General features: G+C 69.6%; 48 protein-coding genes. 27 read left to right on the top strand and 21 right to left on the bottom strand.

Translation table 11 applies throughout. The features are described from left to right. The first annotated feature begins 97 nt into the window (after positions 1–97). Together Psi02_RS03170 and Psi02_RS03165 are read left to right on the top strand one after the other, a co-directional pair. Positions 98–1,081 carry an ATP-binding cassette domain-containing protein gene (locus Psi02_RS03170; RefSeq protein ID WP_203971531.1) on the top strand — a complete coding sequence of 328 codons (984 nt, stop codon included), beginning with the start codon at positions 98–100 and terminating at the stop codon, positions 1,079–1,081. Continuing rightward, positions 1,078–1,872, top strand: coding sequence for an ABC transporter permease (locus Psi02_RS03165; RefSeq protein WP_203971523.1), 795 nt, complete (start codon positions 1,078–1,080; stop codon positions 1,870–1,872). The genes Psi02_RS03170 and Psi02_RS03165 overlap by 4 nt, the downstream gene beginning before the upstream one ends. Positions 1,873–2,142: 270 nt before the next feature. Here Psi02_RS03165 and Psi02_RS03160 read toward each other — a convergent pair whose 3' ends face one another. The 4 genes from Psi02_RS03160 to Psi02_RS03145 form a co-directional block, all read right to left on the bottom strand. Continuing rightward, a complete protein-coding gene (locus Psi02_RS03160; RefSeq protein ID WP_203971521.1) occupies positions 2,143–3,033 on the bottom strand; it encodes an amino acid ABC transporter permease in 891 nt (296 codons plus the stop codon). After that, a complete protein-coding gene (locus Psi02_RS03155; protein WP_203971519.1) occupies positions 3,030–3,698 on the bottom strand; it encodes an amino acid ABC transporter permease in 669 nt (222 codons plus the stop codon). Before Psi02_RS03155 ends, Psi02_RS03160 begins: the two co-directional genes overlap by 4 nt. 78 nt (positions 3,699–3,776) lie before the next feature. Beyond that, entirely contained in the window at positions 3,777–4,637 is an 861-nt protein-coding gene (locus Psi02_RS03150) for a glutamate ABC transporter substrate-binding protein (RefSeq protein ID WP_203971517.1), read from the bottom strand. Positions 4,638–4,688: 51 nt separating this feature from the next. After that, positions 4,689–5,444, bottom strand: coding sequence for an amino acid ABC transporter ATP-binding protein (locus Psi02_RS03145; protein WP_203971515.1), 756 nt, complete (start codon positions 5,442–5,444; stop codon positions 4,689–4,691). A gap of 292 nt (positions 5,445–5,736) precedes the next feature. Here Psi02_RS03145 and miaB point away from each other — a divergent pair, with 292 nt between their 5' ends. After that, positions 5,737–7,248: a tRNA (N6-isopentenyl adenosine(37)-C2)-methylthiotransferase MiaB gene (gene miaB, locus Psi02_RS03140; protein ID WP_203971514.1), complete on the top strand. Its 1,512-nt coding sequence runs from the start codon at positions 5,737–5,739 to the stop codon at positions 7,246–7,248. On the opposite strand, the gene Psi02_RS03135 is transcribed toward miaB, so the two are convergent. After that, complete coding sequence (locus Psi02_RS03135; protein WP_203971511.1) at positions 7,245–8,045, bottom strand: hypothetical protein; 801 nt, start codon at positions 8,043–8,045, stop codon at positions 7,245–7,247. The genes miaB and Psi02_RS03135 overlap by 4 nt on opposite strands. A gap of 532 nt (positions 8,046–8,577) precedes the next feature. Here Psi02_RS03135 and Psi02_RS03130 point away from each other — a divergent pair. Next, positions 8,578–9,300: a class III extradiol dioxygenase subunit B-like domain-containing protein gene (locus tag Psi02_RS03130; RefSeq protein ID WP_203971509.1), complete on the top strand. Its 723-nt coding sequence runs from the start codon at positions 8,578–8,580 to the stop codon at positions 9,298–9,300. Between the two features lie 38 nt (positions 9,301–9,338). On the opposite strand, the gene Psi02_RS03125 is transcribed toward Psi02_RS03130, so the two are convergent. Beyond that, positions 9,339–9,737 carry a hypothetical protein gene (locus Psi02_RS03125; RefSeq protein WP_203971507.1) on the bottom strand — a complete coding sequence of 133 codons (399 nt, stop codon included), beginning with the start codon at positions 9,735–9,737 and terminating at the stop codon, positions 9,339–9,341. A gap of 97 nt (positions 9,738–9,834) precedes the next feature. Here Psi02_RS03125 and Psi02_RS03120 point away from each other — a divergent pair, with 97 nt between their 5' ends. Both Psi02_RS03120 and Psi02_RS03115 read left to right on the top strand, forming a co-directional pair. Beyond that, positions 9,835–10,845 (top strand): GlxA family transcriptional regulator, encoded by a 1,011-nt coding sequence (locus tag Psi02_RS03120; RefSeq protein WP_203971505.1) that lies wholly within the window; start codon positions 9,835–9,837, stop codon positions 10,843–10,845. 275 nt (positions 10,846–11,120) lie between these two features. Further along, positions 11,121–11,705 carry a GNAT family N-acetyltransferase gene (locus Psi02_RS03115; protein WP_203971503.1) on the top strand — a complete coding sequence of 195 codons (585 nt, stop codon included), beginning with the start codon at positions 11,121–11,123 and terminating at the stop codon, positions 11,703–11,705. On the opposite strand, the gene Psi02_RS03110 is transcribed toward Psi02_RS03115, so the two are convergent. Beyond that, on the bottom strand, positions 11,656–12,579 hold the full coding sequence (locus Psi02_RS03110; protein ID WP_203971501.1) for a ribonuclease Z: 924 nt from the start codon (positions 12,577–12,579) through the stop codon (positions 11,656–11,658). The genes Psi02_RS03115 and Psi02_RS03110 overlap by 50 nt on opposite strands. A 124-nt stretch (positions 12,580–12,703) precedes the next feature. After that, positions 12,704–13,069, bottom strand: a complete 366-nt coding sequence (locus Psi02_RS03105; RefSeq protein WP_203971499.1) for a MerR family transcriptional regulator — start codon at positions 13,067–13,069, stop codon at positions 12,704–12,706. 211 nt (positions 13,070–13,280) lie between these two features. Here Psi02_RS03105 and Psi02_RS03100 point away from each other — a divergent pair, with 211 nt between their 5' ends. The 3 genes from Psi02_RS03100 to Psi02_RS03090 all read left to right on the top strand — a co-directional run bounded on the left by Psi02_RS03100 (position 13,281) and on the right by Psi02_RS03090 (position 16,217). Continuing rightward, entirely contained in the window at positions 13,281–14,498 is a 1,218-nt protein-coding gene (locus tag Psi02_RS03100; protein ID WP_203971496.1) for an alpha/beta fold hydrolase, read from the top strand. Between the two features lie 267 nt (positions 14,499–14,765). Continuing rightward, entirely contained in the window at positions 14,766–15,230 is a 465-nt protein-coding gene (locus tag Psi02_RS03095) for a hypothetical protein (RefSeq protein ID WP_203971494.1), read from the top strand. Between the two features lie 342 nt (positions 15,231–15,572). Continuing rightward, complete coding sequence (locus Psi02_RS03090; protein ID WP_203971636.1) at positions 15,573–16,217, top strand: DNA alkylation repair protein; 645 nt, start codon at positions 15,573–15,575, stop codon at positions 16,215–16,217. Between the two features lie 12 nt (positions 16,218–16,229). On the opposite strand, the gene Psi02_RS03085 is transcribed toward Psi02_RS03090, so the two are convergent. Both Psi02_RS03085 and Psi02_RS03080 read right to left on the bottom strand, forming a co-directional pair. Further along, positions 16,230–17,624, bottom strand: coding sequence for a DHA2 family efflux MFS transporter permease subunit (locus Psi02_RS03085; RefSeq protein ID WP_203971492.1), 1,395 nt, complete (start codon positions 17,622–17,624; stop codon positions 16,230–16,232). Continuing rightward, positions 17,617–18,135, bottom strand: a complete 519-nt coding sequence (locus tag Psi02_RS03080) for a PadR family transcriptional regulator (RefSeq protein ID WP_203971490.1) — start codon at positions 18,133–18,135, stop codon at positions 17,617–17,619. The genes Psi02_RS03085 and Psi02_RS03080 overlap by 8 nt, the downstream gene beginning before the upstream one ends. A 59-nt stretch (positions 18,136–18,194) precedes the next feature. Here Psi02_RS03080 and Psi02_RS03075 point away from each other — a divergent pair, with 59 nt between their 5' ends. The 11 genes from Psi02_RS03075 to Psi02_RS03025 all read left to right on the top strand — a co-directional run bounded on the left by Psi02_RS03075 (position 18,195) and on the right by Psi02_RS03025 (position 31,480). Then, positions 18,195–18,725: a methylated-DNA--[protein]-cysteine S-methyltransferase gene (locus Psi02_RS03075; RefSeq protein WP_203971488.1), complete on the top strand. Its 531-nt coding sequence runs from the start codon at positions 18,195–18,197 to the stop codon at positions 18,723–18,725. A 29-nt stretch (positions 18,726–18,754) separates the two neighbouring features. Then, positions 18,755–19,660: a tRNA (adenosine(37)-N6)-dimethylallyltransferase MiaA gene (gene miaA / locus Psi02_RS03070; protein WP_239094560.1), complete on the top strand. Its 906-nt coding sequence runs from the start codon at positions 18,755–18,757 to the stop codon at positions 19,658–19,660. A 58-nt stretch (positions 19,661–19,718) separates the two neighbouring features. Beyond that, the gene (gene dapF / locus Psi02_RS03065) at positions 19,719–20,534 is read left to right on the top strand and encodes a diaminopimelate epimerase (RefSeq protein ID WP_203971486.1); all 816 of its coding nucleotides are present in this window, start codon (positions 19,719–19,721) and stop codon (positions 20,532–20,534) included. A 92-nt stretch (positions 20,535–20,626) separates the two neighbouring features. Next, positions 20,627–21,394 (top strand): SCO6745 family protein, encoded by a 768-nt coding sequence (locus Psi02_RS03060; RefSeq protein ID WP_239094559.1) that lies wholly within the window; start codon positions 20,627–20,629, stop codon positions 21,392–21,394. 67 nt (positions 21,395–21,461) lie between these two features. Beyond that, the gene (locus Psi02_RS03055; RefSeq protein ID WP_203971484.1) at positions 21,462–23,744 is read left to right on the top strand and encodes a tetratricopeptide repeat protein; all 2,283 of its coding nucleotides are present in this window, start codon (positions 21,462–21,464) and stop codon (positions 23,742–23,744) included. 76 nt (positions 23,745–23,820) lie between these two features. After that, complete coding sequence (locus Psi02_RS03050) at positions 23,821–24,582, top strand: SDR family NAD(P)-dependent oxidoreductase (protein WP_203971482.1); 762 nt, start codon at positions 23,821–23,823, stop codon at positions 24,580–24,582. 439 nt (positions 24,583–25,021) lie between these two features. Beyond that, entirely contained in the window at positions 25,022–26,134 is a 1,113-nt protein-coding gene (locus Psi02_RS03045; RefSeq protein WP_239094558.1) for a quaternary amine ABC transporter ATP-binding protein, read from the top strand. A gap of 2 nt (positions 26,135–26,136) precedes the next feature. Then, positions 26,137–28,059 (top strand): ABC transporter permease, encoded by a 1,923-nt coding sequence (locus Psi02_RS03040; RefSeq protein WP_239094557.1) that lies wholly within the window; start codon positions 26,137–26,139, stop codon positions 28,057–28,059. Continuing rightward, complete coding sequence (locus Psi02_RS03035) at positions 28,056–29,039, top strand: ABC transporter substrate-binding protein (RefSeq protein WP_203971478.1); 984 nt, start codon at positions 28,056–28,058, stop codon at positions 29,037–29,039. The genes Psi02_RS03040 and Psi02_RS03035 overlap by 4 nt, the downstream gene beginning before the upstream one ends. Positions 29,040–29,170: 131 nt before the next feature. Beyond that, positions 29,171–30,118, top strand: a complete 948-nt coding sequence (locus tag Psi02_RS03030) for an ABC transporter substrate-binding protein (protein ID WP_203971475.1) — start codon at positions 29,171–29,173, stop codon at positions 30,116–30,118. Positions 30,119–30,745: 627 nt separating this feature from the next. Continuing rightward, the gene (locus tag Psi02_RS03025; protein ID WP_203971473.1) at positions 30,746–31,480 is read left to right on the top strand and encodes an HNH endonuclease family protein; all 735 of its coding nucleotides are present in this window, start codon (positions 30,746–30,748) and stop codon (positions 31,478–31,480) included. A 75-nt stretch (positions 31,481–31,555) separates the two neighbouring features. Here the strand turns inward: Psi02_RS03025 and Psi02_RS03020 are convergent, their stop codons facing one another. Together Psi02_RS03020 and Psi02_RS03015 are read right to left on the bottom strand one after the other, a co-directional pair. Beyond that, positions 31,556–32,227, bottom strand: a complete 672-nt coding sequence (locus Psi02_RS03020; RefSeq protein ID WP_203971471.1) for a response regulator — start codon at positions 32,225–32,227, stop codon at positions 31,556–31,558. Then, positions 32,224–33,825 carry a sensor histidine kinase gene (locus Psi02_RS03015; RefSeq protein ID WP_239094556.1) on the bottom strand — a complete coding sequence of 534 codons (1,602 nt, stop codon included), beginning with the start codon at positions 33,823–33,825 and terminating at the stop codon, positions 32,224–32,226. The genes Psi02_RS03020 and Psi02_RS03015 overlap by 4 nt, the downstream gene beginning before the upstream one ends. A 112-nt stretch (positions 33,826–33,937) precedes the next feature. Between Psi02_RS03015 and Psi02_RS03010 the strand changes: the two genes are divergently transcribed. Next, a complete protein-coding gene (locus tag Psi02_RS03010) occupies positions 33,938–35,308 on the top strand; it encodes a cation:dicarboxylate symporter family transporter (protein WP_239094555.1) in 1,371 nt (456 codons plus the stop codon). Positions 35,309–35,376: 68 nt separating this feature from the next. Here Psi02_RS03010 and Psi02_RS03005 read toward each other — a convergent pair whose 3' ends face one another. The 9 genes from Psi02_RS03005 to aceB all read right to left on the bottom strand — a co-directional run bounded on the left by Psi02_RS03005 (position 35,377) and on the right by aceB (position 45,104). Beyond that, a complete protein-coding gene (locus tag Psi02_RS03005; protein WP_203971470.1) occupies positions 35,377–36,468 on the bottom strand; it encodes a CU044_5270 family protein in 1,092 nt (363 codons plus the stop codon). Then, positions 36,465–37,115 carry an RNA polymerase sigma factor gene (locus Psi02_RS03000; protein ID WP_203971468.1) on the bottom strand — a complete coding sequence of 217 codons (651 nt, stop codon included), beginning with the start codon at positions 37,113–37,115 and terminating at the stop codon, positions 36,465–36,467. The genes Psi02_RS03005 and Psi02_RS03000 overlap by 4 nt, the downstream gene beginning before the upstream one ends. A 110-nt stretch (positions 37,116–37,225) precedes the next feature. After that, positions 37,226–37,462 carry a DUF2277 domain-containing protein gene (locus tag Psi02_RS02995; protein WP_203951236.1) on the bottom strand — a complete coding sequence of 79 codons (237 nt, stop codon included), beginning with the start codon at positions 37,460–37,462 and terminating at the stop codon, positions 37,226–37,228. A gap of 52 nt (positions 37,463–37,514) precedes the next feature. Beyond that, positions 37,515–38,249: an IclR family transcriptional regulator gene (locus Psi02_RS02990; protein WP_239094554.1), complete on the bottom strand. Its 735-nt coding sequence runs from the start codon at positions 38,247–38,249 to the stop codon at positions 37,515–37,517. Continuing rightward, positions 38,246–39,505: a (Fe-S)-binding protein gene (locus tag Psi02_RS02985; RefSeq protein ID WP_203971466.1), complete on the bottom strand. Its 1,260-nt coding sequence runs from the start codon at positions 39,503–39,505 to the stop codon at positions 38,246–38,248. Before Psi02_RS02985 ends, Psi02_RS02990 begins: the two co-directional genes overlap by 4 nt. Before the next feature lie 49 nt (positions 39,506–39,554). Beyond that, positions 39,555–40,781, bottom strand: coding sequence for an FAD-binding oxidoreductase (locus Psi02_RS02980; protein ID WP_203971464.1), 1,227 nt, complete (start codon positions 40,779–40,781; stop codon positions 39,555–39,557). Positions 40,782–40,830: 49 nt separating this feature from the next. Then, on the bottom strand, positions 40,831–42,282 hold the full coding sequence (locus Psi02_RS02975; RefSeq protein WP_203971462.1) for an FAD-linked oxidase C-terminal domain-containing protein: 1,452 nt from the start codon (positions 42,280–42,282) through the stop codon (positions 40,831–40,833). Between the two features lie 46 nt (positions 42,283–42,328). Beyond that, the gene (locus Psi02_RS02970; protein WP_203971460.1) at positions 42,329–43,408 is read right to left on the bottom strand and encodes a PDDEXK nuclease domain-containing protein; all 1,080 of its coding nucleotides are present in this window, start codon (positions 43,406–43,408) and stop codon (positions 42,329–42,331) included. Positions 43,409–43,517: 109 nt separating this feature from the next. After that, positions 43,518–45,104 (bottom strand): malate synthase A, encoded by a 1,587-nt coding sequence (gene aceB / locus Psi02_RS02965; RefSeq protein WP_203971458.1) that lies wholly within the window; start codon positions 45,102–45,104, stop codon positions 43,518–43,520. 154 nt (positions 45,105–45,258) lie between these two features. On the opposite strand from aceB, the gene Psi02_RS02960 reads away from it, so the two are divergent. From Psi02_RS02960 to Psi02_RS02935, 6 genes are all read left to right on the top strand, one after another. After that, positions 45,259–45,954 carry a DUF4097 family beta strand repeat-containing protein gene (locus tag Psi02_RS02960; RefSeq protein ID WP_203971456.1) on the top strand — a complete coding sequence of 232 codons (696 nt, stop codon included), beginning with the start codon at positions 45,259–45,261 and terminating at the stop codon, positions 45,952–45,954. Positions 45,955–46,077: 123 nt separating this feature from the next. Next, on the top strand, positions 46,078–47,490 hold the full coding sequence (gene hflX, locus Psi02_RS02955) for a GTPase HflX (protein WP_203971454.1): 1,413 nt from the start codon (positions 46,078–46,080) through the stop codon (positions 47,488–47,490). A 471-nt stretch (positions 47,491–47,961) separates the two neighbouring features. Beyond that, positions 47,962–49,170, top strand: a complete 1,209-nt coding sequence (hutI, locus tag Psi02_RS02950) for an imidazolonepropionase (protein ID WP_203882646.1) — start codon at positions 47,962–47,964, stop codon at positions 49,168–49,170. A gap of 227 nt (positions 49,171–49,397) precedes the next feature. After that, a complete protein-coding gene (locus Psi02_RS02945; protein WP_203971452.1) occupies positions 49,398–50,243 on the top strand; it encodes a DegV family protein in 846 nt (281 codons plus the stop codon). Positions 50,244–50,719: 476 nt separating this feature from the next. After that, the gene (locus Psi02_RS02940) at positions 50,720–51,370 is read left to right on the top strand and encodes a ComEA family DNA-binding protein (RefSeq protein WP_239094553.1); all 651 of its coding nucleotides are present in this window, start codon (positions 50,720–50,722) and stop codon (positions 51,368–51,370) included. Beyond that, positions 51,367–53,850 (top strand): ComEC/Rec2 family competence protein, encoded by a 2,484-nt coding sequence (locus Psi02_RS02935; protein ID WP_239094552.1) that lies wholly within the window; start codon positions 51,367–51,369, stop codon positions 53,848–53,850. Before Psi02_RS02940 ends, Psi02_RS02935 begins: the two co-directional genes overlap by 4 nt. Positions 53,851–53,877 lie beyond the last annotated feature (27 nt).

The following is a 53,877-nucleotide window of genomic DNA, read 5'->3' as shown; positions in this document are numbered from 1 at the left end:
AGCTCGACATCCGCGCCACCACCTCCAAGGGCGACATCACCGCCCGCAGCCTCTGAACCCGCAGCCTCTGATCAGCAGCCTCTGAGGAGCACCCATCATGACGAACCTGGCCATCGCGGCGAACGGGCTGCGCAAGTCCTACCCCGACAAGAACGCCGGCAAGAACGGCGGCAAGGGCGGCGGGAAGGTCGTGCTGGACGGCATCGACCTGGCCGTCCCCGAAGGAACGATCTTCTCTCTGCTCGGCCCGAACGGGGCGGGCAAGACCACCACCGTCCAGATCCTGTCCACGCTGACCCCGGCCGACGGCGGCACCGTCCAGGTCGCCGGCCACGACCTGGCCCGCGAACCCGACGACGTGCGCGGCGCGATCGGCGTCACCGGCCAGTACTCGGCCGTCGACAAGCTGCTCACCGGCGAGGAGAACCTGCTCCTCATGGCCGACCTCAAGCACCTGACCCGTACCGACGGCAAACGCAAGGCCGCCCGGCTACTCGAACGGTTCGACCTGGCCGACGCGGCCCGCAAACCCGCCGCGACCTACTCCGGCGGGATGCAACGCCGGCTCGACCTGGCCATGACCCTGGTCGGCGACCCCCGCCTGATCTTCCTGGACGAACCCACCACCGGCCTGGACCCGCGCAGCCGCCGCACCATGTGGCAGATCGTCCGCGAACTCGTCGCCGGCGGCGTCACCATCTTCCTCACCACCCAATACCTCGAAGAAGCCGACGAACTCGCCGACCGCATCGCCCTGCTCGACCACGGCCGCCTCATCGCCGAAGGCACCGCCGACGAACTCAAACGACTCATCCCCGGCGGCCACATCCTGCTGAAGTTCGCCGACCCGGACCGTCTCGACGCCGCCCGCCACCTCCTCGGCGCGGGCATCCCCGACCCCGAGGCGCTCACCCTGCAGGTGCCCGGCGACGGCAGCGTCCGCGCGATCCGCGAACTGCTCACCCTCCTGGACGAACACTCCATCGACATCGACGACATGAGCGTCCACACCCCCGACCTCGACGACGTCTTCCTCACCCTCACCGGCCGGCACGACCAGCAGAAGGAGACCATCCGATGAGCACCCTCACCCTCGCCGCCCGCGACTCCTCCACCATGGTTCGCCGCCAGCTCAAACGCCTGCTCCGCTACCCCTCCATGACCGTGCAACTGGTCGTCACGCCCGTCATCATCCTGATCCTGTTCGTCTACGTCTTCGGCGGCACCCTCGGCGCCGGCCTCGGAAACGGTCTCAGCAACGGACTCGGTGGCCGCGACGCCTACATCAACTACGTCGTCCCCGGCATCCTGCTCATGGCCGCCGCCACCGCCGCGACCGGAACCGCCGTCATGGTCGCCACCGACATGACCGAAGGCATCATCGCCCGCTTCCGCACCATGCGGATCTCCCGAGCCTCGGTCCTGACCGGCCACGTCGTCGCCAGCGTCATCCAGCAACTCCTCGGCATCGCCGTCGTCATCGGCATCGCCCTGGCCATCGGCTTCCGCCCCAACGCCACCGCACTCGAATGGCTGGCCGCCACCGGCCTGCTCACCCTGTTCATCGTGGCCATCACCTGGCTGTCGGTCGCCCTCGGCCTCAAATCCCCCACCCCGGAGGCCGCCAGCAACGCCCCGATGCCCCTGGTCTTCCTGCCCTTTCTCGGCAGCGGCTTCGTCCCCACCGACTCCATGCCCACCGCCCTGCGCTGGTTCGCCGAATACCAGCCCTTCACCCCGATCATGGAAACCATCCGCGGCCTCCTGCTCGGCACCCCGATCGGCAACAGCGCCGCCATCGCCACCGCCTGGTGCGCCGGCATCGCCGTCCTCTCCTACCTCTGGGCCAAGAACACCTTCAACAAGGCCTGACCGTGAACCAGCCGAACAGGGCCGCCAGACCAACAGGTCTGACGGCCCTGATCCTTTCCACCCATCACACCGACCAGATCACAGCGAGCGCTCACCGTAGGACGTCCCGGACGGCTGAACACGTGGAATACGAACGCCCGCGATCGTGGACGGCTTCTCGCGTGGCACCACCTGCTCGATGGCGTTCCACACCTCTGCGATCGACGGCGACCGTCACCTCACCACGGAACCGCCGATACCGAGCGGGACCTGGCGCGTCTCACTCGATCACTATGCCGTCTCCTCCGGCAGCCCGGCTCCGGCGCTCAGACCGATGACTCCTGGCGGCGCGATCGGCCTGGCGGAGGTCTTCCGGCTGCGCCTGCTCCGCTTCTCCAGCCAGTTGGCCAGGGTGCTGAGCGTCATGTTGAGGCCGATGTAGATGATCCCGATGACGATGGCGGCGGGCACCAGGGAACCGAAGAACACCGCAGGGATGATCTTGAAGCCGTAGTTGAGCAGGTCCTCGTAGGCGATGATGTAGCCGAGGGCCGTGTCCTTCAGCAGCACGACGAGCTGGCTCACGATGGCCGGCATCATCGCCGTCACGGCCTGGGGGAGCAGGACCAGCCGCATCACCCCGCCCTTGCGCAGCCCGATCGCGTAGGCCGCCTCCGACTGCCCCCTGGGCACGGCCAGGACGCCGGCCCGGACGACCTCGGCGAGCACCGAACCGTTGTAGAGGGTCAGGCCGGTCACCAGCGCGATCAACGTGTAGTCGCCGCTGCCGAGCACGCTGGGCGCGAGGTAGGCGAGGAAGAAGATCAACAGCAGCAGCGGGATCGCGCGGAACGTCTCGACGACCGCGCCCGCGGGGACTCTGATCCACCGGTGGTCGGACAGCCGGCCCAGGCCGAAGACCGCGCCGAAGACCAGCGCGCACACGGCGCCGAGGCCGGCGGCCTTCAGCGTGCCGAGCAGCCCGGGGATGATGTAGTCGGTCCAGGTGGAGGCCTCGATGAACGGCCGCCAGATCTTCCCCTCCCACTGGCCCTTGTCGTCGAACCCGCGGTAGACGAAGTAGAGCACCGCGAGGACCGCGGCCGCGGCGATGACGGTCAGACCGTGGTTGCGCAACCGTGCGCGGGGGCCGGGGACGTCGAACAGGACGCTCGAGCTCATCGGGCCACCGCCAGGCGGCGGGCGAGCCAGCCGGTCAGGAAGCCGATCGGGAGGGTGACGGCCATGAAGGCGAGGGCGAGCCCGATGAAGATGGGGATCGACACGCCGGTGTCGTCGAAGGTGTCCTTCATGATGAACGCCGACTCCGCCAGATAGCCGGCGGCGACGGCCACCGTGGTGTTCTTGATCATTGCGATCATCACGCTGCCCAGGGGACGGATGACGGCGCGGAAGGCCTGCGGCAGGATGATCAGCCGCAGGGACTGCAGGAACGTGAGACCGATGGCGCGCGCGGCCTCGGCCTGGCCCAGCGGGACCGTGTTGATGCCGGCCCGCAGCGCCTCTCCCACGAAGGTGGCGGTGTAGGCGGACAGGCCGAGCACCACGAGCCAGAATCCGTTGGTGGAGGGCTCGTCGGAGAAGGTGAGACCCAGGGTGTCGCTGAGGCCCAGCGCGCTGAAGGCCAGCACCAGCGTCAGCGGTGTGTTCCGTACGACGTTGACATAGGTGGTGCCCGCGGCGCGCAGGACCGGTGTCGGCGAGACCCGCATCGACACGAGGATCGTGCCGAGGATCAGCGAGAGCACGGCGCTCACCAGGGACAGTTCCACGTTCACCAGGAAGCCCGCCGCCAGGTCCGGCGCGTATTTGATCAGGTCATCCATCGTGCTCCACCACGTGACGGCGGCGGCCGGTAACCGGGGAACAGGTCACCGGCCGCCATGGGCGACGGGCCGGACGGCTCAGGCGCAGGGCTCGAACGTGGGTGCGGCGGTGGGAGCCGTGAGCCCCTGCGCCTTGCCGAACCACTTGGCGAACAACTGCTGGGCGGTGCCGTCCTGGTACATCTTGGTGATCGCCGCGTTCACGGCCTCGCAGGTCTTGGTGTCGCCCTTCTTGAGGCCCACGCCGTACTTCTCGTCGGTGAACGGCTGGCCGAGGATCTTGAAGTTCCCGCCGGTCTGGGTGGCGAACCCGGCGAGGATCAGGTCGTCGGTCGTGACCGCGTCGAGGTTGTTGCCGCCGAGCTTGGCCACGCACTCCGAGTAGTTGGCGGCACCCACGAGCTGGGCGTCGAGGTTGAGCTCGCCGTCCGGCGGCGGGTCGGTGATCCGCTTGTAGGAGTTGGAACCCGCGGCCTGGCAGATCCGCTTTCCGGCCAGGTCGGTGGGCTTGGCGATCGCGGCGTCGTCACCGCGGACCATCACGTCCTGGTGGGCCACGATGTACGGCCCGCCGAAGGTGACCTTCTGCTTGCGGCTGTCGGTGATCGAGTAGCTCGCGAAGATGATGTCGACCGTGCCGTTGGCGAGGAACGCCTCGCGGTTCGACGAGGCCGACTCCTTCCACGTGATGTCCACGTCGTCGGCGCCCCCGGCCAGCTCCTTGACGACGTACTTGGCCACGTCGACGTCGAAACCCTCCGGTGCCGTGCCCTTCTTCAGACCGAGGCTCGGCTGGTCCCACTTGGTGCCGACGACGACCGTCTTGCCTTCCTTGATCTTGTCGGCGACGGTGGCATAGGTCTTGTCGCCTCCGCACGCCGCCAGGCCCGCGGACATGGCCGTCACAGCGAGCACAGCCCCGATTCGGCGTAGTCGCATACCTTCCCCTTCTTCCCTGCGCCCGGCCGGTCATGGCCGACACATATGTGGTCAGTGCGTAAGGATCTTGGACAGGAAGTCCCGTGCTCTGTCTGACTTGGGCTGGGTGAAGAACTCTTCGGGAGCGCTCTCCTCGACGATCTGGCCGTCGGCCATGAAGACGACCCGGTGGGCGGCCCGCCGGGCGAAGCCCATCTCGTGGGTGACGACGAGCATCGTCATGCCGTCGCTCGCGAGGCCGACCATGACGTCCAGGACCTCCTGGACCATCTCGGGGTCGAGCGCGGAGGTGGGCTCGTCGAAAAGGATCATCTTGGGGTCCATCGCGAGCGCCCGGGCGATGGCGACGCGCTGCTGCTGGCCGCCGGACAGTTGCGCCGGATACTTGGCGGCCTGGGACGCGATGCCGACCCGCTCGAGCAGTTCGAGGCCGCGCTGCTCGGCCTGCTGCCGGGCGATCCCCCTGACCTTGATCGGACCGAGGGTGACGTTCTCGAGGATCGTCTTGTGGGAGAAGAGGTTGAACGACTGGAACACCATGCCGACCTCGGACCTGAGCTTCGCGAGGGCCTTGCCCTCCGCGGGGAGCGTCTGCCCGTCGAACGTGATGTCGCCCGAGTCGATCGTCTCCAGCCGGTTGATCACCCTACATAACGTCGACTTGCCGCCACCAGAGGGGCCGATCACGACGACGACCTCGCCCCGCGCGACGCTCAGGTCGATGTCCTTCAGCACATGCAGGGCGCCGAAGTGTTTGTTCACTGCCTCGAGCTTGACTAGAGGGGAAGAGTTGCCGGCCTCGGTCATGGTCAACAACGTAGGGGCGTAAATATCGCCAAGTCACTAATCCCTCGGTACCGATCCGATCACAGCCCGCGCACTTCCGGAGGATCCGGACGGTTGTCGACGTGGCTGAAAAGGCCTGGGCGGGCCGATCCAGCGGTGCCGCGATGCTCGTCAGGACCGTTCCCGTACCAGGTGAAGGGGGTTTTCGGGCGATCCGCATCGGGCTTGCGGGCACCGCTCAGAGAGCGTTCAGGCGGACGGCGCTCGCCTGCCGTACGGGATGGGCGGGGGGAGAGCCTAACCTTGTACTGCGATGACTGTGACCACTCAGGGCCCCGAGGGCGCGACCCGGACGTACGAGGTGCGGACCTACGGCTGCCAGATGAACGTGCACGACTCCGAGCGACTGTCCGGGCTGCTCGAGGACGCCGGATATGTCCGCGCCCCCGACGGGGAGACGCCGGACGTGGTCGTGTTCAACACCTGCGCGGTGCGGGAGAACGCCGACAACAGGCTTTACGGCAACCTCGGTCACCTCAGGCCGATCAAGATGGCCCGCGAGGGCATGCAGATCGCCGTCGGGGGATGCCTGGCGCAGAAGGACCAGGGGGAGATCGTCCGCAGGGCGCCCTGGGTCGACGTGGTCTTCGGCACGCACAACATCGGCTCACTTCCGGTGCTGCTGGAGCGGGCCCGCATCGCCGAAGAGGCCCAGGTCGAGATCAAGGAATCCCTGGAGACGTTCCCCTCCACGCTGCCGACCAAGCGGGAGTCGGCCTACGCCGCCTGGGTGGCGATCTCGGTCGGCTGCAACAACACCTGCACGTTCTGCATCGTGCCGTCGCTGCGGGGCAAGGAGAAGGACCGCCGTCCCGGCGACGTGCTCGGCGAGATCCGCACGCTGGTCGACCAGGGCGTCCTGGAGGTCACCCTCCTCGGGCAGAACGTCAACACCTACGGCGTCGAGTTCGGCGACCGGCTCGCGTTCGGGAAGCTGCTGCGGGCGTGCGGCGACGTCGACGGGCTTGAGCGGGTCAGGTTCACCTCGCCGCACCCGGCGGCCTTCACCGACGACGTGATCGCGGCCATGGCCGAGACGCCGAACGTCATGCACCAACTCCACATGCCGCTCCAGTCGGGCTCCGACCGGGTGCTGAAGGCCATGCGCCGGTCGTACCGCTCGGACCGGTATCTCGGGATCATCGAGCGGGTCCGCGCCGCCATGCCGGACGCGGCCATCTCCACCGACATCATCGTCGGCTTCCCCGGCGAGACCGAGGAGGACTTCCAGCAGACGCTCGACGTCGTGCGGCAGTCGCGGTTCGCCAACGCGTTCACGTTCCAGTACTCCATCCGCCCCGGCACCCCGGCGGCCACCATGGACGGCCAGGTGCCGAAGGCGGTCGTGCAGGAACGCTACGAGCGACTCGTCGCCCTCCAGGAGGAGATCTCCTGGGAGGAGAACAAGAAGCAGACCGGTCGCACGCTCGAAGTGCTCATCGCCGAGGGTGAAGGCCGCAAGGACGACGCGACCCACCGCCTGTCCGGCCGTGCCGCCGACAGCCGCCTCGTGCATCTCGCCGCCGTCGACGCCCGCCCGGGCGACATGGTGACGGTCGAGGTCACCTACGCCGCACCGCACCACCTCGTGGCCGACAAGGTCGTGGGCGTGCGCCGTACACGTGCGGGCGACGCCTGGGAGGCGCGTCAGGGACGGCCAGCCACCGGCAACGCCGTGAGTCTGGGCATGCCCTCCATCGGGCGTCCCGCTCCCGCACCGGAGTCGTCGGACGGTTGTTCCGTCCTGTCGCCTCTCGGGAACTAGCCGCCGGCCGTCAGGTCGGCGACCACGCGGTAGCAGTAGTCCCGGCGGGCGTCGTGGTAGGTCGCGCACGGATCGGGGAGGCGGCTGGGACCAGGCTGAGGTGCGACCGAGGCGGGACCGGGCTGAACCAGTTTGGGACCGGGCTGAGGTGTCGGGAGCCGGGACGTGCCGGGACCCGGTCGGGGTTCCGCCGATCTCGCGGCGCCGGGTGGTGCCTGAGCCGGTGTCGCTTCTCGGGGCGCTCGCGCGGCGGGGACGGCCGGTGGCGCAGGTGGTCGTGCAGGGACGGGCCGATCGGGCTTCACCACGGGCATGCGCGGCGGCAGGACGGGGTGCGGCGCCGGGCTGGTGGGGAACTCATGCCGACCCGGATGTCCGGAGCTCCGCCGATCGGGGTGCTTCGCGGGAGCGCCCGGTTGTGCCGCGCGGTCACCCGGCTGTTCTGCGAGGTCATCCGGCTGTTCCGCGCGGTCATCCGGTGGCGGGGAAGCCGTGTCGGGCGGCAGTTCGCCGGCCCCCTGTGCGCCGGGCGCCTCCCCGGCCACCACACCGGGCGCCCATGTCGCCTCCGGATTCTCGGGGATCGTCGCTGGGGGTGTGGCCGGCGCCTGGACGATGAAGGACGTCGGTGCGGCCGACGGCGTCACCTGTCCGCGGACGGCGTCACCGTTCGACGACAGGGCCAGGACGATGCCGAGCCCGGCGAGGCCGACGACGCTCATGACGCCCATCAGGGCGAGAGCCGTACGCGGCCGCTGGGGGTGCCCGGTGCGTGGCTGGGGAGAAAAGTCCGACAATGCCGTGATTCTTCCGTTATTGTTCAGTGACTATTTTGTTATCGCCCAAGTGTTGCCGCCCCTCCCACGCCCCGCCCCCCAATTCCCCAAACATCTCCCGCGTGATCATGCACAAGTTCGGAAACGGTGGCCCCTGCCAGCCCCACCACTGGGCGTGATCATGCACAGGTTCGTGTAAATGCCGTCGGCCTGCATATCTAGAGTTCGTGATCATGCGTGAATTCGTGTGAACGCCGGCTGACCTGCTGTTTTGGCCGCCGTGATCATGCACCGGTCGGGAGACGCATGATCACGTACGGCGAAGCCGCAGGTGAGCGGCCCTGTGTCGGAGCCTGTGCATGATCACGGGGGTCATAGCCGCAGGCAGGCGCCGCAATCCACGAATCTGTGCATGATCACGATCGGGATCGTGGCCGGTCAGACGGCCCGCCGCCGAACCCGTGCATGATCACGCCGAAAAAGGGCGCAGGTGGGGAGGCTGATCCACGAAGGGGTGCATGATCACGGGCGAGGGGGTGGGTAGGGTGGGTGGGTGCTGGTCGCAGCGGGTGTATGCCCGCATCCTCCGCTGATCGTGCCGGAACTGGCCGGGGCCGCGGCGCCGGAGCTCGACGACCTCCGTGCCGCCTGCGCCGAGGTGATCCGTTCCCTTGTCGAAGGTGATCCCGATCTGCTGGTGGTCGTCGGGCCGGCCGAGCGTTCCGCCGGCTATCCGGGCGACGCGGCGGGCACCATGGAGCCCTGGGGAAGGGACGTCCGCGCCGGCCGGGGGGAGCCCGTCCTTCCGCTCTCACTGACCATCGGCAGATGGCTCCTCGAGAGATACGCCCCGGACCCCGACGATCTGCCCGCACTGCGCTTCGAGGCAGTGTCCGCCGACGCGTCGCCCGATGACTGCGCCGCCCTGGGCCGGGACATCGCCCGGTCCGCCGATCGCGTCGCGCTGCTGGCCATGGGGGACGGCTCGGCCAGGCTCACCGAGAAGTCTCCCGGGTATCTGCATCCCGACGCCGTGCCGTACAACGACATGATCGGTGAGGCGATCGCGGCGGGGGAGACCGGCCTGCTCGCCGACATGGACCCGGCGATGGCCGAGGAGTTGTGGGTCGGCGGCAGGACGGCGTTCCAGGTTCTCGCGGCCGCCGCGGTCGAAGCGGCCGAGAAGTGCGTCAGCGGGGCGCTCTACGACGACGCCCCGTACGGCGTCGGCTACTTCGTCGCGCGTTGGTCCTTCGAAAGGACGCGCCCGTTGTGAGCCGCCCACCCAGGTGACGGTTCGGGGGAATCCGGTGCTCAATGGGCGTACTCGTCGCGGCGCCACAACATCGCGACGAGCATGAGCGGGAACATCGCCACGTGCGCCAGGACCATCAACGACTCGCCGTCGACGACGTCCAGCCACAACAGCGGGAAGAGCGGCAGCGCGGGAGCGAACATGGCGCCGCACATCTCCAGGGTCGGCGCCCAGCCGTGCCCGCGATACCGCATCCACGCGGCCATGCCCACGGACATGTCGAACGCCATGAGCAGGTAGGCGAGCTCGGGATCCCGTTCGTGTGAGAACCCGAGCCCGGCGGCGCTCAGGAGCAGTCCGAGGAGGATCATCCCGGCGAACATGGCGATGACCATCTCGACGTAGTGCCGGATGAATCGCAGCCGGCGGGAGCGGGCGTTCGATGTCGTCGAAGTCATGCCCCAACGGTGTTTCCCCGTCGGCCGGTGGCCAAGGAAGGCGGATGTGCCGGTCCGAATACTTGGGCTCCCTGTCTTTGCGACATAGTGTCGCGCCATGGCTGAACGGCGGGTCGTCGTCATCGGGTACGACGCGGCGGAGTTGCTCGACATCGCGTGCGTGACCACGGCGCTCGAAGCGGCGAACTGGCAGGGTGCGACGCCCGCCTATCGCGTGAGCCTGGCCGCCACGGGAGGCCGGCCCATCACCTGCGGCACGGGCCTGACGCTCCAGGTCCAGGAGTCGCTGGAACGGGTCCTCGGCCCCCTCGACACGCTCGTCGTGGTCGGCGGAATCGGGCACGAGGCCGCCGCCGGCGACCGGTTGATCCTCGGTCATGTACGGCGTCTCGCGCGCGAGAGCCGGCGTACGGCGTCGGTGTGCACCGGAGCGGGCATCCTCGCGGCTGCGGGGCTGCTCGACGGCCGGCGGGCCACGACTCACTGGCAGTGGGCGGACGCGATCGCTGCCCGCAATCCGGACGTCGTCTTCGATCCGGGCCCGATCTTCATCAGGGACGGGAACACGATCACCTCGGCGGGGGTCACCAGTGCCCTGGACCTCACGCTCGCCCTCATCGAGGAAGACCACGGCCCCGAGCTGGCGCGCCGGGTGGCCCGCAATCTGGTGATCTACATGCAACGGCCCGGCAACCAGGCCCAGATGAGCATGTTCACGACCGCGCCGCCTGTCGCGGACGGCCTGGTCAGGAGGATCGTCGACCACATCAAGGGGGACCTGTCGGGGGACCTGAGCACGACGACGCTGTCGGCCGCCGCCGGGGTGAGCGAACGGCATCTGACCCGGCTGTTCCTGCGGCATGTGGGACGGACCCCGGGCCGGTTCGTACGGCAGGCGCGCATCGAGGCCGCGGCGCACCTCCTGGCCGGCACCTCTCTCCCCGTGGCCGTCGTGGCGGCACGCTGCGGTTTCGGTACGGCGGAGACCCTGCGCCAGGCGTTCGTGGACCGGTACGGGATTCCGCCGTCGCGCTACCGGTCCGTGAACTCGTCCACATCCGTGTCCGGAAACACGGCCGCCGCCACCATGTCTTCGCCCGGCACCTGACCACCACCCCGGAGCGATATCGGCAACACTTCTCGACCGGCGCCTCAACCTGACCACCGCCACCGTCCAGAACTTCCGCGGGCATGGTTGGCGCCGGGCATCGCAAGCCGCATCGCCGTCTCGCCTGCTACGCGGAGGCCTGGATGCGTGGGGGTCACCGGCGGACCACACGTGGTGCACGGGAGTCACCCCCGGCGCCCGCGGATCTCGCGAGGTAGGGTCCGGGCCAGTGGCGCGATCTTGGCGGAGGCACGCACCGCAAAGGAGGTGGCGCGATGAGCGCGCTGGAGGTACGACTGCGGCCGGTGACCGAGGAGGATCTCGGAATGTTCCGGCGTTTCGTCACGGAGCCGGGATTGATCGGCCTGGACTGGACGGGGTTCCGCGATGCCCAGGCCCCGGCGCGGCGTTACGCCATCGACGGTTACCTGGGCGAAGACGACAGCAGGGTCGTCGTCGAGGTCGACGGCACGGCCGCGGGCTTGATGAGCTGGTCGGCTCGAGGGTTCGGGGTCTCGCGATACTGGGAGATAGGGATCGCCCTGCTTCCGGACTGGCGCGGGCGTGGCATCGGCTGGCGGGCTCAGGCGATGCTGTGCGACTACCTGTTCACTCACACGCCAGTCGAGCGCATCCAGGCGGCCACCCACCCGGAGAACATCGCGGAACAGAAGTCGCTGGAGAGGGCCGGCTTCACGCTGGAGGGCGTCCTGCGCGCGGTTGAGTTCCGCGCCGGTCAGTGGCGCGACGGCTGGATGTACAGCAGGCTGCGCGGCGATCCGCCTCCGTCGTGCGCATACGCGTCTGAGGTCAGGGACGCCGGCGCGGGACCGGAACCCGCGTCAGGTCGCGTGCCGTGACGATCTCGCCGCCGAAGGACTTCGCTGCCTCCTCGACGAAACGCGGCTCGTCCGCGAAGGAGTACCGCTCGGAGAAGTGCGTCAGCACGAGGCGCCGCACCCCGCAGTCCCGCGCGACCTGGCCCGCCTGGGCCGCGGTCAGGTGGCCGTATTCGGTGGCCAGCGCCTCCTCCGCCGACAGGAAGGTCGACTCGATCACCAGGAGGTCCACTCCGCCGGCCAGCGCGTACACGTCGTCGCACAGGCGGGTGTCCATGACGATGGCGGCGCTCTGTCCCGGTCTCGGCACGCTGCAGTCCGCCAGCGACACGACCGAGCCGTCGCCCAGTGTCACCGAGCCCGCCCGCTGCAATTCGCCGATCATCGGGCCGGCGATCCCGCGGGCGGTCAGTTCCTCGGGCAACATCCTCCGGCCGTCGGGCTCGTCGACGCGGTAGCCGTACGACTCGACGGGGTGGGAGAGCGGCCGGGCGGTGAGGGTCACGGGGCCCGCCGGCCACCGGACGACGTCACCGGAGACCGGGCGCGGGGTGATCGCCGACGTGTCGGCGAACGCGGCGGCATGGCGCAGCCGCCGCCAATACGTCTCGCCGCTCGCCGGATAGGCCGCCTGTACGGCGTGGCTCACCTTGTCGCGCGCGATGCGCTGCACGACGCCGGGCACACCGAGGCAGTGGTCGCCGTGGAAGTGGGTGACGCAGATCCAGGTCACGTCGTGCGCGCTCACCCCGGCCATCGTCATCTGCCGCTGGGTGCCCTCACCCGGGTCGAACAGGAAGCCCTGGCCGTCCCAGAGCAGCAGATAACCATTGTGGTTCCGGTGCCGCGTGGGTACGGCGCTCGCCGTGCCGAGGACCACAAGCTCGCGCGTCATGCGGGTCAAACTACCGCCTGCCGGACGCTCTCCGGCGTGTGCCGGAACCCCAGGACGGTCACCGCCGCCGGTCATGAGTACAGGCAGGTTGACGCCCGGCAGTTCGGGACGTTTGAGCGGCGTCTCACACAGAGAGCTCTTGCGCCTCCACCGCCCGGCAATAGTCGAGTTGCTGCTGCGCCAGCTTCCGGACTCGTTTCAGTGATGCGATCCGCTCGTCGATGAGGTTGATCTTCGACTGCAGGCTCTCTTGTGCTCGCGCGTGATCTAGCACGCCGTCGGCCATCTCCTGGGAGAAGGCCAGGATCTCGCGTAGGGAGAAACCTATCGATTTCCCGGAGGCGATGAGGTCGGCCGTTTCGATGTCCTTCTCGGTGTAATGCCGATAGCCGTTCTCGCTGCGGCTGCTGGAGAAGAAGCCCACCTTCCCGTAGAAGCGGATCGTGTCGGTGCTGACGCCGACGCGTTTAGCGAATTCGCCGATCAACATGCGCTGAGCCTTCCCTGTCGATCCGAGCGGAGTGGAGTGAGGCGCGGATCACCCTGGACCTTGGAGCGTACTCCAAGGTTTACGTTTGAGCCGACCGACAATCAAGGGGGCTCCGATGACTGTGACTCATCCCGAACCGGGAACTGCCGTAGACGGCCTGCCCGGCTTCCACCACCGCTACGCCGAAGGGAACGGCATCCGCATCCACTACGTGATCGGCGGCGCCGGCCCGGCGGTCGTGCTGGTACATGGCTTCCCGTTCACCTGGGCGGTATGGCGTGAGCTGATGCCGATGCTGGCGGCCCAGGGCTACACCGTGCTAGCCCCCGACCTGCGCGGCATGGGCGATTCCGACCCAGCCGAGAGCGACACCTTCGCCAAGACCAACGTTGCCGAGGACATCCGGCAGATCGTGCTCGGGCTGGGTCTCGGACCGATCAACCTGGTCGGCATGGACGTGGGCGGCATGGTGGTCTACGCGTACGCGTCACGGCACCCTGACGAGGTCCGCCGCCTGGTGCTCTCCGAGACGCTGATCCCCGGCTTCGGCCTTGAAGAGATGATGAACCCTTCCGTCGAGGGCGGTACCTACGCCTTCGGGTTCAGCGGCCAGGTCGACCTGGCCACGTTCCTCACCCAGGGCAAGGAAACCGAATACCTCACACCGTTCTACCGGCTGACCTTGGTGCGGCCGGACGCCGAGGAATACGGCGTCGCCCACTATCTGCCGCATTTCACCGGCCCGAACGGCATCCGCGGCGGCTTCCAGCACTACGGCGCCATGATCGAGGACGGCAAGGCCAACCGGGCCGAGTTCACGACCCGGCTCCCGATGCCGGTCCTGGTTCTCAACGGCGACCACGGCTACTATCGCGGCCAGCTGCTGGCCGGCGCCCGACAGGTCGCCGAGAACATCGAAACCGATGTCATTGCGCAGGCTTCCCACGCGTACGCGTTCGACAACCCGCAGGCCACCGCCGAGCGATTCCGCCAATTCTTCGCGGTGTCCGATACTGAGCGGCTGGTCATCGTCGACGAGATCCGCCAGTTCATGGCCCGGTACGCCTACTACGCCGACCACAAACAGTTCGACCAGCTCGCGCGGCTGTTCGCACCGGAGGCGACCTTCACGATCTATGACCCGCAAGGCGTCCAGGTTATGCAGATGACCGGCCCGAAGGAGATCGAGGACGTCATCACCACCAGCATCGGCGACGCCACCGCGATCCACCACCTGTTCTCCTTCACTACCGAGGTCCACTCGCCGGTGGCTGCGTCCTCGACCATCAACATGGAGGACTGGATCGACGGCAGCACCCTCAAGGTGCGCGGCTACGGCCACTATCACGGCGAGTTCGCCAAGGTCGATGGCTCCTGGCGGATAGAGCAGTTCGTCCAGACCCGCCTGCGCACGGATGTGCTCCCGTGAGCGCGCTGGGCGCCAGTGGCGCATTACAAGTGGCGACCTGCTGAAGCGCAGACTCGCAGGACTGAGGGACGATCTGCGGGACAACCGCTACGTATGGCCCCGGACAACGGTGGACGGTAGCGGAACATGTAAGCAGGTGAAGGCGTGTGTCCACGCAGGTGCCCACTGTTCCCGGATTGACTTACAAGCGAGCCGTCACATTCGAGTGGGCATGAGGGCGCTGCAATTAGGCTGGCTGCGACTGCCGCGCCGGTGAAGGAGCAGCTCATGATCACCGATCCAACGATGGCCCGGATCGGCCAGGGTGTGGAGTTGCATCACCACCGAGGTCAACGTGAAGCCGCTCGTGACTTGTTTGCGCAGATCTGGGATGACATCGGCGGTGAGCAAGGCGACCCGCTGCATGTTTGCGTCCTTGCCCATTCGATGGCCGACGTGCAGGACGACGTGCGCCAGGAGCTGATCTGGGATCTGCGAGCGCTTGCCGCCGCCGATCTGGTCACCGATGAGCGGGTGGGCCAAGCGGGGGTGCCGCTTTCAGTGGCCGGCTTGTATCCGTCACTGCACCTCAATGTGAGCGAGTGCTATCGCAAGCTGGGCGATCTCGGCCGCGCCCGTGAGCACCTCCAGCAGGCGCGGGCCGAGATCGGCGCACTTGGCGACGACGAGTATGGGCAGCTCATCAGGGGTGGCCTGGAGCGGCTGGCCGAACAGCTGGATGACGCCACCTGAGTGTCAAACTGAGTGACCTCCGGGTTGCCCAGCCCTTCAGTGAACATCCGTGCACCGAACATGTGTGGACAAACGTCAGGTACGACTTGCACCGTTCGCGGAGTCAAACCGGGACGCATGCTCGCGCGGTGCGTCGGTCAGGGGTGTTCGTCTATTTCGGCGGTAGCCGACCGATACCCCTCAGGATCGCTTCGTGCAGCAGATCCCGTCTTTGTTGTTGCTGCCGCCGAACCGGTGTTACGACAGGAGACCGGCTTTCCTCGTAGGCTGAATCTCGCCCGTGATGGACAGGAGGCTGTGGTGGCCGAGACGACGCTGACCGAGACGGTGGCGGCCGAGGTGATGGCCGAGCTGGCCGGGCTCGAGGACCCGAAGACACGCGAGGTGAACGAGAAACACGGTGACGATCACGGTGTGAACCTCGGCAAGCTGCGCGCGCTCGCGAAGCGGCTGAAGACCCAGCAGGAACTCGCGTGCCGGCTCTGGGAGACCGACGACACCGCGGCGAGACTGCTGGCGATCCTGATCTGCCGCCCGAAGGCGTTCGAGCGCGACGAGCTGGATGTCATGTTGCGCGAGGCGCGCACACCCAAGGTGCACGACTGGCTCGTGAACTACGTGGTGAAGAACAACCCGCACGCCGAAGAGCTTCGCCTGGCCTGGTCCGCCGATCCGGATCCAGTGGTCGCGAGTGCCGGCTGGGCGCTGACCACCGAACGCGTGACGAAGAAGCCCGAGGGCATCGACCTCGCAGGACTGCTCGACGGCATCGAGGCGGAGATGAAAGACGCCCCGGATCGCCTGCAGTGGGCGATGAACCACTGCCTGGCGCAAATCGGGATCGAGCATGCCGGGCACCGTGTCCGTGCGATCGACATCGGTGAGCGCCTGGAGGTGCTCAAGGACTACCCGACCCCCGCGGGCTGCACGTCTCCGTTCGCGCCCATCTGGATCACCGAGATGGTGCGCCGACAGCACGACAAGTAGGCAGGTTCGCGCTCACGCTTGTGCCGCTACTCCCTCAGAACGCGGCACCGGCGTGTGCCGGAGCGCCAGGGCGGCCAGCGCCCCCACCCCTGCCACGGCCGACAGCAGCAGCCCGCTCGCGTGCAGGGCGTCCACGGGAGACCCCGTGATCGCATGGGAGCTGTAGAAGGTCGCCAGCAGGGCGATGCCCACCGATCCCGCCAGCCGCTGGGAGATGCTGTACAGCGTGTTGGCGTCGGGCACCCGATCGTCTGGCAGGCCGCTCAGCAACATGATCGTCAGCGGTTGCACGGTGAACCCGAGCGCGAGGCCCCGGCCGCACAGCAGCAGGGCGGTCGCCCATGACGGGGTGGTGGCCTCGAGGAGGAGCAGCAGACCGGTGGAGGCGGCGAGCACCGCCATGCCGAAGGCGACGATCCCGCGGATCGCGAACCGCTCCGCGGTCCGGTTGCCCAGGGCCATGCCGAGCCCCATCACCAACCCCTGGGGCAGCAGCACCAGGCCGGTCAGGGTCGTCGAGGCGTTCTGGACCCCGCGGAGGAAGACCGGTACCAGGAACAACACGGCGAACAGCACCACGCTCGCGGCTCCGGCCAGGGCGACGGCCAGGGCTCTGCGCGGGTCGGCGAGCAGGCCGAGATCGACCACGGGCCGCACCGGCCGCTCGCGGCGGGCCCACATGACGTAGACGGCCAGCAGGGCCACGCCGGTCGCCCACCACGCCGCCGTCGACGGCCATCCCCGCTGGGCGGCCTCGCTCGTGCCGTACGCGGTCAGTGCGAGTCCCGGGGCGAGCACCATCAGTCCGGGGACGTCCAGGCGGGCCCCGCGATCACCGGGCGCCCCCGCCGACCGTGCGGCCCGGACGGCGCCCACCAGCGCCACCAGGCCGAGGGGGACGTTGATGAGGAACGCGGAGCGCCAGCCGTACGCGCTGATCAGGAGACCGCCGAGGGCGGGACCGATCGCGGGGGCGGCGAAGAAGATCAGCCCGCCGGTCACGGGCATCTTGCCGGCGCCGCGGCCGAGCAGCATGCCGACCGCGAGGGGGACCATGGGAGCGGCCACCAGCCCCTGCAGCGCCCGTGCCGCTATCAGGGCCTGCACGCCCGGCGCGAGGGCGCACAGGGCGGACGCGAGGGTGAACGCGGCGAGCACCCAGGAGTACGCGCGGAGGAGGCCGAACCTGCGTCCCAGGTAGGCCGACGCCGCCAGCCCGGCGGCCATCGAGAGCAGGTATCCGCTGATCGTCCACTGGACGGTCGGCAGGTCGCCGCCCAGATCCCGGGCGATCTCGGGAACCGCCACGTTGACCACGGCCGAGTCGACCATGGACAACACCGGCCCCGCGACGAGGCCGAGGAGCATCAGGGGCGACAGCGGGGGCGTCTCGGGCCGGTCATCCATCGGGGGGCTCCTCGGCGGCGGCCGCCAACTCGTCCAGCCAGGTCAGTTCGAGGCGGTAGGCCTTGAGGTTGTGGTCGACGACCCGGCGAGCCCAGACACGGCCGGTGCCCATGAAGGCCTTCTGGTGGAGGTCGACCATGTGCTCGACCGCCTGCCGTCTCGCCGCGATGATCGCGCGGCGGGTCCCGACGTCGATCAGCTCGAAGTAGGCGACCCGGATCTCGAACTCCGCGTTGTCGGCGAGGACCGCCGGGTCGGTGTCGTGGAGGAGGGCGTGAAGCTGGTCGCGTCCCGTGTCGGTGATCGCGTAGATCGTCCGGGGCGGGCGGCCCGGGTCCGTCTCCGCGGCCACGCGCTCGATCGCGCCCTGCTGCTCGAACCTGCGCAACGCCGGATAGAGCGTGTTGTTGTTGATCGCCTGCCCGGTCGCGAGCTCGACACGCTTCTTGATCTCGTAACCGTGCGCGGGGCCTTGCGTCAGCCGATTCAGTATGAGTATGTCGGAGTACACGGAGTTAATCTAACCTAGGTTAATTTAACCTACAAGGCACCATGCGCGAGAATGGGCGAATGGCGGAGACCGTGGCGTTCGGCAGCGTGCCGACGAAGCTCGGCGACGTGCTCGCGGCAGTCACCGAGACCGGCGTGGTGGCCACGTCGTTCAACGACGGGCCGGATGTGCGGGCGCGCATCGCCGGTCGCGTCGGCCTGGCCGTCGCCGACGACCCCGCTCGTACGGCCGAGGCGCGCCGGGAGCTTGAGGCGTACTTCGGGGGAGACGTCAGGGAGTTCGCCGTCACCGTCGACTGGCGGCTCATGTCGGTCCTTCAGCGGCAGGTCCTCGGCACGCTCTACACGACCGTTCCGTACGGACAGGTCGTGACCTACGGCGAGCTGGCGGCCAGGAGCGGGACGGCCGTCCCGGCCAGGGGCATCGGGTCGATCATGGGCAGCAACCCGATTCCGATCATCGTGCCGTGTCACCGCGTCGTGGCGGGCAACGGGCTCGGCGGGTTCAGCGGCGGCGACGGAGTGGAGTCCAAGCGCTGGCTGCTGACCCTGGAAGGTCATCTTCCTCCCACGCTCGACTGGGACCTGTGAGCACTCCCGGCGCTGGGAGACTGGGCCGTGTGGGGCAACTACCAGTGATCGCCGTCGTGGGCGCCACGGCGGCGGGAAAATCGGACCTGGCGGTCGAGTTGGCGCTCGAGTTCGGCGGCGAGGTCGTCAACACCGACTCGATGCAGCTGTACCGCGGCATGGACATCGGCACGGCCAAGCTCTCCCTTTCCGAGCGCCGGGGCGTGCCGCACCATCTGCTGGACATCTGGCCGGTGACCCGGACGGCCAGCGTCGCCGAATACCAGGGGCTGGCGCGCCCGCTGATCGAGGAGATCCGGGGCCGCGGCCGCGTGCCGATCCTGACCGGCGGCTCTGGCCTGTACGTCAGGGCGGCCATCGACGACCTGGAGTTCCCCGGGACCGACCCGGGGATCCGGGCCCGCCTCGAGGAGGAGCTGTCGGCGACCGGCCCGGCTCCTCTCTACGAGCGGCTCAGGAGCCTCGACCCGGCCGCCGCCGAGAACATCCTGCCGAGCAACGGCCGCAGGATCGTCCGGGCGCTCGAGGTCATCGAGCTGTCCGGCCGCCCGTTCTCCGCCACCATGCCGTCGTTCGACGCGATCTACGACAGCGTGCAGATCGGGGTCGAGGTGCCCCGGCCGGTCCTGGACGAGCGGATCGAGCTCCGGGTCGGCCGCATGTGGGAGGCCGGCCTGGTCGACGAGGTCCGCGCCCTCGCGGCGGAGGGCCTGGCCGAGGGAAGGACGGCGAGCAGGGCGCTCGGGTACGCCCAGGTCCTGCGCTTCCTCGACGGCGAGTGGACCGAGGAGCAGGCCCAGGCGGAGACCGTGCGCGCCACCCGGAGGTTCGCCCGCAGGCAGGAGTCGTGGTTCCGCCGGGACCCCCGCGTGGTGTGGCTGCCGTTCGACGCGCCCGACCTGATCGCCCGGGCTCTCGCCCTGGTCGGCGGCTGAACCCGGAGCCGGGTCCTGGGCATCATCCGAACGGCCGGCCCGCCTAGAATTCGTTCACATGCGATTCGTGAAGGGGCACGGCACAGAGAACGACTTCGTCATCCTGCCGGACGCCGACGGCCGTCTCGAGCTGGGCCACAAGCAGGTCGCGGCGCTGTGCGACCGGCGTGCGGGCATCGGCGCCGACGGGGTGCTGCACGTCGTGCGGACGAAGCTCTGCGCCGAGGTGGCCGATCAGGCGGCCGAGGCCGAGTGGTTCATGGACTACCGAAACGCCGATGGCAGCATCGCCGAGATGTGCGGCAACGGCGTCAGGGTCTTCGCCCGTTATCTGGTCGACTCGGGTTTGGCCGGGGCGGGGGAGCTGTCCATCGCCACCCGCGACGGCGTCAAGCGCGTACGGCTCGGCACGGCCGGTGACGTCTCCGTCGACATGGGGATGCCGCGGGTGCTCGGGGTGAGCGGCGTGAACGTGAACGGCCGCGACTACCAGGGGCTCAACGTGAGCGTCGGAAACCCCCACCTCGCGTGTGTCATCGACGACCCGGTCGCGGACCTCGACCTGCGCTACTGGGAGCCGGACTTCGACCACGAGGTCTATCCCGCCGGCGTGAACATCGAGCTGCTCAACCTGGTCGCGGACCACACCGTGTCCATGCGCGTACACGAACGCGGCTCCGGCGAGACGCGGTCGTGCGGCACCGGAACGGTCGCCACCGCGGTGGCCGCGGCGCACGGGATCGGTGAGACCACCGGCACCTGGACCGTGCGCGTGCCCGGAGGCACGCTGACGGTCACGCTCGATGAGCGGACGAGCCACCTGTCCGGGCCCGCCGTCCTCGTCGCCTCGGGGGACTATCCCGCCGTCGTCTAGAGCCGTCCAGATCCCCACTGCGACGGTGGGTTGCAGAATGTTGTTCTGTTGGCCCATTCTCGGTCCACTAAGTGGACCGAGGAGGAGGACCGATGGATCCGCGCGGCACGGTGGTGGCGACGAAGGCGGCGATCTGGGCCCTGGGCGGGGGCTTCATGATGTCGAGGGAGGTCAAGGGCCTGTGCGAGCGCCTCGGCCTGAGCAGCCGGGAGATGTACTTCCGCGGGCGGTGCGGCGTCCTGGGCGAGGTCCATGCCGACGTGGTGGTCGCGGCCTCGATCTTCTTCCCCGCCGACCGTGTGCGCGAGTGGTGGGAGGGCGGCAGGAAACTGGCCGCCGACGAGGCGGCGGACCTCTACGCGTCGGCGTGCCACGCGTGGGGGCGGCGCAGGCTGGCCGGCTTCGAGGGCGCGCGACGTCTCGCCGAACTTCTCGCCGCGATAGCGGACGGCTCCGACGTGTTCTGTGCGCCGTTGTTCGCCGGCTGGCGTGCCATGTCGCGTCCCACAGGGGAGGCGGAACTCGCGGCCCATCTGCTCCATGTCCTGCGAGAGCACCGCGGCGCCCAGCACACGACGGCCATCGTCGCGTGCGGTCTCAGCCCGCTTGAGGCCACCCTCGTCGGCGCGCCGGAGGCCGGCGCGTGGGACCCGCAGACAGGCAACGCCTCCGTCGCCCGCTTCCTGGAGTGGCCCGAGCCGTACGGCACGCCGTCACCTGAGGCGGTCGAACGGCGGGCCAGGGCCGAGGAGATCACCGACGATCTGGTGGCTCCCGCGTTCGGCGTGCTGGACGACGCCGAACGCGCCGAACTGGCCGATCTCCTCGCTGAGGCCGCCGCCACGGCTTTCGCCAGGTGATTTCCCCGGAGCGGTGGCCCTCGCGGTTGTTTGGGACAGGCTGACCGACCTGGCAGACTGACTGCCCATGGACGTGGACATCTGGGCCTGGGTCGGCGGCACCCAGCGGGAACTGCATGAAGCCGGCAACGCCGGCCTGGCCATGGCGCTGGGCGACGTGCCCGGGCAGGCCCTGGAGGGGCGCTATGCGCAGCTTGACGTCGTGGCGCCCGCCGTCGCCCAGCACGCGGAGACGCTCGGCCTGCCCTGGCTGGAGCTCTTCGTGCGCTATTGGCACCTGCTCGGCAGGGTGGGCGACCGGGCCAACGGCGCCGTCGCCCTCGGCGACGCCTCCGATCTGGCCGAGTTCGCCAAGCGCGACGACGTCCGTGACTGCCCGGCCGCACCCGCGGCCGTCGAGGCCCTGGCCATGGCACAGGCGAACACCGACGGCCCCGGATACGCCGAGGCGCGGCTCGCGGCGCTCGGCGAGGCTCTGGACGGCGTAGAGCCCGACTCGCTCGTCTTCTCCGGGCTGACCACGCAGTACGTCGCGGCGCTGCTGGACGCCGGACGTCCCGAGGAGGCCGTGACCTACGCGGAGGCGGCCATCGGCCGCCTGGGCAAGGCGGGACGGGAGGCGAGCTGGGAGCTGGGCGCCGCGGCCGCCCGCGCGCTGCTCGCCGCCGGGCGCGGGGAGGACGCGCTGTCCGCGCTGGAGGCCGCGACCGGCTTCAAGCCGGACGACCCCGTGGCCAAGGGCCGCCGTGAGGCGCTGCTCACCTCGCTCATCCTCGGCACGCTCGGGCGCATGGAAGGGGCCTATGAGGCCCTGCCCGACCTCGACGTGGTGGGCGACCACCCGCGTGACTGGGTGGAATGGTCCCGGGCCATCGGCCTCCTGGCGAACAGCGGCTCGATCGCCAACACCTGGCAGCTCGGCCGCATCCTCGGCCAGTGGATCACCTATTTCGAGACGATGGGCGGCCACCGCGCGCGGTTCGAGCTGGCCCTGGCCGCCGGTCATCTCGCCGTCGCCCGCCAGGGGATCTGGCAGGCCCGGCTGCTCGCCGACCAGGCGGAGGCGGTGCTGCCCGCCCTGACGAGCACCGATGGCCTGCCCGAGCGGATCGCCGAGCTGCGCGCCGCGGCCGACGGGGCCGCCGAGATCCCCGCGCCGGGAGGCGCGGACGAGTTGGTGGCCCTCTTCGACGCCGAAGACGGGCAGAGCGCGGACCCGGAGCGCTGGGTCGGCTGGCTCGCGCCGCACTCCGGGAAGGACCTGGAGATCACCCGCCGCCACACGACCACGCTCGGCTTCCTCGGCTACCCCTCGATCGGGGCCGACGTCTACTGGAAGGTGATCGTCGAGGACGGCGACCCCGCCACGGCGAGCGAGGCGGACATCGCCTACCTCAGCGGCCTGCTCATCGAGGCCGGGCAGGACGACCGCGTCGAACAGCTGGCGGCACGTCTGCCCGCGGCCGGTTCCCACCTCGCCCTGGCGCGTCTGTACCGGGCGCGCGAGCGCTGGGCGGAGGCCGCCGCCGAGGCCGAGGCCGCGGTCGCGGCCGAAGAATCGGTGGAGAGCCGCCGCCTGTGGTCGGTGGCCGCGCAGCAGCTCGGCGACAACGCCGCCGCGGCGGAGATCCTGCGGCCGCTGCTCGACTCCGACGAGGCCGAGGAGGAGGACATCTGGCGGCTGATCGTGGCCGCCACCGCCGCGGAGGACTGGGCGACCGTCCACGCGGCCGCCGCCAAGCTGAATCTGCCGATCCAGACCGCGGAGGGGCCGATCGATGAGCAGTGGCACCTCATCCGCGCCGTCCTCCCCGCGCCCGACGGAAGCCGGCGCGAGGTGCTGGCTCTGCGCACCGGGCCGGCGACGGCACGCCTCGCCGTACCGCAGCCGCGCGGCATGGAGTACAACGCGGGCGACGTGATCGTCTTCGACCCCCGCCCCCTGGAGCCGATCCCCGAGGACCCCAAGGAGCAGGAGGACTTCGTCATCCCGTTCGCGGGGGTCACGATGTTGCGGCCCGGCGGCTTCACCAGCTGGTTCTTCGACGGCGTCGCGCCCACCGAGCACGAGTGGACCGAGTTCAACGAGGTGCTGGCCGAGCGGGGCTGGCCGATGTGGGTCTACAGCGACGAGAACTACGGCGTCACCCACCCGGTGTCCGGAGAGCGCCTGCCCGGCGTTTTCGGCTGGATCGCGGTGCCTCCGACCGTCGAGCCGGCTGAGCTCGACGCCGTACTCGACGACGCCACCGAGCAGTGGACCCACCCCGTCACCTGGGTCGACCTGGCCCGCGAAGTCGGCGTCGAGGTCGAGCGGCACGAGCGCATCGCCAAGGAATACGGGCTGTGACCCGCCGCCGGTCGCTGTTCTAGGATCACGTTCGGTCGATCCCGAGGACGTGGACCCCGGGACCAAGGAGGTCGGCGTGGTACTGGAACGCTTCCGGCTGGACGGAAGGGTCGTGATCGTCACCGGGGCCTCGTCGGGCCTCGGTGTGGCATTCGCACGAGGCTTCGCCGAGGCGGGCGCCGACGTCGTGATCGGGGCGCGCCGCCTGGACATGCTCGAGGAGACACGGCGGCTGGTCGAGGAGACCGGCCGCCGGTGCCTGGCCGTCGCCACGGATGTCGCCGTCCCCGAGCAGTGCCAGGCCCTCGTCGACGCCGCCGTCGCCGAGTTCGGCCACGTCGACATCCTGATCAACAACGCGGGCGTGGGCACGGCCGTACCGGCCCTGCGCGAGACGCCCGAGCAGTTCCGTCACGTGATCGACGTCAACCTGCACGGCACGTTCTGGATGGCGCAGGCGTGCGCCCGGGTCATGCGGCCCGGGTCGGCGATCGTGAACATCGGGAGCGTGCTCGGCGAGACGACCGCCGGGCTGCCGCAGGCGGCCTACAGCGCGTCGAAGGCCGCCGTGGCGGGGCTCACGCGGGACCTGGCGCAGCAGTGGACCTCCCGACGGGGAATCCGCGTCAACTGCCTGGAGCCCGGGTTCTTCCACTCGGAGATGACCGACAAGTATCCGCCCGGCTATCTGGACCGGGTGATGGAACAGCGGGTGCTGATGAAGCGGGCGGGTGAGCCGATCGAGCTCGTCACCACCGCGGTCTTCCTGGCCTCCGACGCGGGCTCCTACATCAGCGGCGCCGTCCTCGCCGTGGACGGCGGCATTCTGATCACCTGACGGATCGGCGGCGTGACGACCCCCTGGCCGGGGTCGCGCCGTCCCATCTGATGGTTACGTGTCCCATCTGGTGACCAGGCATGTTCATCGGGCGGCGGGCCCGGCGCCCTGCCAGGTCGGCGGCTTCCCCTGTACCGCCGTGGTTCTCGCGTCCTCGCCGGCACGCGCTCGGGGCCCGTACGGATAGATCACTGAATGATCACGATATGGGGCTTATCGTGTTATTTTGGGCCATCTGTGGGGCTGGTGGGGCCTAGCCTCATCACTGTTCAACACGATGAGTTGCGCATCACGCAACTCCTGTGCATATGCCCAATGAGGAGTCGTTGACCCCCAGCTCTTCATCCACGGCGTGCGAGCAACGATCTCCACGCCGTGCTGTGGCGTTCCCGGGCGTTCACGCCGCTTCTCGGGCGATAGCCGAGTGAGGGGAATCAGAGTGGGCACAGCCGCGATCGAGGTTCGCGGGCTCTGGAAGATCTTCGGCCCCAAGGCCGATCGGATCATCGGTAGTCCCGACGCGGAGCTCGACTCCGCCGCGCTCCGGGCCAAGACCGGATGCACCGCCGCCGTGAGGGACGTCAGCTTCGAGGTCCGCCCCGGCGAGGTCTTCGTCGTCATGGGATTGTCGGGCAGCGGCAAGTCCACGCTCGTCCGGTGCCTCACCCGGCTCATCGAGCCGACTGGCGGCGACGTCGCCATCGGCGGCGAGGACGTGCGGGGCATGTCGGCCACGCAGTTGCGCGAACTGCGCCGCCACCGGGTCAGCATGGTGTTCCAGCACTTCGGCCTGCTGCCGCACCGGCGGGTTCTCGACAACGTGGCCTACGGCCTGGAGATCCAGGGCGTCGCGAAAGCCGTACGGCACGAGAAGGCGCGGGCGATCCTGTCCCTCGTCGGGCTGGAGGGGCACGAGGACTCCTACCCCGACCAGCTCTCCGGCGGCATGCAGCAGCGCGTGGGCCTGGCCCGGGCGCTCGCCGTCGACCCGGAGGTGCTGCTGTTCGACGAGCCTTTCAGCGCGCTCGACCCGCTGATCAGGCGGGACATGCAGGCCGAGGTCGTCCGCCTGCACCGTGAGGTGGGCAAGACGATGGTCTTCATCACTCACGACCTGTCCGAGGCGCTCAAGCTCGGCGAGCGCATCGCGATCATGCGGAACGGATCGATCGTGCAGGTCGGCACGCCGGAGGAGCTCGTGGGAGCACCCGCCGACGACTATGTCGCCGACTTCGTGCGCGACGTCCCCAAGTCGCATGTGCTGTCGCTGCGCTGGATCAGCCGGCAGCCTGACGCGGACGAGCCGCTGGACGGGCCGGAACTGCCGGCCGACACGGTGATCCACGACGCGATCCCGGCCGCCATGGCGTCCGCCCGGCCGATCCGGGTGGTCGCCGACGGTGAGCTCGTCGGCGTGGTCGATCGGGTCGACCTGCTCGGCGCCGTCCGCCTCGGCGAAGGGATCGGCGCCCAGGCGGGCGAGGCCCTCGCCGGGACGCGGTCGTCGTCGGCCTCCGCGTCGGCCTCGGCGCCGTCGGCCGAGGAGGCGTAGTGGTGGCCGCCCCCGCCGACATCGCACCGCCCGTCCCCGTCGCGGAACGGGCGCAGCGGCTCGCCCGATGGTTACCCGCGGCCGGGGCCGTCCTGGTCGTGGCGCTCTATGTGGCGTTCAAGAACACGGCCGTGCTGCCGCACGACGACGACGCCTCGTTGTTCCACTGGCTCAACGACGCCCGCGACTGGGTCGACGAGAACCGCAACACCAGCCCGTTCTTCCTGTACTTCGTCAACTACGTCCGCCTCGGGGTGGCCGAGCTCTTCACCCTGTTCCAGACGGCGCTGACCGCTCTCGGCTGGCCGGGGCTCATCGGCGTCGCCGCCGGGCTCGGCTGGCTGGCGGGCGGCTGGCGGATCGCGCTCGTGTCGGTCGTCGGATTCGCCGGGATCGGGGCGCTCGGCCTGTGGGACGCGAGCGTCGACACTCTCGCGCTCACCCTCAGCTCCGTGCTGCTCTCCCTGGTCATCGGCATCCCGATCGGCATACTCACGGGCCGTTCCCCCCGCGTGCGGCGGATCGTGTCCCCGGTGCTCGACGTCATGCAGATCATGCCGACGTTCTCGTACCTGTCGCCGATCGTGCTGCTGTTCCTCATCGGCCCGGCGTCGGCCACGATCGCCACGATGATCTACGCGATCCCGCCGGCGATCCGGATCACCGCGCTCGCCATCCAGCGCGTCCCGCCCACGGCGGTCGAGGCCTCGGAGTCCCTGGGCGCGACCGGCGGCCAGACCCTGCGCAAGGTCCGGCTCCCGATGGCGCTCAACACGATCACGCTGGGCGTCAACCAGACGATCGCGGCGGCGCTGTCGATGGTCCCGCTCGTCGCGCTGATCGCGGCGCCGGGGCTCGGCGTGGACCTCATCCGCGCGCTCGCCCGGGTCAACGTGGGCGCCGCGCTCGTGCCGGGCATCGCCATCGTGATCATCGCGATCGTGCTCGACCGCATCACCAGGTCCGCCGCGGTCTCCCGCGCCCGGTCCTCCGCCGTGCGCTGGGCGGGCTTCGCGGTGGCGATCGTGGCGGGCCTCGCGCTCACCCCGGTGCTGGCGCCGGAGTTCCCCGAGCAGTGGCAGATCCAGATCATCCGCCCGATCAACGACGTGGTCGGCTGGATCGAGGCCAACTGGTACGGCTTCACCGGTTTCCTCAACGACACCGTGGCGTACGGGCTGCTCAACCCGCTTCAGGACGTGCTGACCAGTGCGCCCTGGTGGCTGATCACCATCGCGGTGCTGGGCTTCGCGTGGCGGTTCAGCGGGCTGCGCGCCGGCCTGGTGGCCGCGGGGTGTCTGGTGGCGATCGCGGCTCTGAGCCTGTGGGAGCACGGCATGGAGACGCTCACGATCGTGCTGGTGGCCTCCGTGATCACGATCGCGGTGGGGCTGGCCCTCGGGATCGCCGCGGCCAGGTCGAGATGGTTCGCCGCCGTGCTGCGGCCGATCCTCGACGCCGCGCAGACCATGCCGTCCTTCTCCTATCTGCTGCCCGCCGTCGCGCTGTTCGGCAACGGGCGGTTCACCGCGATCATCGCGTCGCTCATCTACGCGGTGCCCGTGGTCGCGCGCCTGGTCGAGGACGGCGTGCGGGCGGTGCCGGGGACCGTGGTGGAGGCGGCCAGGTCCGCGGGTTCGACCGATCGGCAACTCCTGTGGAAGGTCCAGCTTCCGATGGCCAAGAGCTCGCTGCTCCTCGCCGCCAACCAGGGGATCGTGATGACCCTGGCGATGGTGGTGATCGGCGCGCTGGTGGGGGCGGGAGCCCTCGGATATGACGTCGTGGCCGGGATCGCGCAGCAGGAGGACTACGGCAAGGGACTGGCGGCCGGCGTGGCGCTCGTCCTGCTCGGAGTCATGCTCGACCGGATCACGCAGGGCGCCAGCGGGCGCCCGAACTCCAAAAAGAAGAGGATCGCATGAAGAAGTTACGCCTGATCGCAGGTGTTCTCGTACTTGGCCTGGGCGCCGCGGCCTGTGGGGGCGCGAAGGTCGACGACAACTCCTCGGCCGCCCCGAGCGCGAACGCGTCCGCGGGTGCCGCCGCCGCGGGCTCCGCGGGAACCGTCAAGATGGCCATCAACGCGTGGGTCGGGTACGAGGCCAGCGCGGCCGTCGTCGACTACCTGCTGGAGAACGAGCTCCACTACAAGGTCGAGAAGGTGACCCTCAACGAGGAGCCGTCGTGGCAGGGCATGGAGTCCGGCGACGTCGATGTCGTCCTCGAGAACTGGGGTCATGACGACCTGAAGAAGAAGTACATCGAGGAGAAGGGCGTCGCCGTCGAGGCGGGCCCGAACGGCAACAACGGCGTCATCGGCTGGTACGTGCCGGAATGGATGGTCCAGAAGTACCCGGACATCACGGACTACAAGAACCTGAACAAGTACGCCGACCTGTTCAAGACCTCCGAGTCCGACGGCAAGGGCCAGCTGCTGGACGGCGACCCCTCCTTCGTCACCAACGACGAGGCCCTGGTCAAGAACCTCAAGCTGGACTACAAGGTCGTCTACGCGGGCAGCGAGGCGGCCCTCATCAAGGCGGCAGAGCAGGCCACCGACCAGCAGAAGCCGCTGCTCATGTACTTCTACGAGCCGCAGTGGCTGTTCTCCAAGCTCAAGCTGGTGAAGATCAACCTGCCCCCCTACACCGCCGGGTGTGATGCCGACCCCAAGAAGGTCGCGTGCGACTACCCCGCGTACCCCCTCGACAAGATCGTGAGCAAGAAGTTCGCCGACGCCGGCGGCCCGGCCTACGAGCTCGTGAAGAACTTCAAGTGGACCAACGACGACCAGAACAAGGTCGCCGACGACATCACCAACAACGGCCTGTCCGACGAGGCCGCCGCCAAGAAGTGGGTCGAAGCCAACCCCACCATCTGGCAGGCCTGGATCCCGAAGTGATCGAGTGAATCGGCCGCGATCCTTTGGATCGCGGCCGATTCGCCGCTTTCGGTTGTGAAATACTCTGCCGGTGTCGCCCGCGGTCTCGTCGCCCGCGCACGCCGCTCGTCCTACTTCTGATGAGGTCACTTATGAGGGTCCGTCTTCTTGCCGGGGTGCTCACGATCGCGCTGGCGATGACCGGGTGCAGCGGGAGCTCCGAGAACGCGGGAGGCCCGGGCGGAGGCGCCTCCGGCACGGTGCGCCTAGCGGTCAACCCCTGGATCGGCTACGAGGCCAGCGCCGCCGTGGTCGAGTACCTGCTCGTTCACCAGCTCGGATACAAAGTCGAGCGCGTGGAGAGCGGGGAGGCGGACTCCTGGAAGGGCTTCGAGAGTGGCAAGGTCGACGCCATCCTCGAGAACTGGGCCCACCCGGAGCTGAAGAAGGAGTACATCGACGACAAGAAGGTCGCCATAACGGCGGGCGAGGACGGCAACAAGGGCGTCATCGGGTGGTACGTGCCCGAATGGATGGTAAAGCAATATCCGGATATCACGGACTATCACAAGCTTGCCGGCTATAAGAACTTGTTCCAGACTGCAAAGTCGGGCAATTTGGGACAATTTCTCGCGGGTGACCCGACCTATGTGACCAACGACGAGGCGCTGATCAAGAACCTCAACCTCCCGTTCAAGGTGGTCTACGCCGGCAGCGAGGACGCGCTGATCAAGGCCGCGCAGGACGCCGACAAGAACAAGAAGCCGCTGCTCATGTACTTCTACGAGCCGCAGTGGCTGTTCTCCCAGCTGAAGCTGGTGAAGATCAACCTGCCGCCGTACGCGATCGGATGCGACGCCAAACCCGACAAGGTCGCGTGCGACTATCCGCCGTACCTGCTGGACAAGATCGTCAGCAAGAAGTTCGCCGCGGAGGGCGGCAAGGCGTACGAACTGATCAAGAACTTCGTGTGGACCAACGACGACCAGAACGCCGTGGCCTACGACATGGCCGTCGGGAAGCTGACCGCACAGGCCGCGGCCCAGAAGTGGGTCGAGCAGAACAAGATCGTCTGGCAGGACTGGATCCCCGCCGCCTGACCTCCAGCCCTCACCAGCCCTCACCCGTGATCATGCACAGGTTCGTGGATATGGCCTTTGCCCTGGCCACCCCCGGGTCGTGATCATGCACACATTCGCGTGGAGCGCCGCCGAGCTGGCCGTTCACCGTCCGTGATCATGCACGCATTCGGCGACAGGTGCCCCAACCGGCCGCGATCCAAATCGTGATCATGCGCGAGTTCGGGAGAACGGCGGATGACCTGGCCGTTCTCAATTCGTGATCATGCGCGGACGCCAGCCGTGGCGGTGAGTGTCACTGCATGATCACGGTCGTTGTCGTGCCAGCTCAAGGCGCCTTTCTCTGAAACCGTGCATGATCGCAAACCTTGTTTGCGCAGCTGGGGCCGTGCATCGCCGAATGTGTGCATGATCACGGGCGGTGGACGGGCTGTTCGGCGGTGCTTTCTGCGAATGCGTGCATGATCACGCCAGGGTGGGTGGACCGCGCCAGGGTGGGTGGACCGCGCCAGGGTGGGTGGATCACGGCATGGTGGGTGGACTGGGTACGTTTATTTGCTGGTTTTTGGGCATTTGCTATACCTAGGTGGAAAATTTCATGACCTAGGGGTGACTGTGGGCGGGCGCGGATCACGGATCTTCGTCGGTATGTCGGTGGCGATCGCCGTACTCGCCGGATGTGGGCCCTCGGAGGGGCTCAGCCTGGGCCAGCCAGGACATAAGGACTCCCAAGGTGACGACACCGGGAAGTCCCACGGCACGAACCCTCTCGACAACCCGGACGGGACGGAGCCGGGCCTGGCCCGGATCACCTCGGACAAGGACCGGGCCGACGCCCGTGACCTGATCGACCATGTGACGACCAAGGGACGCGGGCCCAAGACCGGTTACGACCGTGAGGAGTTCGGATACGCGTGGGCGGACAACGCCGACGACGTCCCCCTGGCGCACAACGGGTGCGACACCCGCAACGACCTGCTCAAGCGGGACGGGGCGAAGGTCAAGTACCGCAGCGGCTCCGACTGCGTCGTCGTCTCGATGACGTTGTACGACCCCTACACGGGCGACACCATCGAGTGGCGGAAGGAGGACGCGTCGGAGGTCCAGATCGACCACGTCATGCCGCTGTCCTACGACTGGCAGATGGGCGCCTCCCGCTGGAGCGACGCCGAACGCAAGCGGATCGCCAACGACCCCCTCAACCTGCTGCCGGTGGACGGCTCGGCCAACTCGGCCAAGGGCGACTCGGGCCCGGCGTCGTGGTTGCCGCCCGCCAAGGGCATCCGGTGCTCCTACGCCGTACGGTTCGCCCAGGTCTCCCTCAAGTACGACCTTCCGGTCACGGCCGCGGACAAGGAGACGATGCTCGACCAGTGCGCCTGAGCGTCCAGGTGCGCCGATAAACCTGAGCGTCGGAGCCGATGAAGGCCGAGCGTCGGAGCCGATGAAGCCCGAGCGTCAGATGAGCCGGTAGAGCAGTTCCGGCCGGCCGACCGAACCGTACTGGGGGACCCGCTGGGCGATCCCGGACTCGGCCAGGTGCTCCAGGTAACGCCGGGCGGTCACCCGGGCCACGCCGATCGTCACCCCCACCGTGTAGGCGGAGACGCCACCAGGGGAGTCCGTCAACACGTTGACGATCACCGCCATGGTCATCGGCGACATCCCCTTCGGCAGGCGCGGCTGAGGGGGACCGTGCAGCGCCGCGAGGGCGTTGTCGACCTCCTCCTGCCCGCTCGCCTCTCCCGACGCGTCGACCGAGTCCCGGAAGCGGGCGTAGTGCCGGAGCCTGTCGCTGAACGCGGTGAAGGTGAACGGCTTGAGCAGGTAGTGCGCGACCCCCACCGACACCGCCGACCGCACGATCGACAGGTCCCTCGCCGAGGTGATCACGATGACGTCGCAGAGGATGCCCGCGCCCCGGACGGATTTGCACAGGTCGAGTCCGTGCATGTCGGGCAGGTAGAGATCGAGCAGGATCAGGTCGACCGGCCGCCGCCCGAGGAAACGCAGCGCCTCCCCGCCCGAGCGGACCACACCGGCGACCTCGAAGCCCGGCACACGTTCGACGTAGACCCGGTTCGCCTCGGCGGTGATCTCCTCGTCCTCCACGACCAGTACGGAGATCATGGCCGGCTCTCCACAGGCAGCGGGAGCCGTACGGTGAACACGGCGCCTCCGTCGTCGGACACCTCGATCGTGCCGTTCAGCCGCCGCACGGCCTGGGCGACCATGGCGAGCCCGATGCCGCGGCCGGTGCCCTTCGTGGTCCACCCCCGCTGGAACGCCTCCTGCGCCGCCGCCGGGTCGAGCCCGGGGCCGTTGTCGGTCACCCGGATCAGGCAGTCCGTCCCGTCGGTCCGCACGTGTACGGTCACACGGGCGGGCGGGCTGCCGGACATCGCGGCCTCCATCGCGTTGTCGATGAGGTTGCCGAGGACCGTCACCAGGTCGCGCTCGTCGAGGCCCACGTCGTCGAGCTCGGTGTCCTCGCTGATCGACAGCTCCACGCCGCGTTCGGCCGCCTCGGCGGACTTGCCGAGAAGCAGCGCGGCGAGCACCGGTTCGCGTATGGCCGCGACCACGCGGTCGGTGAGCTCCTGGGCGGCCCTGAGCTCGGCGGTGGCGAACGCCACGGCCTGCTGGGGACGGCCCAGCTCGACCAGGGTGATCACGGTGTGCAGCCGGTTGGCCGCCTCGTGCGCCGCGGAGCGCAGCGCCTCGGCGAAGCCGCGCTCGGCGTCGAGCTGCCCCGCCAGCCCCTGCAGTTCGGTGTGGTCGCGCAGGGTCACCACGGTGCCGAGCGAGCGCGCCCCCGACCGCACGACGGCGACGTTGACCAGCAACACGCGCTCACCGGTGAGGTGGATCTCGTCGGTACGGTTCTCACCGGACGCGAGCAGCTCGGTGAGGGACGGCGGCAGACCGAGATCCGTCACCTGACGGCCCTCCGCGTCGGCGCCGAGACGGAGCAGTTCGCGGGCGCCGTCGTTGCACAACGTGAGCGTGCCCCGGGCGTCGATCAGGAGCAGCCCCTCGCGTACGGCGTGCAGGATCGCCTCGTGGTGGTCGTACATGCGGTTCAGTTCCGTCGGCCCGAGGCTGTGCGTGTGCCGCCGCAGGCGGGTGCCGACGAGATAGGAGCCGACCACCCCGGCCGACAGGCCGACCAGCCCGGCCAGCCCCGCGGCTCCGATCTGCGCGCGGAGCCTGCTGCTGAGCCTCTCGACCGTGATTCCGGCACTGACCAGGGCTCTGACTCTCCCCGCCGGATCCTTCACGGGAGTGATCGTACGCACCGAGGGGCCGAGCGTTCCCGTGTAGGTCTCGCTGTAGGTCTTTCCGGCGAGGGCCTGGGTGATGTTGCCCAGGTAGTGGCCGCCGATCTGACTGCGGTTGGGGTGGGTGAACCGGATGCCGGCCGGGCTCATGATGGTGATGAAGTCGACCTTCGTCTCCGCGGTGACGCGGTCGGCGTACGGCTGCAGCGCCGCCGTGGGGTCGGACCCGTTCAGCGCGTCGAGCACGGCGGGGGAGTCGGCCACGCTGACCGCGACGGCCGTGGTCACGCCCGTGGCCTCGTCGGTCAGCAGGTCGCGCGCCTGGAGGAACCCGATAGTGGTGCTCACCGCCACGGTCACGCCCACGATGACGATCTGCAGGATCAGGATCTGCCGGGCGAGACTCCAGCGCCGCACCCGGCCGGAGATCACCATCTGCTGTCTCACTTCCACGAGCGCACTTCGGTGATGAACGAAATGTACGCAATAGTGACCCAGGTCATATCGGGCCGCATAGTCGCTCCACTGAAGTTCCTTCCCCCGAGGAAAGTGAGTGTCCATGTCCGCGTCCCCGGATGAACCCCAGGCCGCCACCTCCATGCGCCCAGACCGGACCCGTTATTTGTACCTCGCCGTCATCGTGGCGGTGTTGGCCGGCATCGCCGTCGGCTTCGTCGCCCCCGACCTGGGCGCGGCGCTCAAGCCGCTGGGCACCGCCTTCGTCGCGCTGATCAAGATGATGATCAGCCCGATCATCTTCTGCACGATCGTGCTGGGAGTCGGCTCGGTCGCCAAGGCGGCGAGTGTGGGCAAGGTCGGCGGGCTGGCGCTCGTCTACTTCCTCGTGATGTCGACGGTCGCGCTCGCGATCGGCCTGGTGGTCGGCAACCTCATCGACCCGGGGCAGGGGCTGCAGCTCACCGACGAGCTCCGCAAGGCCGCGGAGGCCCAGGCGGCCACCGGCGGTGAGAGCGACACCACCGAGTTCCTGCTCGGCATCATCCCGACCACGCTCGTGTCGGCGTTCACCGAGGGCCAGGTCCTGCAGACGCTGCTCGTCGCCCTCCTCGCCGGGTTCGCCCTCCAGGCCATGGGCCCGAAGGCGGCGCCGATCCTGGCCGGCATCGAGCACATCCAGCGGCTCGTCTTCCGCATCCTCGCCATGATCATGTGGGCCGCGCCCGTCGGCGCGTTCGGCGCGATGGCGGCGGTCGTCGGCGCGACGGGCATGGACGCGCTCAAGAGCCTCGGCCTCATCATGGTCAGCTTCTATGCGACCTGCCTGGTGTTCGTCTTCGTGATCCTCGGGCCGCTGCTGTGGTCGGTCGCCCGGATCAACGTGCTCGCGCTGCTGAACTACCTGCGGCGGGAGTTCCTGCTCATCCTGTCCACGTCGTCCTCGGAGTCGGCGCTGCCCCGCCTGATCGCCAAGATGGAGCACCTCGGCGTGAGCCGTCCGGTCGCCGGCATCACCGTGCCGACGGGCTACTCGTTCAACCTCGACGGGACCGCCATCTACCTCACGATGGCCACCCTGTTCGTGGCCAGGGCGACGGGCGCTCCGCTCGAGCTCGGTGAGCAGATCGCCCTGCTGGCCTTCATGATGATCGCGTCGAAGGGCGCAGCGGGCGTGACCGGCGCGGGCCTCGCGACGCTCGCGAGCGGCCTGCAGTCGCACCGCCCCGAACTGGTCGACGGCGTCGGCCTCATCGTCGGCATCGACCGGTTCATGTCCGAGGCCCGCGCGCTGACCAACTTCGCGGGCAACGCGATCGCCACCGTGCTCGTCGCCACATGGACGAACGAGTTCGACCGGGAACGGGCCGAGGAGGTGCTCGCCGGACGGGAGCCGTTCGACGAGACCACCCTGCTGGACGAGGACGCACCCACACCGCCGAAGGACCATGAGGAGCCCGCCCTCCAGTCCTAGATCCAGCGGTACGGCACGGCGCCCGCCTCTCACGCTCGAGGGGCGGGCGCCGCGGCGCGGACGGCCGGTCAGCCGCAGCTCACGCCCTTCTTCTCGCTGATCGGATCCGGCGCCTTGGGCACCGTGTCCGTGACCGAGACCTGAAGCTGGGCGGTGGATGCGACGACGCTGCCGACGGGCGACTTCGCCTCCTTCTCGTCCACGACGGTTCCCCGCTCGCCGAGCAACTCGAAGGTCTTCGCATCGAAGATGATGTCCGACCGGATGCCGATGGAGGCCCGGCCGACGCCGATGCCTGTGCGCCCGGCGGCGTCCGTGACACCCGCGGTCACCTTGACGCCGGGGATCGTTGCGGCCGCCTTGAACAACGCCGCTCGCTGCGCCGCCGGCATGTAGGTCTCCCTGAGCAGGTCTCCCACCGATGTCCACGCCCGAGCGTCAGGCGGATTCTTGTTGACTGCTCCGGAGTACAGGTAGGCGCGCATCCCCTCCACATCGGCCGGCAGCCTCTTGAGTTTGGTGTAGGTGGTCTCCGGCACATAGCCGCAGGTGGGGAGCTTCAGCAATTCCGTTGAGCCCGCCTCCGCGTAGGCCCCCTCGGGTATGGGCCAGCCCGGATAGGCCTGCGGCTTCAGGTGCTGAGTCTTGAGTGCGCCATCCTTGCTGCCGTCGGCCGAGAGCCAGATGGTGCGCTTCGCCTGGTAGAGGTACCGGAACTCCGTGCTGGTCTGCCCAGTCGGCTTCGTCACGGCACCATCGGGCCGGGGCGGTGGAGCGGGATCGTTTCCACTCACGGCGTGACCACCCATGACGGGAGACATCGTCTGCGAGATGACCTTGATGAACTGGTCGTTACGCGGCTTGAGGTCGGTCACGGCCTGCGCGGCCCTGCCGAGCACCTCGCTTGCCGACATGTTCGTGACCTTCGGCAGCGCGGCCACGGCGGGTGCGTGCCCGGTGCCGCCGGGGGTGGCCGTCAGCACGTTGACCGCCACGACGCTCGCGCCCGCGACCACGGCCACTCCCGCGATCGCGATGCCGTACGGCTTCCGCCTGCTGGGAACGGCGGTCAGCCGGCGGCGGGCGGACGCCTTGGCGGCGGGGGAGTAGGCCCGCACCTCGGGCCGGGCCTGGGCGATGAGGTCGAACTCGTCGGTCATGGGGTGCCCTCCTCGGGAAGGTCAAGGTGGCGGCGGAGTTTCGCGCGGATCCGGTGCAACCGGGAGCGGACCGTCCCTGCCGGGATCTTCAATGCCTGGGCGGTCTCCTCGTAGGTGAGGTCGGCCCAGGCGACTAGCAGGAGCAACTCCCGCTCGGCTGCGGAAAGCCGCGCGAGCGCGGCCGCGAGGACGGGGCGCAGCGCCGCGGCGCTGGCTCGTTCGGCGCTTCGCTCCTCCTCGTGGAGCTCGTGCGTCTCGGCGCCGCCCGCCGTCCGGGCGAGGGCCTTGAGACGCCGGACCTCCGACCTGCGGTGGCCGGAGATGAGGTTGCCGGCGATGCCGTACAACCATGGCCGGGCATCCGGCCGGTCCAGGTCGTACCGGTGCCGCTTGCGGAACGCGACGAGGAACGTCTCCGCCGTCACGTCATCCGCGTGCCCGTGGTCGAGGCCCAGCCGCCGGCTCGCGTAGGCGTGGATCTCGTCGGAGTGCCGGTCGAAGACGCCTGCGAACTCGTCGGGGTCGGCCAGCGACGCGCGGATCAGGCCGGCGTCGGTGGCGTTTTCTCCCGGACCGGCCTGGAGGCCTCGCGCGGCGGCACGGCGACTCCAGGGTCGGGTGCCCTGTTCGGTGGCCGCGGTACTCACCACCCGTTCTGTCCGTTCATAGGGGGAATCCTTCCGTTGGCGGCTTCGCGCCTTTCACCCCTACTCCGCCGGACCCGCTCGGGCTGTTCCCTACTTCCCGCGGAACGGATTCACGACGCGGCGGCCTCGCCGGGAGGTCGCTGGCCGCGGACCTCCAGGGACGCGAGAAGCGCCGCGCTGGCCTCGGTTATCGCCTCGACGGCGCGCTGGAAGGCCTCCGCGTTGTGCGAGGCGGGCGCCCGGAATCCCGAAATCTTCCGCACGTACTGCAGGGCCGCCGCGTGGATGTCCTGCTCCGTCACCTCGTCGGTGAACGGCGGACGCAAGGTCTTGATGCTTCGACACATACGTTCATCCTCCACGGAAACGCCGCAAAAGTGTGGGGGATCAGCGACCGTTTCAGAGACCGAAGACCGCTGAGCCGAAGTCGCCGGCCACCTTCCGCAACATCGAGGCCAGCTCGTCGCGGTCGATGGCGTCGATCCGGTCGGCGGGGCCGGACACCGACATCGCCGCGAAGGTCCTGCCGCCGTCCACGACCGGGACCGCCATGCAGTGCACGCCGCCCTCCTCCTCGCCGAGGTCCAGCGCGTACCCCCGGGTGCGGACCTCGTCCAGCTCGCCGAGGAGGCCGTCGACGGTCGTGATGGTCTTGTCCGTACGGCGCGGCAGGCCGGTCCGCTGGAACACCGCCGCGGCGTCCGCGCGCTCGGCGAGCAGCACCTTCCCGACCGCCGTGCTGTGGGGGAGCACCCGCCGGCCCACCTCGGCGAACATGCGCAACCTGCGCGGCGACGGCACCTGGGCCACGTAGACGACGAAGTCGCCCTCCAGCACGGCCAGGTTCGCCGTCTCGCCCGACAACTCCACCAGTCGCGCGAGGTACGGCTCGGCCCGGGCGGCGACCATGCGCTCGGCCGTGCCGCCGATCCGCAGCAGCGCCCCGCCGAGCGCGTAACGACGGTCGGACTCCTGCCGGACGTACCCGCGCGCGAGGAGCGTCTGCAGGAGCCGGTGGATCGTCCCGTACGGCAGGCCCGTCCGAGCCGCGATCTCCGACAGGCCGGCCTGCCCGCCCTGCTCGGCGAGGGCCTCCAGAACGTCGAGCGCCCTGTCGACGCTCTGCACGCTCACCCGGCGTCCTCCGTGACCCACCCCAGGGTCTGCGGGGAGAGCCCGCGCAGCGCGGCGTCGAGCACCTCCGCGGTGTGCGCGACGCGGATCTCACCCTTGCCCGCGCGCCTGGTCGCGGCCGCGATCTGCATGGTGCAGCCGGGATTGGCGGAGACCAGCAGGTCGGCGCCGGTGGCCAGTACCCTTTCCGCCTTGCGGTCGCCCAGCTCACGGGCCGCCCCAGGCTGGAACAGGTTGTAGGTGCCGGCCGACCCGCAGCAGATGGCGGACTCCGCGATCTCCCGCAGGTCGAGTCCGGGGATGCCGCCCAGCAGTTCACGCGGCTGGGACCGCACGCCCTGGGCGTGGGCCAGGTGGCAGGCGTCGTGATAGGCGACGGAGACCGGCAGGGGGTGGCGCTCGGCGACCGGCCCCAGCTCGACCAGGAACTCGGCGAGGTCGCGGACCGCCAGCGCGTCGGCACGCCCGGACCAGCCGGGCTCGTCCTTCAGCACCTCGGCGTAGTCCTTCATGCTCGATCCGCACCCGGCCGCGTTGACCACGACCGTGTCGACCCCGGCCCGTTCGAACGTCGCGATCGTGCGCATGGCGAACTTCTTCGCCTCCGCCTCGCGGCCCGAGTGCAGCGACAGCGCGCCGCAGCACCCCTGCCGCGGCGGGATGACCACGTCGCAGCCCTCGAGTGCGAGCACCCGGGCGGTGGCCGCGTTGACCTGTGGAAAGAACTCGCCCTGGACGCAGCCGGTGAGCAGCCCCACCGTGGCCCTGCGCCGCCTGCGCGCCCTGACCACCGGCGGGAGCCGTACCGGCCTGGCAGTCGGGGGAGCGAGCTCGGCCATCGCGCCGAGCGTCGGATTCGCGCGTTCGAGCAGCGGCTGGAGCCGCTTGCTCAGCGCCATCGGCAGGCGCATCGCCCGGAGCCTGCGCCGATAGGGGAACAGCGCGAAGACCATGGCCCTCAGGGCCCGCTCCTCGGGCGTCCGCGTGTGCTCCTCCTCGACCACGGCGCGCGTCTGCTCGATCAACCGGTCGTACCGCACGCCTGAGGGGCAGGCGGTCACGCAGGCCATGCAGCCGAGGCAGGCGTCCAGGTGTCCCGCCATCTCGTCGGTGACCGGCGTGCCGTGCACGTGCTGGTCCATGAGCTGGATCCGCCCGCGAGGGGAGTCCATCTCCTCGCCCCACAACACGTACGTGGGACAGGTGGGCAGGCAGAACCCGCAGTGCACGCAATCTTTGATCAGCTCGGGGTCCATGCGGCGTCCTCCCTGTGACGGTCCGGCGGCCTGCGGCTGCGGGGGTTCATCAGATGCCTCCGACGAACCGGCCGGGCGACATCCGGTGGCCGGGGTCGAACCGGTCCTTCACCCGGCGCATGAGACCGAGCGCTCCGGTCTCGCCCCAGAAGTCCACCGCGACATCGGGCGGCAGCGTCACGCCTGTCAGCCGGCCGCCGAGTGGCCGGATCCCGTCGCGGACGGCGGTGACGAAGTCGGCGACTCGATCCGGATCCGACGACGTCGGGAGGGCGACGCGCAGGTCGCAGGTGCCCGCTGAGCCGCGTACGTGCGGGGTCAGGGCGAGGCGGGCGCCCTGCGCGTCGACCACCCGGAGCGTGGCCGCGAGCGCCGCCGGCAGCCCGCGCAACGACAGCAGGAGGTCGTCTCCGGGAAGGCGGCCCCACCAGGACGGCGGTTCTTCGCCGATCTCGGCGTCCGCCCCCATCAGGTCCTGTACGGCTTTCGCCCGCTCGGCCGCGGCGACGCCTTCGACGAGGACCGCGAGCATGCCGCCGCCGGGCACGGGCCGGTCGAGCTCGATCGCGGCGGGTTCGAGGACGGACGCCGCCAGTGTTCCGGCGAGATCGGGTGCGTCCCCGGATCCCGCCTCGGGGAAGGGTGCGGTGACCCACCGGCTGTCGGCGGGCAGCGGATGCAGCCGGAACGCCGCCTCCGTGATGACGCCGAGCGTGCCGTACGAGCCGGTGAACAGCTTGCCGAGGTCGTATCCCGCGACGTTCTTCACGACCTTGCCGCCCGACTTGGCGATCGTGCCGTCGGCCAGCACGACGGTGACGCCGATGAGCAGGTCGCGGCTGGTGCCGTACCGGAACCCGAGGGGCCCGGCGACTCCGGTCGCGAGCATCCCGCCCACGGTCGAGCCCTCGAGCGGCGGCTCGGCGACGAGGCGCTGGCCCTGCGACGCCAGCGTCTCGGCGAGGGAGCCGAGCGTCACCCCGGCCTGGACGCGGGTCACCAGGTCACCGGCGGCGTGTTCGAGGACCTCGTTGAGGCAGCAGGTGTCGACCAGCAGGTCGCAGCGCCCGGGCGGCGGGCCCCAGTCCAGCATCGTCCCCGCGCCGGTGGGCACGACGGCGAGGTCGTGCGCGGCGGCCACGCGGAGCACGGCCGAGACGTCCTCGGTCGTCTCGGGCAGCGCCACCCAGCGCGGCAGCACGCCGGCCACCGCGTCACCGTCGCCGGCCGGGCGGACGGTCGTGCCGCAGGCGGCGAGATCGGCGTCGGCGCTCATGACAGCCACCTCCTGTGAGAGTCGGCCGGGGGCTGCGGGCAGGTGCTCATCAGAACTGCTCGGCCGCGCCGGACTCCACGAGCGGGTGGACGCCCCTGCGCACCCCGGGGACCTCCCCGCACAGCCGTGGGGTGGGGAAGACCTTGCCGGGATTGGACAGGCCCTTCGGGTCGAAGGCGCACCGGACGAGTTGCATGGTGTCGAGGTCCTCCTCACTGAACATTCGCGGCATGTAGCGAGATTTATCAACACCGACGCCGTGTTCGCCGGTTATCGAGCCGCCGTGTTCGATGCACAGGTCGAGGATCCGGCCGCTGACGGTCTCGGCGCGCTCGCCCTGGCCGGGTACGGCGTCGTCGAACAGGACGAGAGGGTGGAGGTTCCCGTCGCCCGCGTGGAACACGTTCGCCACCCGGATGCCGAACTCCTCCTGGAGCCGGTCGATCCCGGCGAGGACCTCGGGCAGCGCCGTCCGGGGGACCACCCCGTCCTGGACGATGTAGGCGGGGCTGATCCGCCCCACGGCGGCGAAGGCCGATTTGCGGCCCTTCCAGATCGCGGCCCGCTCCTCCGCGGAGGCGGCGACCCGGATCTCGAAGGCGCCCGTCTCGCGGCAGATCCGCTCGACGGCGGCGAACTGGTGGTCCACCTCGGCGTGCGGGCCGTCGAGCTCCACCACGAGCACGGCCCCCGCCCCCTCGGGATAGCCGCAGTGGACCGCGGCCTCGGCCGCCTCGATCGCCAGGGCGTCCATCATCTCGATGGCCGCCGGGACGATTCCCGCGCCGATGATCGCCGACACGGCCCGGCCGCCGCCCTCGATCCCGGTGAAGGCCGCGAGCACGGTCGTGACCGCCTCGGGCGTCCGCGACAGCCGTACGGTGATCTTGGTGGCGATTCCGAGCGTGCCCTCCGAGCCGATGAAGGCCCCGAGGAGGTCGTAGCCGGGATCGCGGTCCGACAGCTCGACGATCTCCCCCTGCGGGGTGACCAGCTCGACCCCGACGACGTGGTTGACCGTGAAGCCGTATTTCAGGCAGTGGGCGCCGCCCGAATTCTCCGCGACGTTGCCGCCGATCGAGCAGATCTGCTGGCTGGAGGGGTCGGGTGCGTAGTAGTGACCCCGGTCGCGGACCGCCTCGGTGATGGCCAGGTTCGTCACCCCTGGCTCGACCACCGCGCGCCGGTTGGGGATGTCGATCTCCAGGATTTCGCGCATGCGCGAGGTGACGATGAGCACTCCGTCGGTCCGGGGGAGGGCGCCGCCCGACAATCCGGTCCCGGATCCCCGCGCCACGAACGGCACACCGTACTCGTCGCACAGCCGCACCACGGCCGCGATCTGCTCGGCCGACTCCGGAAGCACGACGACGCCGGGGGTGGCCCGGTGGTAGGTGAGCCCGTCGCAGTCGTAGGTGCGCAGCCGTACGGGATCGGTGATCACCGAGTCCCGGTCCAGGATCTCGCCCAGCCGTGCGGTCAGCCGCTGGAGGGTGGACATCGCTACCGTTCCTCCTCGTGCGTCTGCGGCCCCGGGTCCTCGTCGTTCATGGGCCGGCCGGGCCTTCTGTGATGGTTCGCTCGAGAATGTCGTCTTCCCTTGAATCATCTCGCAGAGCAGGGGCGATGGCACCTGCCAGCTCCGCGGGCGTCGGAAGGGCGGCCTGGAGGTCGGCGGGCAGCGTGTGCGGACCCACCGAGAGCGGTGAGATCATCGCGCCGAGCCTGTACTCGACCATGATCTGATCGCGTGAGGCGACCAGGAGGACGCCCAGCGTCGGCTCGTCCCGCATCCGGTCGCGGACCTGGTCGTCCACGGCCGCGACGCAGAGATCCAGCCGGTCGGTGTGCTCCGGGGCGAAGCCGTCGGTCCGGAGATCGACGACGACGTAGCGGTGCAGCGCCAGGTGGTAGAAGAGCAGGTCGGCGACGAACTCCTCGCCTCGGGCGGACAGGCGGCGCCGCCTGGCGGCGAACGCGAAACCCACCCGGAGGTCCTGGAGGAACGTGACGACGGCGTCGACGATCCGCGCCTCGAGGTCGCGCCCGCGACGCTCGCCTCCGTCGAACAGTTCCCTGACGTAGGGGTCGGTGAGCATGTCCCTGACGCAGTCGCGGTCCTCCAGCGGGACCGTCCTGCCGGTGTCGTACAGGGGATGATCGGGCCGCAGGTGGAGCCCGCTCCGGATCATCATCGTCAGCGTGCTCCGGGTCCAGCCCTCGTGGGCCGCCTTCATGGCGTAGAACTCCCGGGTCGCGCGGTCGTCGAGCATGTCGAGCAGGACGACGACGTGTCCCCATGGGATCAGCTCCATGGACTGCGGGACGAACTCCGGCCACGCGGCGGCGAAGGTCGTCATGCGGTGCAGGTTGGCCCGGGAGTAACCCATGGCCCGGGGATATTCGGCCCTGATCTCGGCCGTCAGGCGTGCGAGGACCTCGTCGTACCGGCTGTCGCCCAGTCGGTGGCCGAGGATGTGGCGGCCGATGCGCCAGTACTGGTGGATCAGCTCGCCGTTGGCCGTGAGCGCCGACCGGTAGTGGCTTCTGGCGATCTCGCGCGTGATCGTCCGGGGCGGCTCCGCGGGGGCGTCGGCGTGGTCGCCGGTCTCTCTGAATTCGGTCATGCTCCAGATGTAGCGACATCTGGAGGGATGCGCTCGTCTAGTCGTACACCGTTCGAGATCAGGAACCTTCCACCGGGCGGGAAGATTCCTGACCTTCGAATCGGTCATGTCATTGCATGCGGGCATATGCGGGGAGGGTAAGGAACTCCGCGAAATCGTCGTCGAGTGCGACTTCTTTGAACAGCGCGGTCGCCTGGGCGTACAGACCCTCGTCGTAGCCGGGCTCTCCGGCGATCTTCCCGAGCTCCTCGGAGATGATCCGTTCGACGAGGTCGCGGGTCACGACGGCGCCCGTGTCCGCGAGCTCGATGTCGTTGTGGATCCACTGCCAGATCTGCGACCGCGAGATCTCGGCCGTCGCGGCGTCCTCCATGAGGTTGTGGATGGCGACCGCGCCCAGCCCGCCCATCCACGCCGCCAGGTAGCGCAACGCCACGTCGACGTTGTTCCGCAGGCCGGTCTCGGTGATCTGGCCGGGGGTCTTGGACACCGCCAGCAGGTCCTCGGCGGTGACGTGGACGTCCTCACGGAGTCGGTCGAGCTGGTTGGGGCGCTCGCCCAGCACGCCGTCGAAGACCTCACGGCAGATCGGCACCAGGTCGGGGTGGGCGACCCACGAGCCGTCGAACCCGTCGCCGGACTCGCGCGTCTTGTCGGCCCGCACCTTCTCCAGGGCGACCTTGTTCACCTCGGGGTCGCGGCGGGACGGGATGAACGCCGCCATGCCGCCGATCGCGTGCGCACCGCGCTTGTGGCAGCTGCGGACCAGAAGTTCGGTGTAGGCACGCATGAAGGGCGCGGTCATCGTCACGGAGTTCCGCTCCGGCAGCAGGAACTCCCGCCCGCGGGTGCGGAACTTCTTGATGACGCTGAACAGGTAGTCCCAGCGGCCGGCGTTGAGGCCTGCGGAGTGGTCCCGCAGCTCGTAGAGGATCTCCTCCATCTCGAACGCGGCCGGGTACGTCTCGATCAGCACGGTCGCCCTGATGGTCCCGTGCGGGACGCCCAGCAGTTCCTGCGCGCGGACGAACACGTCGTTCCAGAGCCGCGCCTCGAGGTGCGACTCCATCTTGGGCAGGTAGAAGTACGGCCCACGCCCCTTGTCGAGCTGCCGCCGGGCGCAGTGGAAGAAGTACAGCCCGAAGTCGAGCAGCGAGCCCGAGATCTCCGAGCCGTCGACGAGGACGTGCTTGTCCGGCAGGTGCCAGCCGCGGGGGCGGACCACCACCGTCGCGAGCTCCTCGTCGGGCTTGAGGGCGTAGTCCTTGCCGCCCGAGGAGAAGTCGATCGTCCGGTCGAGGGCGTCCCGGAGGTTGAGATGCCCGCTGATCGTGTTCTCCCACGTGGGCGCGTTGGCGTCCTCGAAGTCGGCCAGCCAGACCTTGGCGCCGGAGTTCAGCGCGTTGATGGTCATCTTGCGGTCGACCGGGCCGGTGATCTCCACGCGGCGGTCCTCGAGCCCGGGGGCGGGCGGCGCCACCCGCCACTCCGACTCGCGCACCTGCCTGGTCTCCGGGAGGAAGTCGAGTGTCCCGCCCGCGGAGAGCCGTGCCTGCCGTTCGTCACGTACGGCCAGCAACTCCCTACGCGTCGTGTCGAACTCGCGATGCAGGGTAGCTACGAAGGCGAGCGCCTCGGGGGTGAGGATCTCGTCGAACCGATCGAGCAGGGGACCTGTGATCTCAACGCCTTCCATCGGCACCCTTTCCACTATGCGGAAATATAGTTCTAAAAGGTGGAATCGACGCTACTCCACCGCTGATCCGAGGGTCAATGCGGGGGACGCGTCAGGGGCGCTCTTGGGGATTTCCCTGATGGGGCGGGCCGTACGGGCCTGAAGAATCGGTGTCATGAGAAAGCAGAGCATGATCATCGTGGGAGTGGCCCTGGGCTCCGCCCTCACTCTCACCGCGTGCGGCACGGACATCGATCTGAGCAAGGTCGGCTTCGGCGGCGAGCAGGCCGTCCAGTCCTACGACGTGACCGACGCGATCACGGCCCTGCACGCCGACACGGGGGCGGGCGAGATCGTCATCAACGAGTCCGACAGGGCCGGCGTCCACGTCACCGAGACTCTGCACTGGCGGGGTGACAAGCCGCAGAACGGGCACCAGGTCGACGCCGGAACGCTCACGTTGCGCTACCGATGCGACGACTGCTCCGTCGACTACGAGGTGGAGGTCCCCAAGGGCCTGGACGTGAAGGTCGACTCGGGGTCGGGGACGATCACCCTCCGCCGGCTGACCGGCCCGGTGAGCGCCGCGACGGGCTCCGGCGACATCGAGGCGCGAGGGCTGGCCGGCCGTCAGGTGACCGCGACGACCGGGTCGGGCGAGGTCAAGCTGCGCTTCGCGGCCGCCCCCGACAACGTGCGCGTCGAGACCGGCTCGGGCGAAGGGTCGGTCTGGGTGCCGTCCGGGTCCTACAACGTGACGGCCGAACCGGGCTCGGGGGACAGGGAGGTCTCCGTGGTCCAGGACCCGTCGTCCGCGCGGACCGTCGTGGTCAAGACCGGTTCCGGTGACGCCAGGGTCCTCAAGGCGTGAGGGTCTCCCCGGGCTCCGGGCCTGGCGGAACGCGGCACGACCATAACCAGATGCGGACATCGGGGCGTCGTGCAACCATCGATGGGAAGACACCAGGGGTGTCGGATCGTTCTCCTAGAAGAGATGACATATATGCATGACGAGCCCGAAGACCTTGCCATGGGCGATTACGAGTTGGAAGAGCGCCAGGCGCTCCGCCGCGTGGCCGGTCTTTCGACGGAGCTCGAGGACATCACCGAGGTCGAATACCGCCAGCTGCGGCTGGAGCGGGTCGTCCTCGTAGGAGTCTGGACCAGCGGCTCCGTCTTCGACGCGGAGAACTCCCTGCAGGAGCTGAGGCTCCTCGCGGAGACCGCCGGATCGGACGTCCTGGAAGGCCTGATCCAGCGCCGTGACAAGCCCGACCCCGCGACGTACATCGGGTCGGGGAAGGCGATCGAGCTGCGTGACACCGTGGCCGCCTCCGGCGCCGACACCGTGATCTGCGACGGCGAGCTCACCCCCGGCCAGCTGCGCCAGCTGGAGGAGATCGTCAAGGTCAAGGTCATCGACCGGACCGCGCTGATCCTGGACATCTTCGCGCAGCACGCCAAGAGCCGCGAGGGCAAGGCCCAGGTCGAGCTGGCCCAGCTCCAGTACCTGCTGCCGCGCCTCCGAGGCTGGGGTGGCAACCTCTCCCGGCAGGTCGGCGGCCGTGCCGCCGGCGGCGTCGGCATCGGCGGCCGTGGTCCCGGTGAGACGAAGATCGAGCTGGACCGGCGCCGCATCCGCGAGCGGATGTCGAAGCTGCGCCGCCAGATCAAGGGCATGTCGACGGCGCGCGAGACCATGCGGCACCACCGCCAGGCCCGCGAGGTGCCGGCGGTGGCGATCGCCGGCTACACCAACGCCGGCAAGTCGTCGCTGCTCAACCGGCTGACGGGTGCGGGTGTGCTGGTCGAGGACGCGCTGTTCGCGACCCTCGACCCCACCGTGCGCCGGGCGCGCACGCCCGACGGCCGCCTGTTCACGCTCGCCGACACCGTCGGGTTCGTCCGGCATCTGCCCCACCAGCTGGTCGAGGCGTTCCGCTCGACCCTGGAGGAGGTCGGCGACGCCGACCTGATCCTGCACGTGGTGGACGGGTCGCACCCCGATCCCGAGTCGCAGCTCGCGGCCGTCCGCGAGGTGTTGTCAGAGATCGAGGGCGCGAGCGAGATCCCCGAGATCGTCGTGATCAACAAGGCCGACGCCGCCGACCCGGTGACGCTCGCCCGGCTGACCATGAAGGAACGGCGCAGCGTGGTGGTCTCCGCGCGCACCGGCTCCGGCATCGACGAGCTGATGACGCTGATCGAGACCGAGCTTCCCCGCCTGGACCACGAGGTCCGGATGCTCGTGCCGTACGACAGGACGGATCTGGTCGCGCGGGCCCACAAGGAGGGCGAGGTGCTGTCCCTCGAGCACACCGGTGACGGCACGATCCTGCACGCCAGGGTTCTCGGGGCGCTGTTCGCCGAACTGGACCGGGTCGCCAAGCCCGTCGAGACCGTCTGAGGGGCGCTTTTCCGTCGTCCCGACACGCCCCTGCGAGGGTCACGATTGGTTAGTGGCCCTCCGGGGGTGACCTTGGTACGATAACGCCAGCCTAACGAGACCTTATGGCGCGGGTAACAAAATGACACTAGAAAGTGCTGTTACGCGTTGGCGAGTGCGAGGGCATCGGGTTCAAGTCGCGGGGAACGGCTGCCGGTGCGAAGTCGGGGACAGATGTGACGTATCGATACGGCTGTGGCGTATTGGCGTTCTTTCTCAATAGCCCTGTACATCCAGTCGACCTGTGAAATAACGTAACTGAACTGAAATCGCCCGGGTTCAAGATCCTGGCGATAGGGTCATCGCACAACAACCGGTGCGCGATGAGGCAGGAGACCCCCCAATGACGTCCGGACACGGAGCGGACCCAGTGGGCGCGGCGCCCATGACCTGGGACTTTGTCGTGTTCCGGGATGACGGGCAGGTGGTCGGATGACCGTTCGGCTGCTCACCAACATCGGCCGGCTCTGGACCGGTCACGACGTATGCAGCAACGCGGCCATCCTGGTCCACAACGACCGCATCGCCTGGGTCGGACGGGCGGCTGACCTGCCCCAGAGTGTTCCCGGGGTCGTCAACGACATCGTCGACGTCGACCATGTGGAGAACCTCGGCGGCGCCCTCGTCACGCCCGGTCTCATCGACGCCCACACCCACCCCGTCTACGCCGGGAACCGCTACGCCGAGATGGCGATGCGGTCGGGCGGCTCGACGGCCTCCGCGATCAACGCGGCGGGCGGCGGCATCGGCTCGACCGTCACGGTGACCCGCGGCACCGACCCGTGGACGTTGTGCAACGGCGTCCGCGAGAGGCTGCGCGAGTGGCTGCTGGCCGGAACGACGACCGTCGAGGCCAAGACGGGCTACCACCTGACCCGCGACGGAGAACTGGCGGACGTCCGCCTGCTGCGCGAGCTCGAGAAAGAGCCGATGATGCCGCGGGTGCACGTCACGTTCCTGGCCGCGCACGTGGTCCCGCCGGAGTACTTCGGCCGCCAGCGTGACTACGTCGAGGCCGTCGCCACCTGGTGCGCGGACGCCGCCGCCGCTGGGGCCGACAGCGTGGACGTCTACTGCGACGACGGGCACTTCAGCGTCGACGAGGCCCGCTGGGTGCTCGCCTCCGGCCGCAACGTCGGCCTTCTTCCCCGCGTGCACGCGGGCGCCTACAACCGCCGCGGCGCGGTCCAGCTGGCCGCCGAGATGGGATGCTCGTCCGCCGACCTGCTCCACCACACCTCCGACGAGGACATCGCACTGATGGGCAGGTACGGCGTGCCGGCCGTCGTCTGCCCGGCCACCGCTCTGCAGGGTGGCACCCTTCCGCCGGTGCGCCGCATGATCGCCCAGGGTGTCCCGATCGCGCTCGGCAGCGACCACAACCCGGGTCACTGCGGCATCACCTCGATGTCCCTGGTGATCAGTCTGGCCGTGTCGGCGTTCGGGATGAGCGTGGGGGATGCGCTCCGCGCGGCGACGCTGGGCGGAGCCCAGGTGCTGGGCGCCCCCGACCGCGGCATCCTCGCGCCGGGTCGTCTGGCGGACATCGTGCAGTGGGACGCCGACCACGAGGGCGCGTTCGCCTGGTCGTACGGCCTCAAGCCTCGCCGGGTCTGGCGCGGTGGCACCCCCGTCCAATAACCCCAGGCTTCTTCTCTTCGGCGTGATCATGCACAGGTTCGGCCGAACCCCCGCCGACCTGCCCCTCCCTTGTGCGTGATCATGCACGGGTTCGCTGAGGGGGACCATGACCTGCGGTGATGTAGTTCGTGATCATGCACACTTTCGCTCATGTGTGTCCTCACCTGCGATGACACATTCTGTGATCATGCACGTGCCCGGCGGATCGGGAGGGTTACTCTCTCGATATGTCCTCGATGATCGCTGTCGTCACGGATTCCACCGCGTATCTGGGTGAGGCTGAGGCGGTCAGGTGGGGCGTCGCCGTCGTCTCGCTCCAGGTCGCCTACGACGATCAGATCCTTGAGGACCGGACCCCGATCGACACCGCCGCCGTGGCGAGCGCTCTACGCGGAAGGGCCACCACGTCGAGGCCGTCGCCGCAGGTGTTCGCCGACGCGTACGACCAGGCCGCCGCGCGAGGGGCGACGGGCGTCGTGTCCATCCACCTTTCTAGCGAGATGTCAGGCACAGTGGACTCCGCCCTCATCTCCGCGCGGGACGCGCCGATCCCCGTTGAGGTGATCGACAGCCGGTCCGTCGCGATGGGACTCGGGTTCCCCGTGCTGGCCGCGGCCCAGGCGGCCCAGCGGGGGGCCGCGCTCGCCGAGGTGGTGTCCGCGGCGAGACGATGCGCCGACGTCACCCGGACGTTCTTCTACGTCGACACGCTCGAGCACCTACGGCGGAGCGGCCGCATCGGCGCCACTGCCAACCTCGTCGGCTCCGCCCTGGCGATCAAGCCGCTGATGCATCTCGGCGATGGTGCGATCACCGTCCTGGAGAAGGTCCGTACGGCGGGGCGCGCGATCGCCCGCCTCGAGGACCTGGCGGTCGGGGCGGCCGCGGACGAACCGGTGAACGTGGCCGTGCAGCATCTGATGGCGTCCGCACGCGCCGACGCGCTCGCCGAGAAGCTGAGCGCACGGCTGCCGAAACTCGCCCGCATGATGGTCGTCGAGGTCGGGCCGGCGCTCGGCGCCCATGTCGGCCCGGGATTGCTGGGGGTGACGATCTCGCCGACGGTCCGGTGAGCGCCGGGTATCCAGGTGAGCGACTGGGATTCGGCGGGCGCCCGGTGACGCGGTAGGCGATCCGGCTCGTCCCGAATGGTGTGAGGTCCAGCGCGGTCCAGCGAGTTCCAGCGCGGTCCAGCGCGGTCCGGGTTCCCAGCGCCCGGAGGGAGTGAGCGGCCGCGGTGGCGCCGCGGTTTCCACAGGCATCCCGTCATCCACAGAGCACCGTTCTGGCGAGGCCGGAACACTTGCGCGCGCCTAGCGTCTCCCGTGTGCGAACCACGCAGCAGGCGGCTCATCGTGTCGCCGTAGAGGCACGCCTGCGCTGTCTGACGGCGTCGGTGTCGGCGTCGGCGCGGTTCGGGCCGCCGTCGCCAGGCTCGCCACCGTCGCCAGGCGCGCCGCCGTCGTTCGGTTCACCCCATGAGGCTCGTACGGCTGCCGCGACGCGCGAGCCTGACGAACCCGGCCCATCGGAGGAGGAACCACCGACCGTGGACACACTCGGGGCGCGGATACGCGGGCGACTGTCCGGGACGGGGCCGCTGCTCGATCCTGGCGTGCCGGGTCTCCGGGTGCTCGTAGTCCTCGGCGCGCTCGCGGCGATCGTGGCCGGCATCTTCGCGTTGCGGTCACGACCCGTGGCCGAGCCGTTGGCTCCGCCCGCCCCAGTGAGCGTGGCCTCGGCCGTGGTTTCCCCCTCGCCGACGGCGAGTGTGGTCGTATACGTGACCGGCAAGGTGCGGCGACCGGGGGTGCTGTCGCTGGCGACGGGGTCCCGGGTCGCCGACGCCATCGAAGCCGCCGGCGGGGTCCGGCCGGGTGCGAAGCCGGGTGCCGTGAACCTGGCGCGGCGTCTCGTGGACGGCGAGCAGATCGTGGTGGGGTCTCCCACGCCGATGACTCCCGGCGACGGCTCCGCGGCAGGGTCGGCGGCAGGGTCGGCGGCGGGCGGCCTCATAAGCCTCAACTCGGCGACGGCGGAGCAGCTCAACGGCCTGCCGGGAGTCGGCGACGTGCTCGCCGCGCGCATCATCGAGTTCCGCGAGGCCCACGGCGGGTTCCAGAGCGTCGACCAGTTGCGCGAGGTTTCCGGAGTCGGAGAGAAGCGGTTCGCGGAGTTGAAGGACAAGGTCGCGCTGTGACCGCCGGGCAGGCCGATCCCGGACGCGGCCCGATGCCGAAGTCCGGGATCGCGCACTCGCTGCTGCTGGTCGCACCCGCTCTGGCGTCCTGGGCGGCGGCGCTCGTCCTTCTGGGGCATTCGGCCGTCGTCGGAGCGGTGGTGGCGGTCACCGCCGCCGTCGCGGCGGTGGCATGCTGGACCCTGCGACCGCGTACGTCCAGGCCACCCGGCCTGCGATCGCGTACATCCAGGCCATCCGGGCCATCCGGCCTGCGAACACGGGGGACACGGCGGTGGGTCCGCGGCGCGAGATCTCCTGCTGTCCGGAACGTGGTCGTGGGAGTCCTCGCCTGCTTGTCGGCCACCGCGGCGGTCGTGGCCTTCAAGGTGCACACCGTCAGCACCGGCCCGGTGCCCGGACTGGCGGCGCGGAGTGCCTCGGTGACGGCCAACGTCGTGATCACCGACGACCCCCGAGTCCGGCCCCATCGCGGTGGGATCGCCCGCCGGGACAGCGCGGTGGTCGAGGCTCGGATGGTGTCCGTGAGCGCGGGCACGGCGCGGTTCGCCGTGGACGTCCCTGTCGTGTTGTTCGGGTCGGGGGAGGGATGGGGTTCCCTGCTGCCCAGCCAGCGGGTCAGGGTCCAGGGGCGTCTCGGGCCCGCGGAGCCGGGCGAGCTCACCGCGGCCGTCATGCTCGTGCGCGGGCCGCCCCGAACCCTCTCCGGGCCCTCGGCGCCGCAGACGGTGGCCGGCGCGCTGCGCGCCGGCCTGCGGGAGGCCAGCGATGTGCTCTCTCCCGACCAGCGGGGCCTGCTGCCCGGCCTGGTGGTGGGTGACGTGTCACGCCTGGACGACCAGGTCAAGCAGGACCTCACGACGGCCGGGCTCAGCCATCTGACCGCCGTCTCCGGCGCCAACCTCGCCCTGATCGCGGGAGCCGCCCTCGCCCTCGCGAGGCTCGGAGGGCTCTCGCTGCCGTTGCGCGCCCTCGTCGCGGTCGTCGCGATGGTGGGCTTCGCCCTGGTCGCGAGGCCGTCTCCCAGCGTGCTGCGCGCGCTCGTCATGGGGACGATCGCCGCCGTCGCACTCGGCACCGGCCGGCCGAAGGACGGGGTGGCCATCCTCTCGGCCACCGTGCTCGGCCTGATCCTCTTCGATCCGGGACTCGCCAGGCAGTACGGCTTCGCCCTCTCCGTATTCGCGACCGGCGGCATCCTGGTCCTCGCCCCGCCCTGGCGCGAACGCCTGGCGGAGCGGATGCCCATGCTCGCCGCCGAGGCGATCGCGGTGCCGGCCGCGGCCCAGGCGGCCGTGACCCCGGTTCTGGTGCTGATGTCGGGCAAGATCGACCTGGTGGCCATCCCGGCGAACCTGCTCGCGGGGCCGGCCGTCGCACCGGCCACCGTGCTCGGCTTCGCCGCGGCGATCGTCGCTCCCTTGAGCATGGGAGCGGCGCAGATCCTGGTCCATCCCGCGGGCTGGGCGGTCGGTTGGATCATCGTCGTCGCCGAACACGCCGCCGAAGTCCCGATGGCGACGATCGGCTGGCCGGGAGGTCCGGGCGGGCTGGTTCTCCTGGCGGTCGCGGCAGTGACCACCTGGGCGCTGCTTCGCGGACGGGCGCGCAGGCGGATCGTCCTCGCTCTGCTGGCGGGCGCCCTGGTCGCCGTCCTGGTCGCCGGGCCGGTGGCCTCGCGGTGGCCGCCTCCGGGCTGGTTACTGGTGGCCTGCGACGTGGGCCAGGGAGACGCGCTGGCCGTATCGGCGGGGCCGGGAAAGGCCATAGTGATCGACACGGGCCCGGAGCCGGGACCGGTCGACCGGTGCCTGCGTGACCTCGATGTCCGGCAGGTGCCGTTGATGGTGCTCACTCATCCCCACCTCGACCACGTCGGAGGTCTGGAGGGAGCTATGAGAGGCAGAGCGGTGGGCGCGGCGCTGGTGAGCCCGGGTCGCGTTCCCGAGCGGGAGAGCGCCCGCGTCTCCTGGCGCCTTCGGACGAAGGGAGTCCCCGAATGGGTGATGCCGCCAGGGACGCGGTGGCGGTTCGGCGGCGCGGAGATCACCGTGATCGCCCCGTCCTCTGACGCCCCGCGCGAAGGTCCGGGGGAGGGAGCCATCGCGAACAACGCCAGCGTCGTGCTGCTCGTGCGCTGGTTCGAGCCGTCGGGGAGGCTCCTCGGATCCGCGTTGCTCGCCGGAGATCTCGAGACCGAGTCGCAGGCCGTCCTGTCGCGTCTCGGAGTCCCACCCGTCGACATCCTGAAGGTCCCGCATCACGGCAGCGGGCGTCAGGATCCGGCTTTCCTGGCCGCCACCCGGGCGCGTGCCGCACTGATCAGCGTCAGTGCGGTCAACGATTACGGGCATCCGGCCCCGTTGACGACGTACCGGCTCAGCCGGCTCGGCATGCGGGTCTACCGTACCGACCTGTCCGGTGACCTCGCGGTGACCGCCCGGGAGGGCCGGCTCGGGATCGTGACGCGGAAGGGCTGAGATCCATGCACCGGCGGATGTGCCACA

This window comes from Planotetraspora silvatica (assembly GCF_016863315.1).
GTDB classification, from domain to species: domain Bacteria; phylum Actinomycetota; class Actinomycetes; order Streptosporangiales; family Streptosporangiaceae; genus Planotetraspora; species Planotetraspora silvatica.
This window is presented reverse-complemented; position numbering and strand designations above follow the sequence as displayed.

Bases quoted from the DNA above. Each gene is read 5' to 3' on its own strand.
- Psi02_RS03170 (WP_203971531.1), top strand. From the start codon at position 98: ATGACGAACCTGGCCATCGCGGCGAACGGGCTGCGCAAGTCCTACCCC.
- Psi02_RS03165 (WP_203971523.1), top strand. From the start codon at position 1,078: ATGAGCACCCTCACCCTCGCCGCCCGCGACTCCTCCACCATGGTTCGC.
- Psi02_RS03160 (WP_203971521.1), bottom strand. From the start codon at position 3,033: ATGAGCTCGAGCGTCCTGTTCGACGTCCCCGGCCCCCGCGCACGGTTG.
- Psi02_RS03155 (WP_203971519.1), bottom strand. From the start codon at position 3,698: ATGGATGACCTGATCAAATACGCGCCGGACCTGGCGGCGGGCTTCCTG.
- Psi02_RS03150 (WP_203971517.1), bottom strand. From the start codon at position 4,637: ATGCGACTACGCCGAATCGGGGCTGTGCTCGCTGTGACGGCCATGTCC.
- Psi02_RS03145 (WP_203971515.1), bottom strand. From the start codon at position 5,444: ATGACCGAGGCCGGCAACTCTTCCCCTCTAGTCAAGCTCGAGGCAGTG.
- miaB (WP_203971514.1), top strand. From the start codon at position 5,737: ATGACTGTGACCACTCAGGGCCCCGAGGGCGCGACCCGGACGTACGAG.
- Psi02_RS03125 (WP_203971507.1), bottom strand. From the start codon at position 9,737: ATGACTTCGACGACATCGAACGCCCGCTCCCGCCGGCTGCGATTCATC.
- Psi02_RS03120 (WP_203971505.1), top strand. From the start codon at position 9,835: ATGGCTGAACGGCGGGTCGTCGTCATCGGGTACGACGCGGCGGAGTTG.
- Psi02_RS03115 (WP_203971503.1), top strand. From the start codon at position 11,121: ATGAGCGCGCTGGAGGTACGACTGCGGCCGGTGACCGAGGAGGATCTC.
- Psi02_RS03110 (WP_203971501.1), bottom strand. From the start codon at position 12,579: ATGACGCGCGAGCTTGTGGTCCTCGGCACGGCGAGCGCCGTACCCACG.
- Psi02_RS03105 (WP_203971499.1), bottom strand. From the start codon at position 13,069: ATGTTGATCGGCGAATTCGCTAAACGCGTCGGCGTCAGCACCGACACG.
- Psi02_RS03095 (WP_203971494.1), top strand. From the start codon at position 14,766: ATGATCACCGATCCAACGATGGCCCGGATCGGCCAGGGTGTGGAGTTG.
- Psi02_RS03090 (WP_203971636.1), top strand. From the start codon at position 15,573: ATGGCCGAGCTGGCCGGGCTCGAGGACCCGAAGACACGCGAGGTGAAC.
- Psi02_RS03085 (WP_203971492.1), bottom strand. From the start codon at position 17,624: ATGGATGACCGGCCCGAGACGCCCCCGCTGTCGCCCCTGATGCTCCTC.
- Psi02_RS03075 (WP_203971488.1), top strand. From the start codon at position 18,195: ATGGCGGAGACCGTGGCGTTCGGCAGCGTGCCGACGAAGCTCGGCGAC.
- dapF (WP_203971486.1), top strand. From the start codon at position 19,719: ATGCGATTCGTGAAGGGGCACGGCACAGAGAACGACTTCGTCATCCTG.
- Psi02_RS03060 (WP_239094559.1), top strand. From the start codon at position 20,627: ATGGATCCGCGCGGCACGGTGGTGGCGACGAAGGCGGCGATCTGGGCC.
- Psi02_RS03055 (WP_203971484.1), top strand. From the start codon at position 21,462: ATGGACGTGGACATCTGGGCCTGGGTCGGCGGCACCCAGCGGGAACTG.
- Psi02_RS03035 (WP_203971478.1), top strand. From the start codon at position 28,056: ATGAAGAAGTTACGCCTGATCGCAGGTGTTCTCGTACTTGGCCTGGGC.
- Psi02_RS03030 (WP_203971475.1), top strand. From the start codon at position 29,171: ATGAGGGTCCGTCTTCTTGCCGGGGTGCTCACGATCGCGCTGGCGATG.
- Psi02_RS03025 (WP_203971473.1), top strand. From the start codon at position 30,746: ATGTCGGTGGCGATCGCCGTACTCGCCGGATGTGGGCCCTCGGAGGGG.
- Psi02_RS03020 (WP_203971471.1), bottom strand. From the start codon at position 32,227: ATGATCTCCGTACTGGTCGTGGAGGACGAGGAGATCACCGCCGAGGCG.
- Psi02_RS03010 (WP_239094555.1), top strand. From the start codon at position 33,938: ATGTCCGCGTCCCCGGATGAACCCCAGGCCGCCACCTCCATGCGCCCA.
- Psi02_RS03005 (WP_203971470.1), bottom strand. From the start codon at position 36,468: ATGACCGACGAGTTCGACCTCATCGCCCAGGCCCGGCCCGAGGTGCGG.
- Psi02_RS02995 (WP_203951236.1), bottom strand. From the start codon at position 37,462: ATGTGTCGAAGCATCAAGACCTTGCGTCCGCCGTTCACCGACGAGGTG.
- Psi02_RS02985 (WP_203971466.1), bottom strand. From the start codon at position 39,505: ATGGACCCCGAGCTGATCAAAGATTGCGTGCACTGCGGGTTCTGCCTG.
- Psi02_RS02980 (WP_203971464.1), bottom strand. From the start codon at position 40,781: ATGAGCGCCGACGCCGATCTCGCCGCCTGCGGCACGACCGTCCGCCCG.
- Psi02_RS02975 (WP_203971462.1), bottom strand. From the start codon at position 42,282: ATGTCCACCCTCCAGCGGCTGACCGCACGGCTGGGCGAGATCCTGGAC.
- Psi02_RS02970 (WP_203971460.1), bottom strand. From the start codon at position 43,408: ATGACCGAATTCAGAGAGACCGGCGACCACGCCGACGCCCCCGCGGAG.
- aceB (WP_203971458.1), bottom strand. From the start codon at position 45,104: ATGGAAGGCGTTGAGATCACAGGTCCCCTGCTCGATCGGTTCGACGAG.
- Psi02_RS02960 (WP_203971456.1), top strand. From the start codon at position 45,259: ATGAGAAAGCAGAGCATGATCATCGTGGGAGTGGCCCTGGGCTCCGCC.
- hflX (WP_203971454.1), top strand. From the start codon at position 46,078: ATGACATATATGCATGACGAGCCCGAAGACCTTGCCATGGGCGATTAC.
- hutI (WP_203882646.1), top strand. From the start codon at position 47,962: ATGACCGTTCGGCTGCTCACCAACATCGGCCGGCTCTGGACCGGTCAC.
- Psi02_RS02945 (WP_203971452.1), top strand. From the start codon at position 49,398: ATGTCCTCGATGATCGCTGTCGTCACGGATTCCACCGCGTATCTGGGT.